Annotated in this window: 52 protein-coding genes (2 of these 52 cut by a window edge); 25 read left to right on the top strand and 27 right to left on the bottom strand. The window is 65.5% G+C overall.

Going from position 1 to position 56978, the window contains the following annotated elements; genetic code table 11:
- Positions 1 to 2327 carry the 5' portion of an ATP-binding protein gene (locus BRAGE_RS0146815; protein WP_027562584.1) on the bottom strand. Its footprint begins 1144 nt before the window's first position, so 2327 of the gene's 3471 nt are visible here — the first part of the coding sequence; the start codon lies at positions 2325 to 2327; the stop codon falls past the left edge of the window.
- Between the two features lie 136 nt (positions 2328 to 2463).
- Between BRAGE_RS0146815 and BRAGE_RS0146810 the strand changes: the two genes are divergently transcribed.
- The 4 genes from BRAGE_RS0146810 (at position 2464) to BRAGE_RS0146795 (ending at position 11161) form a co-directional block, all read left to right on the top strand.
- Positions 2464 to 8907, top strand: coding sequence for a non-ribosomal peptide synthetase (locus BRAGE_RS0146810; protein ID WP_027562583.1), 6444 nt, complete (start codon positions 2464 to 2466; stop codon positions 8905 to 8907).
- Between the two features lie 142 nt (positions 8908 to 9049).
- Positions 9050 to 9220, top strand: coding sequence for a hypothetical protein (locus tag BRAGE_RS56360; RefSeq protein WP_167336559.1), 171 nt, complete (start codon positions 9050 to 9052; stop codon positions 9218 to 9220).
- 232 nt (positions 9221 to 9452) lie between these two features.
- Positions 9453 to 10184 carry a 4'-phosphopantetheinyl transferase family protein gene (locus BRAGE_RS0146800; RefSeq protein WP_027562582.1) on the top strand — a complete coding sequence of 244 codons (732 nt, stop codon included), beginning with the start codon at positions 9453 to 9455 and terminating at the stop codon, positions 10182 to 10184.
- Positions 10181 to 11161, top strand: a complete 981-nt coding sequence (locus BRAGE_RS0146795) for an LLM class flavin-dependent oxidoreductase (protein WP_027562581.1) — start codon at positions 10181 to 10183, stop codon at positions 11159 to 11161. Before BRAGE_RS0146800 ends, BRAGE_RS0146795 begins: the two co-directional genes overlap by 4 nt.
- Before the next feature lie 188 nt (positions 11162 to 11349).
- On the opposite strand, the gene BRAGE_RS0146790 is transcribed toward BRAGE_RS0146795, so the two are convergent.
- From BRAGE_RS0146790 to BRAGE_RS0146780, 3 genes are all read right to left on the bottom strand, one after another.
- Entirely contained in the window at positions 11350 to 12375 is a 1026-nt protein-coding gene (locus tag BRAGE_RS0146790) for a histone deacetylase family protein (protein WP_027562580.1), read from the bottom strand.
- A 191-nt stretch (positions 12376 to 12566) separates the two neighbouring features.
- On the bottom strand, positions 12567 to 13508 hold the full coding sequence (locus BRAGE_RS0146785; RefSeq protein ID WP_027562579.1) for an SMP-30/gluconolactonase/LRE family protein: 942 nt from the start codon (positions 13506 to 13508) through the stop codon (positions 12567 to 12569).
- On the bottom strand, positions 13465 to 15534 hold the full coding sequence (locus BRAGE_RS0146780; protein WP_027562578.1) for a PQQ-dependent sugar dehydrogenase: 2070 nt from the start codon (positions 15532 to 15534) through the stop codon (positions 13465 to 13467). The genes BRAGE_RS0146785 and BRAGE_RS0146780 overlap by 44 nt, the downstream gene beginning before the upstream one ends.
- A gap of 207 nt (positions 15535 to 15741) precedes the next feature.
- Here BRAGE_RS0146780 and BRAGE_RS0146775 point away from each other — a divergent pair, with 207 nt between their 5' ends.
- Both BRAGE_RS0146775 and BRAGE_RS56355 read left to right on the top strand, forming a co-directional pair.
- Positions 15742 to 15975, top strand: a complete 234-nt coding sequence (locus BRAGE_RS0146775; protein ID WP_027562577.1) for a DUF6894 family protein — start codon at positions 15742 to 15744, stop codon at positions 15973 to 15975.
- 9 nt (positions 15976 to 15984) lie between these two features.
- Positions 15985 to 16155 carry a hypothetical protein gene (locus BRAGE_RS56355; protein ID WP_167336558.1) on the top strand — a complete coding sequence of 57 codons (171 nt, stop codon included), beginning with the start codon at positions 15985 to 15987 and terminating at the stop codon, positions 16153 to 16155.
- Between the two features lie 176 nt (positions 16156 to 16331).
- On the opposite strand, the gene BRAGE_RS0146765 is transcribed toward BRAGE_RS56355, so the two are convergent.
- Positions 16332 to 17105, bottom strand: a complete 774-nt coding sequence (locus BRAGE_RS0146765) for an enoyl-CoA hydratase-related protein (RefSeq protein ID WP_027562576.1) — start codon at positions 17103 to 17105, stop codon at positions 16332 to 16334.
- 116 nt (positions 17106 to 17221) lie between these two features.
- Here BRAGE_RS0146765 and BRAGE_RS0146760 point away from each other — a divergent pair, with 116 nt between their 5' ends.
- Positions 17222 to 18811, top strand: coding sequence for a gamma-glutamyltransferase family protein (locus tag BRAGE_RS0146760; RefSeq protein ID WP_027562575.1), 1590 nt, complete (start codon positions 17222 to 17224; stop codon positions 18809 to 18811).
- Between the two features lie 380 nt (positions 18812 to 19191).
- Here the strand turns inward: BRAGE_RS0146760 and BRAGE_RS0146745 are convergent, their stop codons facing one another.
- From BRAGE_RS0146745 to BRAGE_RS0146730, 4 genes are read right to left on the bottom strand one after another with little or no spacing between them, the layout of a single operon-like run.
- A complete protein-coding gene (locus BRAGE_RS0146745; protein WP_027562573.1) occupies positions 19192 to 20478 on the bottom strand; it encodes an NAD(P)/FAD-dependent oxidoreductase in 1287 nt (428 codons plus the stop codon).
- Between the two features lie 10 nt (positions 20479 to 20488).
- Positions 20489 to 21220, bottom strand: a complete 732-nt coding sequence (locus BRAGE_RS0146740) for an amino acid ABC transporter ATP-binding protein (RefSeq protein WP_027562572.1) — start codon at positions 21218 to 21220, stop codon at positions 20489 to 20491.
- Entirely contained in the window at positions 21217 to 21870 is a 654-nt protein-coding gene (locus BRAGE_RS0146735) for an amino acid ABC transporter permease (protein WP_027562571.1), read from the bottom strand. Before BRAGE_RS0146735 ends, BRAGE_RS0146740 begins: the two co-directional genes overlap by 4 nt.
- Positions 21871 to 21904: 34 nt before the next feature.
- Entirely contained in the window at positions 21905 to 22663 is a 759-nt protein-coding gene (locus BRAGE_RS0146730) for an ABC transporter substrate-binding protein (RefSeq protein WP_027562570.1), read from the bottom strand.
- 179 nt (positions 22664 to 22842) lie between these two features.
- On the opposite strand from BRAGE_RS0146730, the gene BRAGE_RS0146725 reads away from it, so the two are divergent.
- Positions 22843 to 23487 carry a helix-turn-helix domain-containing protein gene (locus BRAGE_RS0146725; protein ID WP_035730782.1) on the top strand — a complete coding sequence of 215 codons (645 nt, stop codon included), beginning with the start codon at positions 22843 to 22845 and terminating at the stop codon, positions 23485 to 23487.
- A gap of 165 nt (positions 23488 to 23652) precedes the next feature.
- On the opposite strand, the gene BRAGE_RS0146720 is transcribed toward BRAGE_RS0146725, so the two are convergent.
- Complete coding sequence (locus BRAGE_RS0146720; protein WP_027562568.1) at positions 23653 to 24918, bottom strand: D-amino acid dehydrogenase; 1266 nt, start codon at positions 24916 to 24918, stop codon at positions 23653 to 23655.
- Between the two features lie 70 nt (positions 24919 to 24988).
- Positions 24989 to 26317: an aspartate aminotransferase family protein gene (locus BRAGE_RS0146715; RefSeq protein WP_035732150.1), complete on the bottom strand. Its 1329-nt coding sequence runs from the start codon at positions 26315 to 26317 to the stop codon at positions 24989 to 24991.
- 147 nt (positions 26318 to 26464) lie between these two features.
- On the opposite strand from BRAGE_RS0146715, the gene BRAGE_RS0146710 reads away from it, so the two are divergent.
- Both BRAGE_RS0146710 and BRAGE_RS56350 read left to right on the top strand, forming a co-directional pair.
- Complete coding sequence (locus BRAGE_RS0146710) at positions 26465 to 27013, top strand: cupin domain-containing protein (RefSeq protein WP_027562566.1); 549 nt, start codon at positions 26465 to 26467, stop codon at positions 27011 to 27013.
- A gap of 145 nt (positions 27014 to 27158) precedes the next feature.
- The gene (locus BRAGE_RS56350; RefSeq protein WP_167336557.1) at positions 27159 to 27311 is read left to right on the top strand and encodes a hypothetical protein; all 153 of its coding nucleotides are present in this window, start codon (positions 27159 to 27161) and stop codon (positions 27309 to 27311) included.
- A gap of 42 nt (positions 27312 to 27353) precedes the next feature.
- On the opposite strand, the gene BRAGE_RS0146700 is transcribed toward BRAGE_RS56350, so the two are convergent.
- From BRAGE_RS0146700 to BRAGE_RS0146690, 3 genes are read right to left on the bottom strand one after another with little or no spacing between them, the layout of a single operon-like run.
- Positions 27354 to 29615 (bottom strand): xanthine dehydrogenase family protein molybdopterin-binding subunit, encoded by a 2262-nt coding sequence (locus tag BRAGE_RS0146700; RefSeq protein ID WP_027562565.1) that lies wholly within the window; start codon positions 29613 to 29615, stop codon positions 27354 to 27356.
- Positions 29608 to 30663, bottom strand: coding sequence for an FAD binding domain-containing protein (locus BRAGE_RS0146695; protein WP_027562564.1), 1056 nt, complete (start codon positions 30661 to 30663; stop codon positions 29608 to 29610). Before BRAGE_RS0146695 ends, BRAGE_RS0146700 begins: the two co-directional genes overlap by 8 nt.
- Entirely contained in the window at positions 30660 to 31157 is a 498-nt protein-coding gene (locus tag BRAGE_RS0146690) for a (2Fe-2S)-binding protein (protein WP_027562563.1), read from the bottom strand. Before BRAGE_RS0146690 ends, BRAGE_RS0146695 begins: the two co-directional genes overlap by 4 nt.
- Positions 31158 to 31396: 239 nt before the next feature.
- Between BRAGE_RS0146690 and BRAGE_RS0146685 the strand changes: the two genes are divergently transcribed.
- Both BRAGE_RS0146685 and BRAGE_RS0146680 read left to right on the top strand, forming a co-directional pair.
- Positions 31397 to 32035 (top strand): TetR/AcrR family transcriptional regulator, encoded by a 639-nt coding sequence (locus tag BRAGE_RS0146685; RefSeq protein ID WP_027562562.1) that lies wholly within the window; start codon positions 31397 to 31399, stop codon positions 32033 to 32035.
- A gap of 66 nt (positions 32036 to 32101) precedes the next feature.
- Positions 32102 to 32512, top strand: coding sequence for a DUF4864 domain-containing protein (locus BRAGE_RS0146680; RefSeq protein WP_027562561.1), 411 nt, complete (start codon positions 32102 to 32104; stop codon positions 32510 to 32512).
- Here BRAGE_RS0146680 and BRAGE_RS0146675 read toward each other — a convergent pair.
- Positions 32509 to 33774 carry an MFS transporter gene (locus BRAGE_RS0146675; RefSeq protein ID WP_027562560.1) on the bottom strand — a complete coding sequence of 422 codons (1266 nt, stop codon included), beginning with the start codon at positions 33772 to 33774 and terminating at the stop codon, positions 32509 to 32511. The genes BRAGE_RS0146680 and BRAGE_RS0146675 overlap by 4 nt on opposite strands.
- Before the next feature lie 75 nt (positions 33775 to 33849).
- Here BRAGE_RS0146675 and BRAGE_RS0146670 point away from each other — a divergent pair, with 75 nt between their 5' ends.
- From BRAGE_RS0146670 to BRAGE_RS0146635, 8 genes are all read left to right on the top strand, one after another.
- On the top strand, positions 33850 to 34368 hold the full coding sequence (locus BRAGE_RS0146670) for a hypothetical protein (RefSeq protein WP_231164126.1): 519 nt from the start codon (positions 33850 to 33852) through the stop codon (positions 34366 to 34368).
- Between the two features lie 77 nt (positions 34369 to 34445).
- Positions 34446 to 34730: a hypothetical protein gene (locus tag BRAGE_RS0146665; protein ID WP_027562558.1), complete on the top strand. Its 285-nt coding sequence runs from the start codon at positions 34446 to 34448 to the stop codon at positions 34728 to 34730.
- A 9-nt stretch (positions 34731 to 34739) separates the two neighbouring features.
- Entirely contained in the window at positions 34740 to 36164 is a 1425-nt protein-coding gene (locus tag BRAGE_RS0146660) for a TolC family protein (RefSeq protein ID WP_027562557.1), read from the top strand.
- Between the two features lie 13 nt (positions 36165 to 36177).
- Entirely contained in the window at positions 36178 to 37509 is a 1332-nt protein-coding gene (locus BRAGE_RS0146655; protein WP_027562556.1) for a copper oxidase, read from the top strand.
- Positions 37510 to 37541: 32 nt separating this feature from the next.
- Positions 37542 to 37994 carry a cupredoxin domain-containing protein gene (locus tag BRAGE_RS0146650; RefSeq protein ID WP_027562555.1) on the top strand — a complete coding sequence of 151 codons (453 nt, stop codon included), beginning with the start codon at positions 37542 to 37544 and terminating at the stop codon, positions 37992 to 37994.
- A gap of 17 nt (positions 37995 to 38011) precedes the next feature.
- The gene (locus BRAGE_RS0146645) at positions 38012 to 38326 is read left to right on the top strand and encodes a copper-binding protein (protein WP_027562554.1); all 315 of its coding nucleotides are present in this window, start codon (positions 38012 to 38014) and stop codon (positions 38324 to 38326) included.
- Between the two features lie 348 nt (positions 38327 to 38674).
- Entirely contained in the window at positions 38675 to 40816 is a 2142-nt protein-coding gene (gene flhA, locus BRAGE_RS0146640; protein WP_027562553.1) for a flagellar biosynthesis protein FlhA, read from the top strand.
- A gap of 294 nt (positions 40817 to 41110) precedes the next feature.
- Positions 41111 to 41311: a hypothetical protein gene (locus tag BRAGE_RS0146635; protein WP_027562552.1), complete on the top strand. Its 201-nt coding sequence runs from the start codon at positions 41111 to 41113 to the stop codon at positions 41309 to 41311.
- A gap of 334 nt (positions 41312 to 41645) precedes the next feature.
- Here BRAGE_RS0146635 and BRAGE_RS0146630 read toward each other — a convergent pair whose 3' ends face one another.
- The 6 genes from BRAGE_RS0146630 to fliI all read right to left on the bottom strand — a co-directional run bounded on the left by BRAGE_RS0146630 (position 41646) and on the right by fliI (position 47792).
- Positions 41646 to 42863 carry an NAD(P)/FAD-dependent oxidoreductase gene (locus tag BRAGE_RS0146630; RefSeq protein ID WP_027562551.1) on the bottom strand — a complete coding sequence of 406 codons (1218 nt, stop codon included), beginning with the start codon at positions 42861 to 42863 and terminating at the stop codon, positions 41646 to 41648.
- Positions 42864 to 42980: 117 nt separating this feature from the next.
- The gene (locus BRAGE_RS0146625; protein ID WP_027562550.1) at positions 42981 to 43940 is read right to left on the bottom strand and encodes a helix-turn-helix transcriptional regulator; all 960 of its coding nucleotides are present in this window, start codon (positions 43938 to 43940) and stop codon (positions 42981 to 42983) included.
- A gap of 166 nt (positions 43941 to 44106) precedes the next feature.
- On the bottom strand, positions 44107 to 45159 hold the full coding sequence (locus BRAGE_RS0146620; RefSeq protein WP_027562549.1) for an anti-sigma factor: 1053 nt from the start codon (positions 45157 to 45159) through the stop codon (positions 44107 to 44109).
- 37 nt (positions 45160 to 45196) lie between these two features.
- Positions 45197 to 45742, bottom strand: coding sequence for a sigma-70 family RNA polymerase sigma factor (locus BRAGE_RS0146615; protein ID WP_027562548.1), 546 nt, complete (start codon positions 45740 to 45742; stop codon positions 45197 to 45199).
- A 183-nt stretch (positions 45743 to 45925) separates the two neighbouring features.
- Positions 45926 to 46345 (bottom strand): flagellar export protein FliJ, encoded by a 420-nt coding sequence (fliJ, locus tag BRAGE_RS0146610; RefSeq protein WP_011084990.1) that lies wholly within the window; start codon positions 46343 to 46345, stop codon positions 45926 to 45928.
- A 121-nt stretch (positions 46346 to 46466) separates the two neighbouring features.
- Positions 46467 to 47792: a flagellar protein export ATPase FliI gene (fliI, locus tag BRAGE_RS0146605; protein ID WP_027562547.1), complete on the bottom strand. Its 1326-nt coding sequence runs from the start codon at positions 47790 to 47792 to the stop codon at positions 46467 to 46469.
- Between the two features lie 400 nt (positions 47793 to 48192).
- On the opposite strand from fliI, the gene ctrA reads away from it, so the two are divergent.
- The 5 genes from ctrA (at position 48193) to BRAGE_RS0146580 (ending at position 51341) form a co-directional block, all read left to right on the top strand.
- Positions 48193 to 48894, top strand: coding sequence for a response regulator transcription factor CtrA (gene ctrA / locus BRAGE_RS0146600; RefSeq protein ID WP_016848562.1), 702 nt, complete (start codon positions 48193 to 48195; stop codon positions 48892 to 48894).
- 171 nt (positions 48895 to 49065) lie between these two features.
- Positions 49066 to 49470 (top strand): DUF350 domain-containing protein, encoded by a 405-nt coding sequence (locus BRAGE_RS0146595; RefSeq protein WP_027562546.1) that lies wholly within the window; start codon positions 49066 to 49068, stop codon positions 49468 to 49470.
- Position 49471: 1 nt separating this feature from the next.
- Positions 49472 to 49864, top strand: coding sequence for a hypothetical protein (locus BRAGE_RS0146590; RefSeq protein ID WP_027562545.1), 393 nt, complete (start codon positions 49472 to 49474; stop codon positions 49862 to 49864).
- A gap of 64 nt (positions 49865 to 49928) precedes the next feature.
- Positions 49929 to 50177 carry a hypothetical protein gene (locus BRAGE_RS0146585; RefSeq protein ID WP_027562544.1) on the top strand — a complete coding sequence of 83 codons (249 nt, stop codon included), beginning with the start codon at positions 49929 to 49931 and terminating at the stop codon, positions 50175 to 50177.
- A gap of 3 nt (positions 50178 to 50180) precedes the next feature.
- Complete coding sequence (locus BRAGE_RS0146580; RefSeq protein WP_027562543.1) at positions 50181 to 51341, top strand: glutathionylspermidine synthase family protein; 1161 nt, start codon at positions 50181 to 50183, stop codon at positions 51339 to 51341.
- Positions 51342 to 51397: 56 nt separating this feature from the next.
- On the opposite strand, the gene BRAGE_RS0146575 is transcribed toward BRAGE_RS0146580, so the two are convergent.
- From BRAGE_RS0146575 to BRAGE_RS0146550, 6 genes are all read right to left on the bottom strand, one after another.
- Positions 51398 to 51868 carry a hypothetical protein gene (locus BRAGE_RS0146575; RefSeq protein WP_027562542.1) on the bottom strand — a complete coding sequence of 157 codons (471 nt, stop codon included), beginning with the start codon at positions 51866 to 51868 and terminating at the stop codon, positions 51398 to 51400.
- 264 nt (positions 51869 to 52132) lie between these two features.
- Complete coding sequence (locus tag BRAGE_RS0146570; protein ID WP_027562541.1) at positions 52133 to 53005, bottom strand: CheR family methyltransferase; 873 nt, start codon at positions 53003 to 53005, stop codon at positions 52133 to 52135.
- Entirely contained in the window at positions 53002 to 54201 is a 1200-nt protein-coding gene (locus BRAGE_RS0146565) for a protein-glutamate methylesterase/protein-glutamine glutaminase (protein WP_027562540.1), read from the bottom strand. Before BRAGE_RS0146565 ends, BRAGE_RS0146570 begins: the two co-directional genes overlap by 4 nt.
- Positions 54202 to 54276: 75 nt before the next feature.
- Positions 54277 to 54642, bottom strand: coding sequence for a response regulator (locus BRAGE_RS0146560; protein WP_007600538.1), 366 nt, complete (start codon positions 54640 to 54642; stop codon positions 54277 to 54279).
- 75 nt (positions 54643 to 54717) lie between these two features.
- Positions 54718 to 55188: a chemotaxis protein CheW gene (locus tag BRAGE_RS0146555; RefSeq protein WP_028146531.1), complete on the bottom strand. Its 471-nt coding sequence runs from the start codon at positions 55186 to 55188 to the stop codon at positions 54718 to 54720.
- Positions 55189 to 55209: 21 nt separating this feature from the next.
- Positions 55210 to 56978, bottom strand: partial view of a hybrid sensor histidine kinase/response regulator gene (locus tag BRAGE_RS0146550; protein WP_028146530.1) — the 3' portion only. Its footprint extends 1063 nt past the window's final position; only the last 1769 of its 2832 coding nucleotides appear in the window; its start codon lies off the right edge, out of view; its stop codon occupies positions 55210 to 55212.

Genomic DNA, 56978 nt, shown 5'->3' with positions numbered 1-56978 from the left:
TAGTTCTCCTCGACCTCCTGCACCGCATAGCCCTTGGCCGCGATCAGCGCGTTGCCGAGCGCGATGCGCAGCTCGAGCTCCATCTCGTCGGCGCCCTGCATGCGCGCATTGGCCTGCACGACGCTGAGGCCGCGCCGGAGATGGCCGATTGCCTCCAGATTGGCGCCGCTCTTGGCCGCCTGCTTGCCGGCCTTGAGCCAGAAGCTGGCGGCGCCCTCGCTCTGGCCCGATTCGGTCAGGTGGTGGGCGAGCAGCTCCGGCTCGCGCTCGGTCTTCTCCGGATACATTTCGCCCAGCACCTGGGCGATGCGGGAATGCAGCTTGCGCCGCTCGCTGTGCAGGAGGCTCGCATGCGCGGCGTTCTGGATCATCACGTGCTTGAAGGAATAGAGCGCATCGGGCGGATGGCCGCGGCGCATGATCAGTCCCGCTTCTTCCAGATGATTGAGCGCGGCCTCGATCTGCTCGGCCGGCGTGTTGGCGACCGCGTGCAGCGTCTCGTAGGAGAACTCGCGGCCGATGGTGGCGCCGATCTGCGCGATCCGCTTGAACGGCCCCATCCGGTCCAGCCGCGCCATCAGCGAGTCGGTCAGCGTTGCCGGGATCGCGAGCTGCCGCCACGGGCCCGACAGCACGTAGCGCCCATGCCGTTCGGTCAACAGGTTGGATTCGAGAACGGTCTTGGTCAGCTCCTCCAGGAACAGCGGTACGCCGTCGGTCTTGACGATGATCTCCTCGACCACCTCCTTGGGAAGCTCCCTGCCGGCGACGCGCTCGACCAGCGTCGTGCGGAGCTGGCGGCTCAGGCGATTCAGCACCAAGGTGGTGATATGCGAATGCGCGTTCCAGCTCGGCTGGAATTCGGAGCGCGCGGTGATGATGACCAGGACCGGCCGGTTCTGCACCCGATCGACCAGAAGGTCGATCACCTCGCGCGAGGTCGGATCGATCCAGTGCAGATCCTCGAACGCGATCACCAGCGGCATCTCGCGCGCAAGGCCAAGGAAGTGATTGACCAGTGCCGCGACCGTCGCGTCCTTCTGCTGCTGCGGCGACAGCTCGAGCGGGGGATAGCGATCGCCGGTCGGAATCGACAGCAGCGCGGCGAATAGCGGCGTGACCTGCTCGATGTCGCCATGTGCGGCGGCGATCGCGGTCTCCAGATTCGCCAGCGACAGCGCGGAAGCATCCTCGCGGTCGAGGCCAAGCGAGAATTTGAGCTGCTCGGCAAACGGATAGAATGCGGTGGAGGTGTAATAGGGCGAGCACTGGAACGAGACCTGGCCATGGCGGTCGCCCGAGATCCGTTCGAAGATCTCCTGGATGATGCGCGACTTGCCGATGCCGGGCTCGCCGAACTTGACCACGACCTGGCCGTCGCCGTCCTTGGCCTGCTGCCAGCGGCCCATCAACAGCGCGATCTCCTCCTCGCGGTTGACGAGCGGCGTCAGCCGGCCGCCCATGGCGGCGGCAAAGCGGGTCTCCACCCGCGTGGCGCGCACCACGTGCCAGGCCTGCGCCTTCTCCGAGATGCCCTTCAGGACATGGACGCCGAGATTGCGGTAGTCGAATTTCCCCTTCAGCAGCGAATGGGTCGAGGAGGAGATCACGACGCCATTGGGCGGCGCCAGGGCTTGCAGGCGCGCGGCGAGATTGACGGTCTCCCCGACCGCGGAGTCGCGCTCCTCGGTGCCCTGTCCGACGAGGTCGCCGACCACGACGAGCCCGGTCGCGATGCCGATGCGGACGGCGGGCGAGTGGGTGAGCGCCCCGCGCGGCTCGATCGCGCGCGCGGTCGAGAGCACGCGCACGATCTCGAGCCCGGCACGCACCGCGCGCTCGGCGTCGTCCTCATGCGCGGTCGGATAACCGAAATAGACCAGAATGCCGTCGCCGACGAAGCGTGCGGCGAAACCTTCGTAATGCTTCACCACGCGGACGCAGGTTTCGCGAAAACTCGCGATCATGTCGCGCACGTCTTCCGGATCGAACTGCACCGAGAGCGAAGTTGAATCTACCATGTCGCAGAACATGGTGGTGAGCTGGCGCCGCTCGGCGCCGACTTCCGTCCGTGCTTGCGGGCGCGCCGCTGGCGCCGGCGTCTCCGCGGTTTCCGCCTTGAACAGCGCGGCCATCGCCCGCTGGAGCCGCTTGCGATCGCCGAGCGGCAATCCGAGTCCGACCAGATCCGATTCGGTCAGATCCGGCATGACATCGAGATCGAGGCGGTGCTGCGCGAAGAGATCGCTGTAATGGCCGAGGCCAATGGCCTCGAGCCAGCGCTTCAGCCCGCCTTCCGCCCCGATGTCCGGCTCGTTCTCCAGCATGGTGATTTCTGCCCGACCCTCACTCCGTCGAAGGGCTTTGGGTCCCTCAACCACAGATTTTGGGGCCCGAACTTCACCTCAGACTGGACGCGTTCCCTAAGTCTTGGGAAGAATAGCCCAATCAGATCAAAAGGGAATGGCGTTGTCCGACATTGCATCCGGAGCGGGAGAGGGATCGGACGGCGAAAGTGCCGAAACCGGAACCTTTGCCCATATCGGCGGTCTTCTGGAGCATTATGCGCGGAAGACGCCATCAACACCGGCCCTCCTCGCCCCTGACCGGCCGGCCCTCACCTATGGCGGACTGGACGAGCTGATCCGGCATCTGATCCGTAACCTGCGCGGGTCTGGCATCGGCCCTGCCGACCGCATCGCCGTTGCATTGCCGCGCGGTGCCGACAGCGCGCTGGCGCTGATCGCGGTCGCATCAAGCTGCACCTGCGTTCCCGTCAATCCCGATCTGACCGCGGACGAGCTGCAGCGCTATTTCAGCGAACTGGAGCTGACCGCGCTCGTCACCCGGGCCGACATGAACTCACCGAGTCGTGACGTCGCCAGGGCGCTCGATATCGCGGTGATCGATTTCGTGCCGGGACCGAAAGACAATCTCGGCGGCTGCGCATTCATCGGCCCGACGATCGGTCCGGCCAGCAGCAGCGGCGCGTCGCGCGGCGACGACGATGCGTTCATTCTGCTCACGTCGGGCACGGCGGCGCGGCCTAAAATGGTGCCGCTGACACAGCGCAATGTGTGCCTCTCCGCGCGCAATGCCGGCCGCGTGCTGTCGCTCGCGCCGAACGACCGCCTGCTCAACGTTCTGCCTCTGTTTCACGCCCATGGCCTGATCTCCGGCCTGCTGACGGCGCTGGCCGCAGGCTCCAGCGTGATCTGCACCGAAGGTTTCGATGCCGCGTCCTTCTTCGGCTGGATGCGGGAGCTGCAACCGACCTGGTACACGGCGGTGCCGACCATCCATCGCGCGCTGCTGACGGCGGCGGAAGCCGACCCGGACCGCGCCCGCTCGTCGTCGCTGCGCGTGATCCGTTCGGCCTCCGCCTCGCTCGCGCCCGCGATCCTGAACGGATTGGAAGCGACGTTCGGCGTTCCCGTGCTCGAGACCTACGGCATGACCGAAGCGGCCTCGCAGATCGCGGCCAATCCGTTCGAGCTGCGCAAGGTCGGATCTGTGGGGCGCGCCGCAGGCCCCGAGATCGCGATCATGGACGAGACCGGCCGGCTGCTTGCGAGTGGCGAGCGCGGCGAGATCATGCTGCGCGGCCCCAACATGAGCCGTGGCTATTACAATGACGAGGCGGCGACGCGGGCCGCGTACCGCGACGGCTGGTTCAGGACCGGCGATCTCGGCTATCTCGATGCCGACGGCTACCTCTTCATCGTCGGGCGCATCAAGGACGTCATCAACCGCGGCGGCCAGAAGATCTCGCCGCTCGAAGTGGAAGAGATCCTCTTGAGCCATCCCGCGGTGTTGGAGGCCGGCGTGTTCGCCGTCCCGCACCCAAAGCTCGGCGAGAACGTCGCCGCCGTCGTGGTGCTGCGGCCGAATTCCGAGGCGACCTCGGACCAGCTGCGCCAGTTCGCGCGCAAGCGTCTCGCCGCCTACAAGGTGCCGAGCCTGATCCGCAGCGTGGCGGCGCTGCCGAAAGGCGCCAGCGGCAAGGTCAAGCGCAATGCGCTAGCCGAGCTGATCGCGACGGCAAAGGACGCCGACGAGGAGCAACTGCCGCGGAACATGCTGGAGACCCAGCTCGCGGAGATCTGGGCCGGCCTGCTGGAGCTGTCGCAAGTCGGTATCGATCAGGACGTCTTCGCGCTCGGCGCGGATTCGCTTGCGGTGACGCAGATGCGCTCGCGCCTGCGGGAGCGCTTCAATGTCGACTTCTCGTTCGAGGACATCTTCGATTGCGCCACGGTCACTGCGCTTGCGGCGCGGATCGAGACCGCCGCAAGCCGTCGTGAAGCGGCACTCCCGGCCTGGCGCCAGGCCAGAGAAACCGACGCGCCGCTGTCGTTCCAGCAGCAACGGATGTACGTGCTCTCGCGGCTCGATCCGACGCACTACAACTATAATGTCGTCGAAGTCGCGCTGCTGAAGGGGCAGGTCGACGTCGCCTCGCTGTCTGCGGGGCTCACCGCGATCTGCGCGCGCCACGAGGCGCTACGCTCAGTTTTCGTCGAGCAACAGGGCGAGCCGGCACAGCGGGTACTGCGATCGCCCCCTCGATTCGATCGGGTCAAGCTCAAGCCTTGCCCTGTCGGCAAGCGGGCCGAGGTCATCAGGCGCGAGGCGCTCAAGCTCGCGCAATATCCGTTCGATCTGTCGCGCGAGCCGCCGCTGAAGGTCACGCTGCTGTCGTTCGGCGCATCCAGCCACGTGCTGGTGGTCAATGTGCATCATCTCGTCACCGACGGCTGGTCGCAGCGGCTGTTCTGGGAGGAGCTTGCCGCCCATTACAGTGCCGCGCGCAAGAAGAGCGTAGCGGCGCTTCCCTCGCCCACCTTCCAGTATCGCGACTTCGCGCTGTGGCAGCAGAGCTGGGCGCAGACGCCGGCGGCACAACAGCAACTCGACTACTGGAAAAACCAGCTCGACGGCGTCACCACGATGCCACTACGGACCGACCGGCCGAGGCCGGAGATCTGGAGCGGTCACGGCGCCCGTCATTATTTCGAGTTCTCCACGCCGCTGTCGGGCGATATCCGCGCGCTGAGCCAGGACCAGGGCGTCACGCCGTTCATGACGCTGCTCGCGGCGTTCCAGTGCCTATTGTTCCGCCACACCGGGCATGAGGACGTCGCGACCGGATCGCTGATCGCCAACCGCAACCAGATCGAGAGCGAGCGCCTGATCGGGCTGTTCGCCAACACGCTGATCCTTCGCAACGATTTCGGCGGCGATCCGAGCTTTGGCGAAGTGCTGCGGCGGGTGCGGCAGGTCACGCTCGATGCCTACCGCAACCAGGATCTTCCGATCGAGGAGGTGCTGCGCGCCTTGCAGGTGGCGCGAAGGACGGATGGCAATCCGCTGTTCCGGATCATGTTCATCCTCCAGAATGCCTCGATCGAGGCGGCGCGCTTCCCCGGCCTGTCGACGCGGCGGATCGAGATCGATCCAAAGGTCGCGCGCTTCGACATCACGCTCGAGCTGGTCGAGGCCGACGGCCTCTTCACCGGCTTCTTCGAATACGCGACCGATCTGTTCGACGCGGCGACGATCGAAGGTATGGCTGCGCAATTCAAGACCCTGCTCAAGGCCGCGATCGCCAATCCGGAGCAGCACATCTCGCGCCTGCCGCTGCTGGCTGAGGCCGAACGCCGGCAGTTGCTGGCGCAAGGCCGCGGAGCCCGCGTCATTTTTGGCAAGCGCGGCAAACTCAGCGAACGCTTCGACGCCCTGGCGAGGAAGACACCGAACGCGATCGCCGTGTCCGATGGTCGAACGTCCCTGACCTATCGCGAGCTGGCGCGCCGCAGCGAGGCGGTGGCGGGCTGGCTGGCGCGCGAAGGCATCGGTGCCGAGAGCGTGGTTGCCCTGCTTGCAGAGCGCGGGCCCGACTTGCTGGCCGCGATGATGGGTGCGCAACGCGCCGGCGCGGCGTTCCTGAATCTCGATCCCGAGCAGCCGCCGGCGCGGCTCGCGACCATTTTGGGATCAAGCTGCGCCCGGATGCTGCTGGCCGGTCGCGCGCAATCGCCGATGGTCGAGGCGCTGCTCGAACCGCTGGTCGCGCGCATCCATGTGGCCGAGCTCGAAGACGCGATCGCGCCAGGCGCGACCAAGCCGGCCCGTGCCGCGCGGCGCGACGCCGCAAGCCTTGCCTATCTCGTCTACACCTCCGGCTCCTCCGGCGCGCCGAAGGGCGTCATGATCGAGCAGCGCGGACTGTCGAACCATCTGGCCTCGCTCATCGCCGAGCTCCGCCTTTCGGCCAGGGACGTGATCGCCCAGACCGCACCGCAGAGTTTTGTCATCTCGGTCTGGCAGTTCCTCGCCGGCCCCATGGTCGGCGCGCGCGTCCATGTCTGTGCCAATGCGGTCGTGCAGGACCCGATCCGACTCGCGCAGGAGATCACGCGCGAGGGCATCACGGTGCTGGAGATCGTGCCGTCACTGCTGCGCGTGATCCTCGATCGCATGGACGAGGCGCAGATCCGGCGCGCCTTCGCAAAACTGCGGCTACTGATCTCGACCGGCGAGCCGCTGCCGGTCGATCTCTGCCGCGCCTGGTTCGACCGCTGCCCGAAAGTGCCGCTGGTCAACGCCTATGGCGCGTCGGAATGCTCCGACGACGTCTCCCTGCATCGCCTGACCAAGGCGCCGCCGACCGCGACGAGCAACGTCGCGGTCGGCGCGCCGCTGCCGAACACGCAGCTTTACGTGCTCGACGCAAATCTCGAGCCGCAGCCGGTCGGCGTCGTCGGCGAGCTCTGCATCGGCGGCGCCGGCGTCGGCCGCTTCTATGTCAACGATCCCGCACAGAGCCGGCAGCGTTTCCTGCCCGATCCGTTTGCGCGCCAGGCCGGCAGCCGTCTCTACCGGACCGGCGACCTCGCCCGCCGCCGCAGTGACGGCACGATCGAGTGCCTCGGCCGCGCCGACCAACAGGTCAAGGTCCGCGGCTACCGTATCGAGCTCAAGGAGATCGAGGCCGCGCTGGCCGAGCATCCGGCATTGCGCGCCGGCATCGTCGAGCCGCGCCGCGAGGCGAGCGGCGATGTCAGGCTGATCGCCCATATTGTCGCAAAACCGGGCAGCCGGAGCAGCGCCAGCGAGCTGCGCGAGTTCCTGAAGAGCCGGCTACCGGTCCACGCCATTCCGTCGGCGTTCCTGTTCCTGGAGCAGGTGCCGCTCAATGCGCACGGCAAAATCGACCGGTCTGCGCTGCTGGCACCCGCCCAGGTGGACGCGTCCGGACCGGATGCGGCCGTGCCGGCGCGGCGCTTCACCGAAAAGGTGCTGTCGGACATCTGGACCGATTTGCTGAAAGTCGAGAGCATCGGTGTCACCGACAATTTCTTCGACCTCGGCGGCCATTCGCTGCTGGCGGGCCAGGCGATGGCGCGAGTCGCCCGTGCGCTCGGGGTGTCGCTGCCGATCAAGACCATCTTCGAGGCACCGACGATCGAAGAACTCGCCCGGTGGGTCGACGAGGCCGTGGCTGCAAAGCCGCGCAAGCCTGCTGCAACGGCGCCGCTCCTGACCGAGCGCGGACCTCCGACACTCTCGGTCGCGCAGGACCAGATGCTGCGGATCGAGCAGAACCTGCCGGGACTCCCACTGTTCAACCTGCCCTTTGCCTTCCATCTCCAGGGCCCGCTCGATCCGGCCGCCCTGGCGCAGGCGATCGATGATGTCGCGGCCCGGCACGAATCGCTGCGGACCACGTTCGGCTGGAACGGCGAGGAGCCGACCAGCCGCATCATTCCGCCCGGCAAGCTCCGCCACTTGGTGACCGTCGAGACGATCGGCGACGGTCATCCCCACAACAACAAGCGCCGCAAGGCGCTGGAGCTCAGGAAGATCGACCTCCTGATCGAACAGGAGACGTACACCCCGATCGACACCACACAGGCGCCGCTGCTGCGAGCCCGGTTGTTGCGGCTCCACGCGAACGATCACGTGCTGCTGCTGACGTTGCATCACGCCATCGTCGACGGCTGGTCGATCGGCGTGCTGTTCGAGGAATTGTCGAGCCGTTATGCGGCGCTGGCCGGATATCCGTCGGTGCCGCTGCCGAAATCGCCACCGGCTTTCGCGGATGTCGCACGCTGGCAGCGCTGGTGGTGCGGCACCGACGCCGCCCGCCGCCAGGCCGCCGACTGGACCGAGAATCTGCGCGGCGCGGTCGCTCTGTTCGACGGCGAATCAAGCCCGGGCCCATCCACCGGCCATCATCCGATCAATCTCGAGCCCGACCTGATCGCACGGCTCACAGCCTTTGCCGGCCAGCACAATGGCACCTTGTTCATGTGCCTCCTCACCGGCCTGAAGGCCCTGCTGCTGGCGCGAACCGGCCATAGCGACATCGCGGTCGCCACCGCCATGGCCAACCGTGCCCAGCCGGACACCGACCGAATCGTCGGCCCGTTCGAGAATACGGTGATCGTCCGCACGAAAATCACGCCGGAGCTGTCGTTCGTGGAAGCCCTGGCCCGGGTGCGCCAGAGCGTGCTCGATGCGCATGCGCGGCAGGAGCTGCCGTTCAACCTCGTGGCCGACCATCTGGAGCAGGAGGGGATCGATACCGCCGCCCTGCTCCAGGTTTATTTCACACTGCAAAATCCGCTGCGCCAGCCGCTCGACCTGCCCGATCTCATCACCGCCTCGATCGGCAACATCGCGCGCGAAGGCCAGCCGGTGCTGCCGATCGACCAGACTTGGCTGTCGCTGATGCTCAAGGAGCGCCCAACCGGAATCACGGGGTCATGCAATTACAAAAGCGAATTGCTCGACGGCGGTATGGTCGGCGAATGGATGGAGGATCTCGTCGCGCTGCTGGTGGCCGCTAGCGCCCAACCCAACGCACCGCTCGGCCGATTGCTCGCGCGCCGGGCGGCATGACCAGCTATACAGCACGGACGAATACGGGTTCACTCGCCAAAGCTGTGAATGGGCAAGTTGCATCTTGATTATTTGACGCCACCGCGCAAGATTATTCCCGCGTTTTGATTTGGACGATCATTTTCAACCGGGGGAGTGTGTTATGGGTTTCATCAAATTTGCCAAGGGTACCTCGTTGAGCGACAAGGACCGAAAGGCCCTGCAAAAGCTGCTGAGCAACGAGAAGAAGAAGCTCCAGGCCGCGCTGAAGGACGTCGACGCCAGCCTTTCGGTGCTGGGCGGCGCGAAGAAGGCCAAGAAGAAGAAGAAGTAAGGATCCTCGGCCGGGAGGCCGCACGAATCTTCAGGCTTCATTTACGGAAATCGGCCGCTCGCGCGTCGAGTTGGGGTCTCGCACAAGCTTGCGCCTGTAAACCGGCCTGCAAATCGACAAGAATTTGCCCGGGTGGACCGTTACAAGCGGTCCGCTCAGTTGATTCTTGCTCAGTTGTTTCTTCCGTCGGGACCGGCAATCCAGCCTCCGCCCGATGCCAAAGGCCCAATTGATGGCAGACGACAAAATTGAACTGTTTGTCGGATTGATCGAGACCATTGACGCGCCGGGCGCCGCCGATGCGTGCCGTCGCCTACTCTCGGTCGACGAACGGGTCCGCGCCGACCGCTTCGTGTTCGAGCGGCACCGGCGGCAATATATTTTCGCGCACGCGATGCTGCGCCTGGCGCTGTCCCAGGTCGCGCCAAACGTCGCGCCCTCCGACTGGTCGTTTGGTGCCGGGCGATACGGACGGCCGTATGTCGCAGCGCCGAAGACCTCGACCGCACTGCATTTCAGCCTGTCACATGCCGACGGCTGCGTCGCCTGCGTCGTGTCCCGGCATGAGGCCGTCGGTGTCGACGTCGAAACCGTATCGCGGCGGGTTGCGCCACTGTCGACCGCGCTTCGCTTCTTCGCGCCGGAAGAGGTCGAAACCTTGCGCGGGCTGCCGGAACCTGCGGCGATCGAGCGCTTCTTCGATTACTGGACGCTCAAGGAGGCCTATCTCAAGGCCAGGGGGTTTGGCCTCAATCTGCCGCTCGACGCCTTTGCAATGCAGGTTTCGCGCGAGGCGATCGAGATCAGCTTCAAGCCCGATATTGCCGATGATCCCCAGGGCTGGCGCTTTTCGCTGTGCTCGCCCTCCCCCTCGCATCGCCTTGCGATCGCCGACGGCTCCCGTGCGGACGGCGGCCTTCCCATCAGCCGCAACGCCTGGCCGTTCCAGGAAGCGGCGGAATGACGCTACCGCGGCTGCGCGTCTTTCCGGCGATCTCGCGCAACCGCGACCCTAAAAAATATGTCGGCGAGCTGATGGGCGTGGCGCAGTTCGCCGACCGCAACGGCTTCGAAGGCATTCTGCTGTTCGAAGGCAACGACGTGTTCGTCGAGCCCTGGGCGATGGCCCAGCACATCATGGCGGAAACAGCGCGGTCTTCGCCACTGATCGCGGTCAACCCGGTCTACATGCACCCGTTCACGGCGGCGAAGTTCGTCTCCTCCTTCGCGCAGCTCTACGGCCGCAAGGTCTATCTCAACATGATCACGGGGACCGCAGTCAGCGACTTGCAGGGGCTGGGCGACGAGCAGTCGCATGGCGATCGCTATATCAGGCTCGGCGAGTTCGTCGCGCTGATGCGCCAGCTGCTCTCGAGCCCGCGCCCGGTGACTATCGAGGGCCGGTTCTACCGCGCCAGCAATTTGCAACTGCGTCCGCGCCTGCCGGCGGAGCTGATGCCGGAATTTTTGATCGCAGGCCAGTCCGAGGCGGCGCAGCGCGTGGCAAGGGAGACAGGCTGCATCAAGATGCAGATGCTGCCGCCCGATCTCGATCACGGTCTCGATGCGCCGGGCATGAACTTTGGGATTTTCGCCCGCGAGAGCCGCGACGAGGCGCGGCGGGGGGCGAAGGCGCGCTTTCGCGATAATGTCGATGATCGCAAGCTGCTGGCGCTCACGGTCGAGAACAGCGACTCCGTGTGGAAGCGGCGGCTGTATGAAGGACAAAGCGGCGAGCTTCAGGACAATGGCTATTGGCTGTTGCCGTTCCTGACCTTCCAGGCCGACTGCCCCTATCTTGTCGGCAGCTACGCGGAGATCGGCGCGAAGCTGAAAGCGTTCGCCGCGAAGGGCCTGACCACGATCATGCTCGACATGGTCGCGGATGAGAGCGAGATGCAGCACGTCTGCAAGGCGCTCGCGGCGAGCGGGATGTTTTAGAAGTTGCCTTTTCTCCCTCTCCCCGTTCTTACGGGGCCGCGACGAGCTTCGCTCGCGCTGAGAGGGTTGGGATGAGGGTCCTCTCTCCGCGCACGAGATATTCGTGAGACCTGTACCCCCTCACCCGGAATTTGCTTGCGCAAATTCCGACCTCTCCCCGCAAGCGGGAAGAGGTTAAAAAAACCATCTCACCTTGCCTCTTCAAACCCCGCCAGCACCGAGGTCAGGTTCGCGCCCAGAATATCGGAGAGATAGCCGCCTTCCTGCACGAACACGGTGGGCAGGCCGAGCTTGGCGATGGCCTGGCCGATGCGCCGGAAGCCGGGCGTGGTGACGGCGAGGCCGCGCAGCGGATCGTGCTCGGAGGCATCGAGGCCGAGCGCGATGACGAGGGCGCCGGGCGCAAAGGACTCGATCGCCTTGCGCGCAACGTCCATCGCCTGGATGTAGTCGTCATCGCCGGTGCCGATGGCGAGGGGAATGTTCAGATTGGTGCCGAGGCCCGGGCCCTCGCCGCGCTCATGGGCATAGCCCCACACGAAGGGATAGTACGCAACGGGATCGGCGTGGATCGAGATCGTGTAGACGTCCGGCCGTGCGTAAAAAATGCCTTGCGTGCCGTTGCCATGATGGACGTCGACGTCGAGGATCACGACGCGCTCGTGCTTGAGCCGCAGATGTGCGGCTGCGATCGCGCTGTTGTTGAGGAAGCAGAAGCCGCCGGCCATGTCGCGATAGGCGTGATGGCCGGGCGGACGGCAGAGCGCATAGGTCGCATCCTCGCCGTCCATCACCATCTGCGCCGCGGTGACAGCAACGTCGGTCGCAGCGCAGGCCGCGGCCCAGGTGCCGGGACCGATCGGCGCCGCGGTGTCGGCGGTGTGCCAGCCGAGCTTGCCGACGATATGGGTCGGATAGGTCGCGGCATGGCGCACGGGATGGATGTTGCCGATCATCTCCGGACCGGAATCGCCGAGCGCGGTCCAGGCGTCCCAGGCTTCGCTGAGGAATGTCAGGTATTCCGGGCTGTGGATGCGTGCACGCGGCCCCTGCCCGAATCCCTTGGGTTCGACCAGTTGATGCTTGCCGTCCTTCAGTCCCTTGAGCAGGCGGTCGGCGCGCTCGGGTTGCTCGGTGGTGCGCTTGACGACGCCGCGAACCAGGAAGAATTGCGGATCGTGGCTACGATGCAGTTCGGTATGGACGGCTTTCACTCAAACACTCCGTGGCGTGCGCTCTTGGAATAGTGCCACAGCTGTCTTGATCGCTGCGGCGGCCGGATGCAAGCAAGAAGAATGCCGCCCTTGCCGCGCCGCTCTGCGCCGGAAGCAGAGCGCCCGTGAGATGCGCTTTTATTTGAGCATGATCTTTTCGGAAGACCGCTGCACGCTTGTCCGGATCATGCTCAGCAGCGCCCGCGCTGGAGGCAGTGCTCGCGACCCTGCTGGTCGGTGCGGAAGGCCTCGATGAAGCCGCCCTGGCGCTGGGTGACGAAGACGGTCTTGCCGTCGCTGCCGCCGAAGGCGAGGTTGGTCGGCTCCTTGGCCCTCAGCGCGATCTCGCGCTCGACCGCGCCATTGGGCTTCATCACCGCGATGGTGCCCTTGAGGATGCGCGCGACGAAAAGGCGGCCGGCGACATCCGTGCGCAGCCCGTCGACGGTGTCAGGCTGGAATGCCTTGACCATCTTCGCACCGGTGAGCTCGTTGCCGTTGATCGCATAGGACCAGATCTGGCCGCTGCTGGATTCCCCGACATAGAGCGTCTTGCCGTCGGGGCTGAGGTCGATGCCGTTGGTGGTGCCCATGGCACGCGGTGCCGACATCACCTGCCCCTGCACCGAGCCATCGGCGGCCTTGGCGATGCGCCAGATGTGGCCCTCCCTGCCCTTCCAGTTCGGATCGCTCGCATAGATCGAGCCATCGCGCGCGACCGTGATGTCGTTGGGCTGGTTCATCTCGTCGGAGTGAAACCAGACGGCGGGCTCGCTCGCGCCCTTCGGGATCACGAAGATGTTGTGCTTCTTGTAGTCGGCGATGAACATGGTGCCGCTGCGATCGAAGCGGATGGCGTTGCCGACGCTGCCCTCGGGCAGCGCCGTGAACAGTACCGACGCCGCGCCACCTGCCGGCAGCCTGCCGATGGTGCCGGGCTTGCCGAGATTGACCACGAAGAGATTGCCATCGAGATCGGCGGCGGGCCCTTCAATGCCGAAAGTGTATTCACCTGAAGGCGTCACCTGCACGCTTTCGAACAGTTTTGTCTCCGCTTGCGCGGACGCCGTCGCGATGACGAGGACAATGCTACTGCACAGGCACCAGAAATTCCTGCCGGATGTAATAGCCATCGTCGTCGCTGCACTCGCCATTCAGATAGGGATCGGCCGGCCGGAAGAACCGGCTGAAGCCGGATTTGTCTACAGCGCTCCTTTGTGTCACGACGACGACCTTGCCGGCCGGTATTTCGCCGCATTCCTTGTTGGTTTTGCCAAAGAACTTGCGTTGCGGCGGACCGGCCTTGATCCGCATGCGCGTGCCCGGAACCATTTTCGCAACCAGCAAATCCGCGGTATCGAGCAGGCGCGTGTAGCCGGGCTCGGTCTTCGGCAGGCTCTCGCCGCCGGGCGGCATCAGCTTCTCAGCGCCGATACCGCGCAGGCGCGTGCGCAGCCGGCCGGACTCGGGGTCGCCGGGATAGATCCAGCCGTCCTGCGACAGCATGAAGCGCAGCACCGTCCCGTCCTTCTCCGAGTCCGACTGTCCCGCCTTCAGGCCGAAATCGGAGTGGCAGCCGACGCAGTGTTTTTCGACGAGGCCCTTGCGAAGCGTGGTGAGACGGATGCTGTTCTGCGCGTCTCTGGCAACGAACGCTGCGAGCTGGTCGATCATCGCCTGGCTGCGCGTGTCGCAGGGGAGCGGCTGAGGCGCTTCACCCGCGGCACGATCGATGCGGATCACGGTCTGGTTCTTGTCCTCGACCAGCCAGATCGCACCGTCTTCGGCGACCGTCATGCCGACCGGCGCGCCTTGCGGCCGCGCGCCGTTGACGCGGTGCCAGCCGGCGATCAGCTCCTCGAACGGCGCGGCGGCGACCTCGCCGGCCTCGGTCTGGAAGCTGTGGGTCGGATCGGCGGCGCAGCTGACATGGTAGCGCACCGGTGGCGGGCTCGGCTGGGGAAAGCCGTGGTCGTCGACGTCGTAGACGATGACGCGGCTGCCGGTCGGGCGATAGCCGTGCAGGCCGACCAGCAGCTTGCCCTCGAGCTCCGGAAATTTTGCGCCGTGATAATAGAGCATCGCGAGCGGCGCGCCGTGCGGCGGCAGCAGCGAGAATGGCGGCTTGTAGAGCGCATTGGCGGTGCAGAGCGATTTGTAGACACCCGACTGCAGCACGAATTTGAATTCGGGGCTTGGCGTCGAGAGGTCGTAGCAATAGGGCCAGCCATAATGCCTGCCCTGCTCGATCGCGTTGATCTCCTCGTTCGGCTTGAAGATGTCGGGCAGGTCGCGGCCGTTCTCGCCTTGCAGGAAGGCGTAGCCGGCGTCGGGAAAGTTTGGATGCAGAGCCAGCGCCATCGAGTTGCGCAGGCCGCGCGCGTAGACGATGTGCGGCGGGTCGGGATCCTTCGGTGTCAACGCCGGAAAGACCCCATTCGCGGGCGGCGTGAACAGCCAGATCGACGCCATCGCGGAGGCGCCCTCGGCCGCCGCGCAGGGCTTTGTGATCGGCGCCGGCGTGATGCAATCGTCGCTGTGCGAGCCGACATTGACGAACAGCCGACCATTTTTATCAAAAGCGAATTGCTTGAGCGGATGCGCGCTCTCGTCGAGACTGGTGCCGTCGGGCAGCTTGATCCGCCGGCCGGGCATGTGCCGGATGATAGTCTCGACCGTGCTGCGCGGATTCTCCGCCAGCGGATCGAACCGGAAGATCGCCTCCGCGGACGAGGCATAGAGTTTCTTGTCGGGGCCGATCACGAGGCCGAATGGATATTCGATCCCGGTCAGCAGCTCCTTGAAACGCTGGCCCTGCGGCGCGCGCGGATCGAGCAGCAGCAGCCGGCCATCGGTGTGGCCCCAGCCGCCCATGTCGGCGACCACGAACAGGTCGCGTCCCGGCACCTGGACGATCGAGCGCGGAAATTTGAGATGGTCCTCCTCGCTGGCGACGAGGCCGGCGCAGAATCCCGCCTTCATGTCGATCTGGATCCTGGGAAAGGCGAGGTCCCCGCTGCCGCAGAGGTCCGTGCCGATCGCATAGCCGCTTTTCCTCACCGGCTCGGAGGAGGCGGCGGGCGCGACGCCAAGCAGCACGCCGGCGAGGACCGCCGCCAACCAGCGCCGGCATTTGCGCGACAATGTGAGCTGATTCACGGCGGCCCCCCGGACTTTCCCGTAAAGCTTGTTCCATGCCGCCCATACGCCGTCCAGTCGATCATCACCCGCCTGTGATTAAACCCGTAACGACCTTGGAGCCGACCAATCTCCGTAAATTCCCTTACCGGGCTCGCCCCGAATGTTTCGCGAAGGCCTCGGGTGGTATCGGTTTGCCGTCCCAATCGCTCCCAATAGGAGACGCATATGGTCCAGGTCTATTTTCACTGCTCCAACACCGAGGGCACGCTGATCGATCGCAGCGGCGCTGCCGTGGCCAACCTGACCGAAGCGCGCGACCGCGCCGCCCAGATCATGAGCTCGATGATCCTGACGCCTGGTGCCGAAGACTGGCGCGACTGGGTGATCCATGTCAGCGGTTCCGACGGCGAGGATCTGTTCGATCTCCCCTTCACCGCCATGCTCGGCAAGCCGCATTGAGGTGATGCCGTGCTGTCACTGAGCCTCATTCGCCAGCCGCTGAGCTTCGTCGCCGCCAAATGGCAGAAGCTGGTGCGGATCGCCGGCAACCCCTATCGCCCCGAGCTTCACTACATGCGCGGGCCGGGCCCGAAATGGCACGCCAAGTACCAGGCCAGCCGGCTGAACCGCGGGCTCTGAGGGCTGCGGCTTTCCTCCAGCATCTCGATCCTTCTCCGTCATGGCCGGGCTTGTCCCGGCCATCCACGTTCTTGAGGCGCAAAGACGTGGATGCCCGGGTCATAGGCGAGCGTAAGCGACGCCGTCCTTCGGACGGCTATGCCCGGGCATGACGTGGGGAAGAAGCGTGCCCTGCCTCACTTCCCCGTAAACTTCGCCTTGCGCTTCTCGACGAAGGCGGTGCGGCCTTCGATCGCATCGGCGCTCTTGCGGATGATGCCCTGAAGCTCGATCTCGCGGCGGAACTGGGCCTCGTAGGTCGCATGCTCGCTCTCCTCGACCAGCGCGCGGGTTGCGACCAAAGCGCGCGTCGGGCCGTCGGCAAGACGGCGCGCCAGCGCGAGCGCCTCGTCCATTAGCCTCTCATCGTCGACAACCTGCCGCACCAGGCCGATCTCCCGAGCGCGCTCGGCCGTCAGCGGCTCGTTCAACAGCATCAGCTCGAGCGCGCGCTGGCGGCCGATCAGGCGCGGCAGCAGCCAGGTCGAGCCGAGATCGGGCACCAGCGCGATGCGGCTGAACACCTGGATGAAGCTCGCCGACCGCGCCGCAACAATGATGTCGCCGGCCATCGCGAGGCTGAAGCCGCCGCCGGCCGCGACACCGTTGACGGCAACGACGACAGGCACGCGGCATTCGCGCAATGCCTTGAAGGCCGGCCAGTAGAAACGCATCACGCCGGCCGCGATGTCCTCGCCGAGCGCTTCCGACGCCTTCAAATTCTGTCCTGAGCAGAATCCACGCCCGGCGCCAGTGAGGACCAGCGCGCGGACCTCCTCATCCCCAGTCATCTCGGCGACAGCGGCGGCGAGCGCGCCAAGCAGGTCCGGCGTCATCGCGTTCAGGCTTGCGGGCTCATCGAGCGTCAGGATCCCGACCGCGCCATCCCGCGCCTGTTTCACACCTGCCATGTCGCTCCTCCGTTTGTTCTCGTTGACGGCAATGTGCCATCCTCCGCGCGCCCCGCCAATGCTGAGCTTCCGCGCCAGCGCCACAAACCAAAAACAACAGAGATGAAGACGACATCATGCCTCATCAGTTCAGCCTGAACCAAACCGTCCGCAAGCCCGCCGTCACATCCAAGGGCGGCATCGTCGCCTCGCAATCGCGGCGGGCGGCCGAAGTCGGGGCGCAGGTGCTGGCGGCGGGCGGCGACTGCGTGGACGCTATCGTCGCGACCACCTTTGCGCTGAACGTGCTGGAGCCCTGGAACAGCGGCATCGGCGGCGGCGGCGCGATGGTGCTCTACCGCGCCAGGGAAAATCGCTATGAGGTGATCGACTACGGAATGAGCGCGCCGCAGAGCCTGCGCACCGCCGACTATCCGCTCAGCGGCGAAGGCGCCGCGTCGGACCTTTTCCCCTGGCCGCGGGTAAAGGACGATCGCAACATCCACGGCCCCGGTTCGATCGCCGTGCCCGGCGTCGTCGCCGGCATGGAGGAGGCGCATCGCCGCTACGCCAAGATGCCGTGGAAGGATCTGGTCGCGCCGGCAGCCAGGCTCGCCGGCGAAGGCCTGCTTGCCGATTGGTGGACGACGCTGACGATCGCGGGCTCGGCGGCCGATCTCAGGCGCTATCCTGCGAGTGCGGCGGCATATCTGAAGGATGGCCTGCCGCCGAGCGCGCCATGGGGCATCAAGTCCGAGACGCGGCTGCCGCAGGATTCGCTCAAGGCGACGCTATCGCATCTCGCCGACGCAGGGTCGCGCGATTTCTATCAGGGCGATCTCGCCCGGAGCATCGCATCCGACATCAAGGCCGACGGCGGCTCGCTGTCGGTCGAGGACCTCGCCGCGTTCCGCGCGCATCCGCGCGAGCCGCTGGCGATCCCCTATCGCGACGGCAAGGTTTACGCGACGCCGGAGCTGACGGCCGGCCCGACCATGGCACATGCGCTGCGCCTGTTGCAGCAGAGCCTGAAGCCGGCGGACGCGCCGGATGCTGCCGCCTATGTCGAATATGCGCTCGCGCTGCAGGGGGCCTTCCGCGAGCGGCTCAAGGACATGGGCGATGCGGACGGCAAGCGCTCGCTCGGCGCCGAATATCTGGCGCCCGCCTGCACCACCCATTTCTCCGTGGTCGACCGGCACGGCAACATCGCGGCGGTGACGCAGACCCTGCTCTCGTCCTTCGGCTCGAAATACGTGACGCCGCATAGCGGCATCACCATGAACAACGGCATCATGTGGTTCGATCCGACGCCGGGCACCACAAACTCGCTCGCACCCGGCAAGCGCTGCCTGTGCAACTACACGCCGGTTATCGCCGAGACGAAGAACGGCAAGCGTCTCGCCGTCGGCGCCTCCGGCGGCCGCCGCATCCTGCCCTCGGTGATGCAGCTCGTCTCCTTCGCGATGGATTTTGGCATGGACCTGGACACTGCCATCCACCAGCCGCGTATCGACGCGAGCGAAGGCGCGATCGTGATTGGCGATGCCAGATTGCCGGCGGACGTGCGCAAGACCCTGGCCGCGCGCTTCGACTATGAGGAAAGCCGGGTGCAGGCCGTGCCGCAAAAATTCGCCTGCCCAAGCGTGGTGATGCGCGAGGGCGGTACCAATTCGGGCGCGGTCGAGATCTTCCAGCCTTGGGCTGATGCTGTGGCCGAATCCTGAGCGTCACGACTCCTCCGCATTTGCGCGCGACATCGCGATCGATGTCGGTTCGTCGAACGGACAGATGCGTGCCTAACAAGAGAGGATTTCGGATGAAGAAGCTCGCGCTCGCCGCAACAGTGATCATCACTGCCGGCTTGACCATGCCCAGCGTGGCATTGGCCAAAGGCGGTCATGGTCATAGTCACGGCCATGGCCACGGCCATCATGGCGGATACCATGCGCATCGCCATGGAACTCCGCCCGTATGGCATCATGGACGCAAGGTCGGCTGGCGCGGTCACGGGTGCCCGCCCGGGCTGTGGAAACAGGGCCGCTGCTGACGAGCCTAACTGCAAGTCTTGCAAGGCGTCGCTCCTGACCGGGCGGCGCCTTCTTCTTTAAATCCCCAGCCGGTCGCGCACGCGGCCTGCGATCACGGCGGTCGTCACGCCGACCGGCCAGAACGCATGCATCGGGATCGGCTTGATGCCTGATATCGGCATGTCGATCTCAGCCTTGGCGCCGCCGATCAGGCGACGCGCGAGCTGCGCGCCCATCGCAGTCGAGAGCGCGACGCCGCGGCCGTTGCAGCCGAGCGAGACCAGGATGTTCTCTGCGGGCTCGTGCACATGCGGATAATGATCCCCGGTGATGGCGAGGCGGCTGTTCCAGCCATGGGTCCAAGTGACGCCCTTGAGCTGCGGCCACAGCCGCTCCGCATAACGCATGAGATAGGCGACGTCGTGCGGCGAGTTGATCCAGCGCATCGGGCCGCGGCCGCCCATCAGGAGGCGGTTCTGCTGGTCGATGCGGTAATAGACGGTGATATGGCCGCTCTCATAGAGCACCGGGCGCGTCGGCATGATCGAGCGCGCGACCTCGTCGGAGAGCGGCGCGGTGGCGGCGATCGACGAAAACACCGGCACGATGGTGCGGCGGAGCGCGGGCCAGAGATCGTCGGTGAAGCCGTTGGTGGCAAGCAGCACTTTCTCCGCATGCACGACCGCGCGCGGCGTCTCGATGCGCCAGCGGCTGCCGTCGCGGCGCAGCGACAGCGCAGGCGTCTCACCATGGACCTTCGCGCCCGCCGAGATCGCGGCGCGCGCGAGGCCGCGGGCATAGCTGAGCGGATGCAGATCGCCGCCGCGCGTGTCGAGCATCGCGCCGATGTAGCGATCGGTGCCGGTCATCTCGCGCAACTGTTCGCGATTGAGGTACGTTACCGGCATGCCGCGACGGATACATTGCTGCGCCGTGCTCTCGATCGCGGCGGCGCTGGCCTCGTTATAGGCTGCGCGTAGCGTGCCGTTCTGCCGCGCCTCGCACGGGATCTGGTAGCGGCGGATCAGATCATGCGTGAAGTTCGTGGTGCCGTAGGAGAAATCGATCATGCGGCGGCTGAGCTCCGCGCCGAAGTCCGCCTCGATCTGATCGGGGTCGTGCTTCAGGCCGGGATTGGTGTGGCCGCCATTGTTGCCGGACGCGCCCCATCCCGGCTCCTGCGCCTCCAGCACCAGCGCCTCGACGCCCTGCTCCGCCAGATGCAGCGCGGTGGAAAGGCCGGCGTAGCCGCCACCGATGATCGCAACGGAAACGCTCTTGTCCGTATCGAGCGGCGGCGTCGCGACCGGCGCGACGGCGGTGTCGGCGTAAAGCGAGGGCGGCAGAGGCAGGCGCGTCATCATGAGAGTCCGGTCAGAGCGGATGCAGCACGCGGCGCAAGAAGTCCTGCGTGCGCGGATGCTGGGGTTGGTTGAGCAGCGCCTTGGCCGGCCCCTGCTCGACGATGACGCCGCCGTCGATGAATAGCACGCGATCGGCAACGTCGCGGGCAAAGCCCATCTCATGGGTGACGACGACCATGGTCATGCCCTCGTCGGCGAGCTTGCGCATCACGCCAAGAACGTCGCCGACGAGCTCGGGATCGAGCGCCGAGGTCGGCTCGTCGAACAGGATCGCCTTGGGCTGCATCGCCAGCGCCCGCGCGATCGCGACGCGCTGCTGCTGGCCGCCGGAGAGTTGCGGCGGATGCACGTCGGCCTTCTCCGCAAGCCCGACCCGGGCGAGCAACGCGCGGCCGTGCTCGTACGCCTGCGCGCGCGGCTCCTTCTTCACGAACAGCGGGCCTTCGACCACGTTCTCCAGCGCGGTGCGGTGCGGAAACAGGTTGAAGCGCTGGAACACCATTGAGACCTGGGTACGGATGTTCACGATCGACGGCGCGTCGCGGTCGACCTTGAGGCCCTCGACGCTGATCTCGCCACGATCGTAGCTTTCGAGGCCGTTGATACAGCGCAGGATGGTGGACTTGCCGGAGCCCGAGGGGCCGATGATGCAGACCACCTCGCCCTTCTCGACGTTCGCTGTGATGCCCTTGAGGACCTCGACCTTGCCAAAGCTCTTGTGGACGTCGTTCAGCTCGATCATTTCTTGCCGGCCCGCTTCTCGAAGTGACGGACCAGCAGGATTAGCGGAATGCTCATGGTGAGATACATCAGGGCCACCAGCGTGAACACGCTGGTGTTCTTGAAGGTGGATGACGCGATCAGCTTGCCCTGCAGCGCAAGCTCGGCGACCGTGATGGTCGAGGCTTGCGAAGAATCCTTCAGCATCATGATCATGACGTTGCCATAGGGCGGCAACACGATGCGCACCGCCTGCGGCAGCACCACGCGGCGCATGGTCAGCCACCAGCCCATGCCGATCGACTGCGCCGCCTCGATCTGGCCCTTGTCGATGGCCTCGATGCCGGCGCGGAAGTTTTCCGCCTGATAGGCCGAATAGGCGATGCCGAGGCCGAGGATCGCGGCCTGCAACGCGCTGAGCCTGACGCCGAGATCGGGCATGACGAAGTAGAGGTAGAACAGCAGCACAATGATCGGGATGCCGCGGATCACGTTGATCAGGCTGGCGCTGAGCATCGACAGCGCCTTGATCCCGGAGACTCGCATCATCGCCCAGATCAGGCCGAGCACCGTCGAGAGCAGCAGCGAGCCGATGGTGACAATGATCGTCAACGCGACGCCATTCATCAGGATCGGAAAGAACTCGACGGTGTCGTGCCAGAAGCCTTTCATCGGGTAGCCTTCAATGACGCGCTATCAGCCTCTATCAACCCTGGGCCTTCAGGCCCCATTTATCGAGGATCTTGTCGATGGTGCCGTTGGCCTTCAGCTTCGCCAGTGACGCGTTGATCTTGCCGAGCAGCGCGGTCTCGCCCTTGCGGACGCCGATGCCGACCGAGCCGACGGTGACCGGCTTGTAGCCGTCGACGAGGCGCACATCGGGGAAGCCGCCCTGCTTCAGATTGTAGGCGAGGATCGGATAGTCGGCATAGCCGGCCTTGAGACGGCCGGTGTTCACGTCGCGCAGGATGTCGGGGATGGTGTCGTAGGCCTTCACCTCGGCGAACAGGCCGGTCTTCTTCAGCGCGTCGACGAAGGCGGTGCCGACCTGGGCGCCGACGGTCTCGCCCTTCAGATCATCCTGCGTGACATAGGCCTTGGTGTCGCTCTTCGGCACCACAAGACCTTCGCCATAGGTGTAGATCGGATCGGAGAAGTCGACGACTTCCTTGCGCGGCGCCGTGATGAACATCGCTGCGGCGATGATGTCGATCTTGCTCGAGGTCAGCGACGGGATCAGCGCCGAGAACTGCATCGGCTCGATCTGCACGTTGAAGCCGGCATCCTTGCCCACTTCGGTGACGAGATCGACCATGATGCCCTGGATAGTGTTGGTCTTGGTATCGAGGAAGGTGAAGGGAATGCCGGTCGGCGTCGAACCGACCTTGAGCACCTGCTGCGCCGAAGCCGGCGTTATCGCTGCAATTGCGAGCACCGCGATCGCGGCCAGACCAAAACGCTTCATCGCATCCCCCTTTGGGCTTGGCCGATGACGGCGCTCGCGCAGGTCGTGATCAGACGTTGCGGGCCAAGCCGTTTCGGCCTATTTTCACCAATATGAAAATTTGGTCACACTTTCGCGGACGATGCAAGCGGTTTTCATGCACATGAAGGAAGCGGTTTGACGTGAGCGGTGGCAAAAGAATGCGCAAACCGGCCGCCGCAAAGCCGGCCAGGAAGGTGAAGGGCAAGACGACCGCCAAGCCGGCCGAGCCGGCGATGGACGTCGCAGTCGGCCGCCGCATCAGGGATCTCAGGCGTGTCAGGCAATTCTCGCTGGAGACGGTCGCGGCGCGCACGGACCTCTCGATCGGCTTCCTCAGCCAGATCGAGCGTGGCCTCTCCTCGCCGTCGCTGCGCGTGCTGGCGACGCTCGCCGATGTGCTCGGCGTCGGCATCGCCGCGCTGTTCGGCGCGAGCCCAAGCGCCGACGGCGCATCGGATCAGGTGGTGACGCGCGGATTGCAGCGACCCGAATTGAAGCTGTGGCGCACCGGCGTGTCGAAGCAATTGCTCAGCCCGGCCGGTGCCGACAACCGGCTCAACCTGTTCCTGGTGCATCTGGAGCCCGGCGGCTCCACCGGAGACGAACTCTACACCCATGACGGTGAGGAAGCCGGCCTCGTGCTCGAAGGCGAGATGATGCTGACGGTAGATAGCGAGACGTGGTCGCTGAAGACGGGCGACAGTTTTAGATTTGCCAGCCGCAGGCCGCACCGGTTTTCGAATCCAGCGAATGATGCGAAGGCCGTGGTGCTGTGGGTGAATTGCGTGACGGGGGCGGGGTAGCATCCTTTCGCGCGGCGAGCACAATTCTAATCCCGTCATCCTGAGGTGCTCGCGCAGCGAGCCTCGAAGGATGGACGGCCCAGATGCAGCCGGGCCGTCGCCCTTCGAGGGCCGCTTCGCGGCCACCTCAGGGTGACGGTGATGGTTCGATGACGAGAAGAGCGCCTAGCCAAACCGATGCATATACCGCTCCACCGTCAGCGCGCTGACATCGACATCCGGCTTCTTGCCCGACAGCATGTCCGCGAGCACCCGCCCAGAGCCGCAGGACATGGTCCAGCCGAGCGTGCCGTGGCCGGTGTTGAGGTGGAGGTTGGCGTATTGCGTCGGGCCGATCACGGGCGGGCCATCCGGCGTCATCGGGCGCAGCCCGCTCCAGAACGTCGCCTTGGAGAGATCGCCGCCGCGCGGGAACAGGTCGGTCAGGGAATGATCGAGCGTGGCGCGGCGCGCGTCGTACAGCTTGCTCGAATAGCCCGAAATCTCCGCGGTGCCGCCGACGCGGATGCGATTGCCGAGGCGGGTGATCGCGACTTTGTAGCTCTCGTCCATCACGGTGGATTCCGGCGCGCCGGAGGCGTCCTTGATCGGCACCGTGATCGAATAGCCCTTCACCGGATAGACCGGCAGCGAGATGCCGAGTGGCGCAACGAGCCGCGACGACCAGCTGCCGAGCGCGAGCACATAAGCGTCGGCCTGCAGCATCCCCGCGCTGGTCGCAACACCGCTGACGCGCGCACCATCCGTAACGATGCGGTCGATGCCGGTGTTGAACATGAAGCGAACGCCGAGCGCCTGGGCATGCTTGGCCAGCGCCTGCGTGAACATGTGGCAGTCGCCGGTCTCGTCCTGCGGCAGGCGAAGCCCGCCGGCGAACTTCTCCTTCACGCCTGATAGCGCCGGCTCGACCGCGATGCAGCCCTCGCGGCTCAGCACCTCGAAAGGCACGCCGTACTGCTTGAGCACGGCGATGTCTTCGCCGGTGCCGTCGAGCTGGGCCTGGTAGCGGAACAGCTGGAGCGTGCCCTGCGCGCGCTCGTCATATTGGATGCCGATGTCGCGGCGCAGGTCGCGCAGGCAGTCGCGGCTGTATTCCGCGATCGGGATCATCCGGCTCTTGTTGACCGCATAGCGCGCGCTGGTGCAGTTGCGCAGCATCTTGAGCAGCCAGACCCACATCACGGGATCGAGCTTCGGCCGGATCACCAGCGGGCCGTGCTTCATCAACAGCCACTTGACCGCCTTCACCGGCACGCCGGGGCCGGCCCATGGCGAGGAATAGCCGGGCGACACCTCGCCGGCATTGGCAAACGAGGTCTCCAGCGCCGGCTCCGGTTGACGGTCGACGACCGTCACTTCGTGGCCGGCACGTGCGAGGTAGTAGGCGGAGGTGACACCGATGACACCGCTGCCGAGGATCAGAACTTTCACGCTTGGTCAAACTCCCGCGGCATCACACGCGCCGCTGCAAGATAAAACCCTGCAGCGGCGAGAGCAATTATCAGGCCACCTTCTTGATGGCGTCGCCGAGGATCGAGACGATCTGGTCGATATGGCTCTTCTCGACGATGAGCGGAGGCGACATCGCGAAGCTGTCGCCGCTCATGCGCAGGTAAAGGCCGGTGTTGAAGCAGTCGACCATCACGTCGTAGCCGCGCGCACCGACGACACCGTCACGCGGGGCGAGCTCGACCGCGCCCATCAGACCGCAATTGCGGATGTCGACGACGTTCGGCAGGCCCTTCAGCGAATGCAGCGCATCGCGCCAGTATTCGGCCATCGTCGCACCGCGCGTCAGCAGGCCCTCGTCCTTGTAGATGTCGAGCGTGGCGATACCCGCGGCGCAGGCGGTCGGATGCGCCGAATAGGTGTAGCCGTGGAACAGCTCCATCTGGTTCTCCGGGCCGACCATCATGCCGTCATGCACCTTGCGGCTCGCGAACACCGCGCCGCAGGGGATGGTGCCATTGGTGATGCCCTTGGCGGTCGTCATCAGGTCAGGCGTGACGCCGAAGAAGTTGGCGGCGAACGGCGTGCCGAGGCGGCCGAAGCCGGTGATGACTTCGTCGAAGATCAGGAGGATGCCGTGCTTGTCGCAGATCTCGCGCAGGCGCTGCAGATAGCCCTTCGGCGGCGGCAGCACCGCGGTCGAACCCGGCACCGGCTCGACGATGACGGCGGCGATGGTCTCGGCGCCGTGCAGGCCGACCAGACGCTCGAGATCGTCGGCGAGCTCGGCGCCATGCTCGGGCTGATCCTTGGCGAAGGCGTTGCGGGAGAGATCATGGGTGTGGCGGATGTGGTCGACGCCCGGTAGCAGCGTCGCGAAGGCACGGCGGTTGGCGACCATGCCGCCGACCGAGGTGCCGCCGAAACCGACGCCGTGATAGCCGCGCTCGCGGCCGATCAGGCGGGTGCGGCTCGACTGACCGTTGGCGCGGTGATAGGCGAGCGCGATCTTCAGCGCGGTGTCGACCGACTCGGAGCCCGAATTGGTGAAGAAGACGCGGTCGAGGCCCTTCGGCGCGATCTCGGCGAGGCGCTCGGCGAAGTCGAACGCGAGCGGATGGCCCATCTGGAACGTCGGCGCGAAGTCCAGCGTCATCAGCTGCCGCTCGACCGCAGCCGCAATCTGCTTGCGGCCGTGGCCGGCATTGACGCACCACAGGCCGGCGGAGCCGTCGATCACCTTGCGGCCGTCGACGGTGGTGTAGTGCATGCCCTCGGCCGAGGAGAACAGGCGCGGCGCCTTCTTGAACTGCCGGTTGGCCGTGAACGGCATCCAGAACGAGTCGGTCTTGATAGTGTTCGGAATCTGATGAAGGGTCACGGCCGCGCTCCTTTGCTGACCCGCTAGCAGAGCCACGGCTTCCATAGCGCAACAAGTCCTTTTCTGGTGACCTGCAAACCATTGATTTCACTGGGGCAGTCGGTCCATATTTGCGCGATCCGCAACACTTGCAACACGGGACTAGGCATGAGCGTCGACATCGGTGGACGGCTGCGATTCATCCGGGCGCGCCACAAGCTGTCGCAGCGCGAGCTGGCAAAGCGCGCCGGCGTCACCAATTCGACCATCTCGCTGATCGAATCCAACCAGATGAACCCGTCGGTCGGCGCGCTCAAGCGCATCCTCGACGGCATTCCGATGGGGCTCGCCGAGTTTTTCGCACTGGAGCCGGAGTCCAGGCGCAAGATCTTCTATCGCGCCGAGGAGCTGACCGAGGTCGGCAAGAAGCCGATCTCGTATCGGCAGATCGGCGACAATCTGTTCGGCCGCAGCCTGCAGATTCTGAAAGAACGCTACGAGCCCGGCAGCGACACCGGCCGCGTGCACCTCGTCCACGACGGTGAGGAAGGCGGCATCGTGATCTCAGGCAAGCTCGAGGTCACCGTCGAGGACGAGCGACGCATCCTCAATCCAGGCGATGCTTACTACTTCGAGAGCCGCCGGCCGCATCGCTTCCGCTGCGTTGGCGGCAAGGCTTGCGAAGTGATCTCGGCCTGCACGCCGCCGACGTTCTGACGCGCGATCAACGTTATCCGGGATCCTACGGGAGTGCCCCGGTGTCTTACGGAGCTTGATGCATCTCAATTTCCAAGCGCCGATCCTCTATATGATGCGAGCCGCAGCCGAGAGACATTCCGGCGCCGCTTCATAAGGCTCGCAGATGAAGATCACGCTCGCCAATGCAGAGGCTGCGCTCGACGAAGTGCAGCGTGATGCCGACAAGCTCCATTCGCAGGAGCTGCGCAAGGCGATTGCCGAATACATCGAGACGCAGCGAGCGGCGCTCAAAGCGGTCCGCAAGAAGCTGCATTAAAGGTGCGCGGCGGAGCGAGACGATCTCGCCCCGCCTTTTGCCTCAACGCTGCGTCAGCAATTCCTCGATCCTGATCGGGAAGCGACGCACGCGCACGCCCGTCGCATGCCAGACCGCATTGGCAACCGCGCCGGCGCTGCCGGTAATGCCGATCTCGCCGACACCCTTGATGCCGAGCGCATTGACGTGCGGATCGTGTTCCTCGACCGTGATCACGTCGAGCGGCGGCACGTCGGCATTCACGGGGATGTGGTACTCGCCGAGATTAGCGTTCATGATCCGCCCGCTGCGGCGATCGGTGATGGCCTCCTCGTGCAGCGCGAAGGACATGCCCCAGATCATGCCGCCGAACAGCTGGCTCTTCACCAGATGCGGATTGACGATGCGCCCCGCCGCGAAGGCGCCGACCATGCGGGTGACGCGGACCTGGCCGAGCTCGGGATCGACCTTCACCTCCGCGAACACCGCGCCGTGGGCATGCATCGCATATTCCTGCATCGCCGCAGGGTTCGGCGCGCCCGTGCCGCGGGCCTCGACCTCGGCGACGCCGGCACGCGCCAGGATCTCGGCATAGCTCTCGCTGCGGCTCTCGTCGTCGCGACGGACCAGTCTGCCATCGCGCGCGATCACGCCGGCATTGCCAGCGCCGAACAGCGGCGAGCGCTCGTCGCCGGTCGCGAGATCAGCGAGCTTTGCGATCACGGCTGCGCCGGCGCTGTGGATCGCAGCACCTGCGGTCGCCGTGTGCGCCGAGCCGCCGGCGATACCGGCATCGGGCAGATCGGATGTACCGGCCTTGAAGTCGACACGGTCGATGTCGAGGCCGACCGCATCAGCCGCGATCTGGGCAAGCGCCGTCCAGGCGCCCTGCCCCATGTCATGCGCGCCGATCTCCATGGCACCTGAGCCGTCGCGGCGGATCACCGCGCGCGCCTCGGCCTGGAACATCAGCGCCGGAAAGGTCGCGGTGCCCATGCCCCAGCCGACCAGCAGGCCGGCATCGTCGCGCATCTGCCGCGGCTGAAGCGAGCGCTTCGACCAGCCGAAGCGCGCCGCGCCCTGCTCGTAGCAGGCCCGCAGCGCCTTCGAGGAGAAGGGTCGTCCCGTCATCGGCTCGACCTCGGCATAGTTTTTCAGGCGGAAGGCGAGCGGATCCATGCCGCAGGCCCAAGCCATCTCGTCGATCGCGCTTTCGAGCGCGATCGAGCCGGTCGCCTCCCCTGGCGCGCGCATGAACAGCGGCGTGCCGGTGTTGACGCGCACGGCGTCATGCGAAGTGCGGATCGCCGGCGCCGCGTAGAGCGTGTGCGAGGCATCAGCCGCGGGCTCGTAGAAATCGTCGAACGTGCTCGACACGGTCCGCGCATGATGATCGAGTGCGGTCAGGAGCCCCTCGCCGTCGGTGCCGATGCGCAGGCGCTGGCGCGTCGGCGCGCGATGGCCGACCGGGCCGTACATCTGCTCACGGCGCAGCACCAGCTTGACCGGCTTGCCGACGAGCTTGGCCGCCATGATGCCGAGGACCGGGGGACCGGCCATCAGCCCCTTGGAGCCGAAGCCGCCGCCAAGGAACGGGCTGCGGATGTGGATCTTGTCATGCGCAATGCCGAACAGCTCGGCAACGCGCGCCAGCGACAGCATCAGGCCCTGCGTCGGCATGTCGATCCGGAGATTGTCGCCGTCCCAGTGCGCGACGATCGCGTGCGGCTCCATCGCGTTGTGATATTGCGGCGGCGTCTCGTAGATCGCGTCGATCTGCTTCTCCGCCGCGGCAAGCCCCGCCTCGACATCGCCGCGGTGGCTTTCCGTGGGATTGCCGACGCCGACGACCGGCGGGACGTAACTTTCGCCGGCATCGAGGCCGACCAGCGCGGGCAGCGTCTCGTAACGCGGCGCCAGCAATGCGGCGCCTTCGGTGGCAGCTTCCAGCGTTTCCGCGATCACGACGGCGATCGGCTGGTTGGCGTAGCGGACCTCATTGCTCTGCAACACCTCCATCCGGAACACGAATGGATTGGTCTTGATCTCCGGATCGATTGCGAGCTCAGGCTTGTGGTCTGGCGTCATGACATCGACCACGCCGGGATGGCGCTTTGCGGCAGCGACATCGAGCGAGGTGACCCGGCCATGCGCGATGCTGGCGACCGCCATCACCGCGAACAGCATCCCCGGCGGGTGGTTGTCGGCGGCATAAGTGGCACGGCCCGTGACCTTGAGCATGCCGTCGCGGCGGGTCAGCGGCTGGCCGATGTTCGAGCCGTGGCGGAGATGAGCGGGCGCGCTGGTGAGATTGAGCTCAGGCATGGACGGCTCCGGACATGGAGGCAAAGGGAGAGGCCGGCAGTGCGGGAATACGCGCGGGCGTACCGGCAGCGGCGAGGGTCAGCGCGCGCACGACGATGCGGCGCGCAAGCTCGATCTTGAAGGCGTTGTCGCCAGACGGCTTTGCGTCGGTGAGCGCGCGCCAAGCGGCTTCCTGGAAAGCGTCGGCCGTGGGTGCGACGCCCTTGAGCACATCCTCCGCCGCGCGGGCGCGCCAGGGCTTTGCGGCGACACCGCCGAGCGCTAGCCGCGCTTCGGCGATCTTGCCGTTCTCGATCCGCAACGCAGAAGCGGCCGAGACCACGGCAAAGGCGTAAGACGTACGCTCGCGGACCTTGAGGTAGCGCGCATGGGCGGCAAAGCCGCGCGCCGCAGGCGGCAAACGAACGGCGACGATGAGATCGCCGGGTTCGAGAGCGGATTCACGCTCGGGCGTGTTGCCGGGCAGGCGATGCAACTCGTCGAGCGCGATCTCGCGACGACCGTTCCTACCCTCGATCTCGACGACGGCGTCAAGCGCGACCAGCGGCACGCAGAAATCGGACGGGTGCGTAGCGATGCAGCTCTCGCTCCAGCCGAGCACGGCGTGGCCGCGGTTCTCGCCATCGCGGGCATCGCAGCCGGACCCGGCCTCGCGCTTGTTGCAGCGGCTAGCGGTGTCGTAGAAATACGCACAGCGCGTCCGTTGCAGCAGATTGCCGCCGACGGTCGCGGCATTCCGCAATTGAGCCGATGCGCCGGAGAGCAGCGCTTCCGCCACTGCGGGATACGACCGCGCGAATTCCGCGTCGTGCGCGAGATCGGCGTTACTCGCGAGCGCGCCGATGCGCAACGATCCGTCGGAAAGACGCTCGATCTGATCGAGCCCGTCGAGATGCGTGACGTCGACCAGGCGATCCGGCCGGCTGACGCCGCCCTTCATCAGATCGAGCAGATTGGTGCCGGCGGCGAGATAAACAGCGCCCGGCTGGGCGGCCGCAGCGACGGCTTCGGTGACCGTGGCCGGCCTGATATAATCGAACTGTTTCATGCGGAGCGCCTCTGGTTGGTTTCATCCATGCCGGCCTGCGCCTCCAGCACGGCATCGACGATGCCGGCATAGGCACCGCAGCGGCACAGATTGCCGCTCATGCATTCGCGGATGCGCTCGGGATCGTTGCCGGCCTGCGCCTCCTGCATCATGCCGATTGCGCTCATGATCTGGCCAGGCGTGCAGAAGCCGCACTGGAATCCGTCATGGGCGATGAAGGCGGCTTGCACCGGATGAAGCTGGTCGCCACGCGCGACACCTTCGATGGTGAGGATGTCGGCGCCGTCATGGCTGATGGCGAGCGCGAGGCAGGAATTGATGCGCTTGCCGTCGACGAGAATGGTGCAGGCGCCGCACTGGCCGCGGTCGCATCCCTTCTTGGTGCCGGTGAGATGGAGGCGCTCACGCAGGAGATCGAGCAGCGTGACGCGCGGATCGTCGAGGACGAAGTCGCGCCGCGCACCGTTCACGGTGAGGCTGATGGAGTGGTTCATACAAGGCTCCGATCAGATATGGACATGAGTCATCGGCCAGCGCGCCACCGCCGTGGCCGCCGTCGATATCGCGTGGGCCGGGCGGAACCCGGCCAACATCAGCGAAGATACGGAGGCACCCTCCGCTTAACAAGGGCTGCGCAAAAATATTTGGAAATCGTCAAAAGCCCATGCGCATACAACGCGATGCGGCCAGCTAAGGGTTCAATCTAACCAATTCGTGATCTACATTGCCTGATATGGACGACCATACCGACCACACCCGCAAGCCCCGCGCCGATGCCGTGCGCAATCGCGAGCGCGTGCTCGAGGCTGCAAAGGTCGTCTTCAATGCAGGCGGTCCTGAGGCGAGCCTGGAGGCCGTGGCCAAGCGCGCCGGCGTCGGGATCGGCACGCTCTACCGGCATTTCCCGACGCGCGAGGATTTGTTCGAGGCGGTGTACCGGCGCGAGGTCGAGCAGCTCAGCGAGCTTGCCGAGCAGTTGAAGAATGCCAAGGATCCGGTCGATGCGCTCAGGCGCTGGCTGCGCTCAGGTGTCGAATTCGTCGCCACCAAGAAGGGCATGGTGGCAGCCTTGGCGCTTGCGGTCCAAAGCGGTTCCGAGCTGCACGCCTTCTCGTTCGATCGGCTGACGAAGGCCATCGGCTCGCTGCTCGACCGCGCAGTCGCTGCCGGCGAGATGCGCGCTGATATCAGTCCCGAGGATTTGCTGCGCGCGTTCTTCGGCATGTGCTACATGCACGACCAGCCGGGCTGGCAATCGTCGGTACTGCGGATGCTCGACGTGTTCGTCGACGGGCTGCGGGTGCAGACGGCCGCCAAGGCCAGGGCGCGCACGGCCAAGCCCGCGAAGCCCGCAGTGAAACGGAAGCGATAGCACGCCCGTATTTCCTGGAGGTCGTGCTAGGATCGGCACCGCCGGGATTTCAACGCGGAGCCTGTCATGCGCATCGCCGCCTTGCTGGTCGCTCTCACTTTTGCTCTTCACGCCGTCCCAGCGCTGGCCGGCGATGTCGTCTCGACGGCGCAGGGCGTCATCCGCGCCCAGGAGCAGGCCTTTGCGCGCGACGATGCGGCCGCGGCCTATTCCCACGCCGCGCCGGCGATCAAGGAGATTTTTCCGGCACCCGACATCTTCATGTCGATGGTGCAGAACGGCTACGCACCGGTCTACCGGCACAAGAGCTTTGAGTTCGGCGAGAGCAAGAGCGAGGGCAACTGGATCGCCCAGCACGTCCATATCGTCGATGCCAATGGCGAGGCCTGGGAGGCGCTCTACACGCTCGAGCAGCAGGCCGACGGCAGCTACAAGATCACAGGCTGTTCGCTGCTGAAGGTTGGACAGGAAGCTTAGGTCGCGAAGCCCGGATCGGCCTTCGTCGCGCTCATCCGCGAGCGGATCAGCAGCAGCACGACGATGCCGATATTGAGCGCGTTCCAGGCGACGCCGTTGGCGAAGGCCGCGCCGTAGGATCCGGTGGCATCGAAGATGACGCCCGACACCCAGCCGCCAAAGGACATGCCGAACACCGAGGCGAAGATCACGATGCCGACACGGGTTGCGGCTTCGCTCGCCGGCATCGCCTCGCGCACGATGATGGCGTAGCTCGGCACGATGCCGCCCTGGAACAGGCCGAACATCGCCGAGATGATGTAGAGGGAGGCGAGGCTGTCGAAGAACAGGTAGAACACCAGCGCAAAGCCTTGCGCCAGCGACCCCACCAGCAGCGTGCGGATGCCGCCGATCTTGTCGGCGAGATAGCCGGATCCGATGCGGCTGACGATGCCGCAGGCCATCATCAGCGACAGCATCTCGGCACCACGCGCCACGCCATAGCCGAGGTCGCCGCAATAGGCGACGATATGGACCTGCGGCATCGCCATGGCGACGCAGCAGGAGATGCTGGCAATCGAGAGCAGCACGGTCAGCGTGTTGGTCGAGAGCTTGAGGTCGACCCGCGGCGGAGGTGCCTTGGCGTGGTCATGGACCGTGTCATTGCCCATCTGCGCGCGCAGGACCAGAACCAGGATGGTCATCAGGCCCACGCAGACGAGCCCGATGCCGATATGGGTGGTGCGCCAGCCGATCGTCTGCATGCCCCAGTTCACGAGCGGCGGCCACATCGTGCCGGCGACATAATTGCCGCTGGCGACGATGGTCACGGCCAGGCCGCGATAGCGCTCGAACCAGTGCGAGGCCTCCGCCATCAGCGGTGCGAAGGTCGCGGACGTGCCGAGCCCGATCAGGAAATAGGCCGCGACGAACTGCCAGAGCTGGGTCGAGAGCCCCGCGAGCGTGTTGGCGACGCCGAGGAAGGCGATGCTGATCGCCATCGCCGGGACGATACCGAACCTGTCGGTGATCTTGCCCGCGATCACGCCGCCGAGCCCGAAACCGAACATCATCACGGTAAAGGCCAGCGACACCGCGCCGCGCGTGGCGGCGAACTCGGCCTGCACTGCGGGAATCATCACCACGATCGCCCACATGCCGACGCCCCCGATCGAGCCGATCACGAGCGCGAGCAGCAGTCGTACCCAGGCCTGACGGGAATCGGGAGTGAAAGAAGGCGGTCTTTGTTCTGGATGATTTGGCGCGTGCACGGCGCGGACCATGTTCGCTGAACGCCTCGCGGTCAAGCATCGTGCCGCGATAATGGGCATGCGCGGTGCACTGCGGTAAGAAGGAGCTTGGCGAAATCGCGCTTTGCCATTAGTTTGCAACATGCGTGTGCAACATTGCCGCGCGAAGAGCATGTCGGCGGAATGTTGTTGCAATTGACACGATCGATGCGGATCAGGGTGGGGCGCCTCATTGCCCTCGCCTATCTGTTCTGCGTGCTCGCGCCGGCAGCCGCCCTTGCCTGGGGCAGTGGTCCAGCGCCATGCCTCGACGACGCGCGTCTTGCCGACCTCGTTCCGGCACATCACCAGATGGCCGCGAATCATGCGCACGGCGACGTGTCGCATGATCACGCAGGACCGCACGCGCATCACCAGACCGCCGCACAGGACGCACCCGCGTCGCATCATCATGACGGCAAGGGCAAGGCTGGCCCGTGCTGCGCGATGATGTGCGTGAGCGCGCTGCCGGCCGATCTGCCCGACGTCGCAAAGCCGCTTCAGCCCGTCTCCGCCTGCGCGCCCGAGATCGTGGCCAGCCTGCACAGCGCAGCGCCGCCCCGGCACTACCGCCCTCCCATCGCCTGATCTGACACGCGACGACGTCAGGCCGCGCGCATCCGCGCGCGCGGACCTGTGGTCTCCAGACAGATCAGGAATAATTCATGCTTACGCTTTCCGGGGCGAGATCCGCCGCCGCATCCGCGGCGCGTGGAGGACACTTTCTATTCAATTGGCCATTGCTGGCCTTGGCTGCATTGACGCTGTCCGGCTGCGTACCGGCAACGACGCAAATTGCGAGCGCGGATCCCGCCGATCCCGCGGCAAAGGTCGCGCGCGCCGGCTATCGGTCGACGATCGCGCCCTACACCAGCCTGCGGCCGGCGGCGCCGGCCCCATGGCGCGAGCACAACGACCGCGCCGCGCCACAGCCGAAGCAAGACCGGTAGGAGCGCGCCATGGCACACCATTTTGCGCGAAGCCTGCTCGCTGTTGCCGCCTTCGGTCTCTCCGGCTGCGCCGCGTTCTCGCCCGACAGCGGCATGAGCACGGTCTCGGAGCTGACGAGCCAGACCATCAACAAGGACGTCGCCTTCGTGCGCACGGCGGAGGGAGCCGGTGCGGTCGACGCGCGCGTTCGCCAGCTGCTGTCGCGGACGCTCAGCGCAGACGCGGCCGTTCAGATCGCGCTGCTCAACAACAAGGGGCTGCAAGCCGCCTATAACGAGCTGGCGCTGGCCGAGACCGACCTAGTCGAGCAGAGTTTGCCGCCCAATCCCGTGTTCTCGGTCTCGCGCATCTCGGGCAATGGCGCCAGCGAGATCGAGCGCCAGGTGGTCGGCGACATCCTCGCGCTCGCCACCCTGCCGTTCCGCTCCGACATCGCCCGCGAACGTTTTCGTCAGGCGCAACTGCGCGCGGCGCTGGCGACGCTGCGGCTCGCCGCTGACGTGCGCCGCGCTTACATCGGCGCAGTCGCCGGCAACGAGATGGTGGTGCTGCTCACCGACGCGAAGGCGACGGCGGAATCGACCGCGCAGCTTGCCGTGAAACTCGGCGAGACCGGCTCGCTCAACAAGCTCGACCAGGCCCGCGAGCAGGTGTTTTACGCCGAGACGACGGCCGACCTCGCCACCGCGCGGCAGGCAGCGACGAGCGCACGCGAAAGGCTGGCGCGGCTGATGGGGCTGTGGGACGGCGGCCTCGATTTCCGCCTGCCCAATCAGTTGCCGCCGCTGCCGCGCCGGCCACAAGCGCTGCCCTCGATCGAAGCCGATGCGGTGTCCCATCGCATCGACTTGCAGATCGCGCGGCTGGAGCTGGCGGCGCTGGCGAAATCGCTGAACCTCACTGAGGCAACCCGCTTCGTCACGCTGCTCGATCTCGCCGGCATCTCCCGCCGCACCCAGGATCCGGAAGGGCCGCCGTTCCGCGAGCGCGGCTTCGATGTGCAGTTCCAGATCCCGATCTTCGACGGCGGCGAGGTGCGCGTGCGGCAGGCGGCAGAGACCTACAATTTCGCCTTCAACCGCCTGACCGAGCGCGCCGTGAACGTCCGCTCGGAAGCGCGCGACGCTTATCGCGTCTATCGCTCCAGCTACGACATCGCCAGCCACTACCAGCGCGAGATCCTCCCGTTGCGAAAGATCATCACCGAGGAGATGCAGCTGCGCTTCTCCAGCATGCAGGTCGACATCTTCGCGCTGCTGACCGAGGCGCGGCAGCGCCTGGCCTCGCTGCGCGGCGCGATCGACGCCAGGCAGAGATTCTTCCTCGCCCAGTCCGAGCTGCAGACCGCCGTCAATGGCGGCGGCGTGCCCGCATCCGGCGGCGAGACTTCAACCACCTTCGCCGCGGCAGCGCCTGCCGATGGCGGCCACTGAGATGGAGACCAGCATGTTTTCCCGCCGAGGATTTTTGGGCACGGCCGCGCTCGCCAGCGCATCCGTCGTCAGCGGCCGCGTGCAGGCGGCCTCGATTCCGGAAGCCCCGCACATGGACAAGGTGGTGATGCAGCCGCCGCTGCACCCCATCAGCGGGCCAGATTATCGCCCCGTGGTCACGCTGAACGGTTGGTCGCTGCCGTTCCGCATGAACGGCGACTGGAAGGAATTCCATCTCGTCGCCGAGCCCGTGGTGCGCGAATTCGCCGAAGGCATGAAGGTGAATCTGTGGGGCTATAACGGCCAGTCGCCGGGCCCGACCATCGAGGCGGTCGAAGGCGACAAGGTCCGCATCTTCGTCACCAACCGCCTGCCCGAATACACCAGTGTGCACTGGCACGGCATGATCATCCCGAGCGGCATGGACGGTGTCGGCGGCCTGACCCAGCCGCACATCCAGCCGGGGAAGACCTTCGTCTACGAGTTCGAGATGAAGAAGAGCGGCACCTTCATGTACCACCCGCATTCCGACGAGATGGTGCAGATGGCGATGGGCATGATGGGCATGGTCGTGGTGCACCCGCGCGACCAACGCTTCCGGCCCGTCGACCGCGACTTCGTGTTCGTGATGAGCACCTATCGCGTCGATCCCGGCACCTACCTGCCGCAGGTCAACGAGATGACCGATTTCAACATGTGGACCTGGAATGCGCGGGTGTTTCCCGGCATCGATCCCTTGCCGGTACGGCTCGGCGACAAGGTGCGCGTGCGCATCGGCAATCTCAGCATGACCAACCATCCGATCCATCTGCACGGCCACAGCTTTGCGGTGACCTGCACCGACGGCGGCTGGATTCCCGAGAGCGCGCAATATCCGGAGACGACCACCGACGTCCCGGTCGGTGCGATCAGAGTGTTCGACGTGCTCGCCGACAATCCCGGCGACTGGGCATTTCATTGCCACAAGTCGCATCACACCATGAATGCGATGGGCCACGACATGCGCAACCTGATCGGCGTGTCGCGCAAGGACCTTGCGAAGGCCGTCGGCAAGCTCGCGCCGGATGCGATGGTGATGGGCCAATCCGGCATGGCGATGGGCAACATGGAGATGCCGGCGCCCGACAACACGCTGCCGATGATGTCAGGCACCGGCCAGTTCGGCCCGATCGAGATGGGCGGCATGTTCACGGTGATGAAGATCCGCGAGGACCTTGCGCGTGACGATTATCGCGATCCCGGCCCCTATCAATTCCCCAAAGGCACCGTCGCCTACGAGGTCGCAGCACCAGCCACGGAGCCGGCGAGGCAACCCGGCGCGCCCGCGCACAAGATGAAGATGTGAAGATTTCGATGAACCATCAACTGGAGAACAAGATGAAGACGATCAAACTCGCTCTCGCGCTGGCTGCGCTGTCGATCGCGCCGGCCTTTGCCCATGAGCAGCACGGGCACGAGTCCTTTTCGGCCGGGGAGCCCGGCAATCCCAAAAAGCCCGCGCGCACCATCGAGATCCTGATGAACGAGATGGACTACACGCCCGCCAAGATCGAGGTCAAACGCGGCGAGCAGATCCGCTTCGTGCTGCGCAATGTCGGCAAGGAGGACCATGAATTCCTGCTCGCCACTACCAAGGAAAATCTCGCGCATGCCGAGGTGATGAAGAAGCATCCGCACATGGAGCACGACGATCCCAACGGCGTGCGCCTCGCACCGAGCAAGACCGCCGAGATCCTCTGGAAATTCAGCAAGGCCGGCACGTTCGAATTTTCCTGCCTCATTCCCGACCACCGCAACTACGGCATGGTCGGCCACGTCACCGTGAAGTAACGCGAAGGAAGACTCCCATGAACCGCATCATCCGCATCGCCGCAGCGCTGGCGCTGACCGTCGGTCTTGCCACTGAAGTCTTTTCTTCTGGAGCCCTGGCGGCCGGCGCCGCCATCAGCGGCGAGGTCAAGAAGATCGACGAGGGCGCCGGCAAGATCACGCTCAAGCACGGCCCCGCCAGGAGCCTCGGCATGGAGGAGCCCATGACCATGGTCTACCGCGTCAAGGACGCCACGATGCTCAAGCAGGTGAAGGTCGGCGACAAGGTGACCTTCGAGGCCGAGGAAGCGGCGGCCGGGTACACCGTGACGAAGATGGAGAAGGCGAAGTAGGGGCACTTTGGTCATTCCGGGGCGCGCGCAGCGCGAGCCCGGAATCCATTTATCCACTGGCTCCGCTGCACAATGGATTCCGGGCTCGCCCTTCGGGCGCCCTGGAATGACACCCCCCGGCCCCCGAATCCCCCCTGCCCAGACCTCCTGCCGCACCCTCCGTTAACCCTTTGCTAACCATACACCGGGCAAAAATTGCCGGGTGAAGTCGAGTGTCGTCGGCCGCGTTAGAACGGGGGATCCCCTGTGGACGCCAGTGCGGTGCCTCACTTTCGGAACGGCGGCCCCTCGGCCGCCGCGCAGACGTTTGGGGCGCGCGGCCGGCAGTCGCGCGGGGAGGCAGCTACCATGGTCGACGTCACCGCGGGTCAAGGCGTAGGCGCAGCCAAGCCCGGCATCCCCTCCCTCAACGAGATCGTCAGCATCCTCAAGCGCGGCGACATCGCGCTCGCGCTCGGCATCCTCACCATCCTGGTGGTGCTGATCCTCCCCCTGCCCGCGATCGTGCTGGACCTGTTCCTGGCGATCTCGATCACGCTCTCGATCCTGATCCTGATGACCTCGCTGTTCATCCAGGCGCCTCTCGAATTCTCGGCCTTCCCGACCATCCTCCTGATCTCGACCATGCTGCGCCTCTCGCTCAACATGGCCTCGACCCGCCTGATCCTGTCGCATGGGCACGAGGGCACGGATGCCGCCGGTCACGTCATCGAAGCCTTCGGCAGCTTCGTGATGGGCGGCAATTTCGTCATCGGCATCATCGTCTTCGCCATCCTGATCATCGTCAATTTCGTCGTCATCACCAAGGGTTCGGGCCGTATCGCCGAAGTCGCCGCCCGCTTCCACCTCGACGCCATGCCCGGCAAGCAGATGGCGATCGACGCCGACCTCTCCGCCGGCCTGATCGACGAGAAGGTCGCCAAGCAGCGCCGCAAGGAGCTGGAGGACGAGAGCGGATTCTTCGGCGCCATGGACGGTGCCTCCAAATTCGTCCGCGGCGATGCCATCGCCGGCCTCCTGATCGTCTTCATCAACGTCGTCGGCGGCATGATCATCGGCGTCGCGCAGCAGGGCCTCTCCTTCGCCGACGCCGGGCGCAGCTACACGCTGCTGACCGTCGGCGACGGCCTCGTCACCCAGGTGCCGGCGCTGATCGTCTCGACCGCGGCGGGCCTGCTCGTGTCCAAGGCCGGCGTCTCCGGCGCCGCCGACAAGGCGCTGATGAAGCAGTTCTCCGGTTATCCGCAGGCGCTGGCGATGTCCTCGGCAGTCATGCTGGTGCTGGCGGCCCTGCCGGGCATCCCGACCATCCCCTTCCTCGCGCTCGGCGCCGGCGCCGGCGCGCTGGCCTGGCACGCCCGCAACCACAAGCGCACCACCGTCAAGGCCGAGGAAGCTGCCAAGGCCGCTCCTGCGGCAGGTCAGCCTGGCGCGCCGGGAACCGCTGCGGCCGAGGAGCCGATCTCCGCTGCGCTGAAGATCGACGACCTCAAGATCGAGCTCGGCTACGCCCTCTTGCCGCTCGTCAACGGGCCTGACGGCACCGACCGCCTCACCGAGCAGATCAAGGCGCTGCGCCGCTCGCTGGCGATCGAGATGGGCTTCGTGATGCCGGCGGTGCGCATCCTCGACAACGTCCAGCTCGAAGCCAACACCTACATCATCAAGATCAAAGAGGTCGACGCCGGCAGCGGCAAGATCTGGCCGAACCAGTTCATGGTCATGGACCCCGGCGGCAGCCAGGTTCAGGTGCCCGGCATCCACACCACCGAGCCGACCTTCGGCCTGCCCGCGACCTGGGTCGACGCCAGCCTCAAGGAAGAAGCCTCGCTCAAGGGCTACACCGTCGTCGACGCCGCGACCGTGCTCTCGACCCATCTCACCGAGCTGCTCAAGGCCAACATGTCGGACCTGCTCTCCTATGGCGAGGTGCAGAAGCTGCTCAAGGAGCTGCCGAAGGAGCAGAGCGAGCTGGTCAAGGACATCGTGCCGGGACAGGTCACCGTGTCCGGCATCCAGCGCGTGCTGCAGCTGCTGCTGGCCGAGCGCATCTCCATCCGCGACCTCTCGACCATCCTCGAAGGCATCGCCGACTCGCTCGCCTTCTCGCGCAATCCCGCGACCATGGTCGAGCACGTCCGCGCCCGCCTGGCGCGCCAGATCTGCGCGCAAAACACCTCCTACAACGGTTATCTGCCGCTGATCGCGCTGTCGGCGAAGTGGGAGCAGGCGTTCGCCGAATCCATCATCGGCCAGGGCGAGGAGCGCAGCCTCGCGATGCAGCCCTCGAAACTGTCGGAGTTCATGACGGCCGTGCGCGAGGCGTTCGAGCGCGCCGCCCGCGAAGGCGAGGCTCCGGTGCTGGTCACCTCTGCGGCAATTCGTCCGTTCGTACGTTCCCTGGTCGAGCGGTTCCGGGCCCAGACGACCGTGCTGTCGCAGGCTGAAATCCACCCCAGGGCGAGGTTGAAAACGGTCGGAAGCATCTGATTTGCCTTAAGAAGCCGTGTGTTTTTCGGCCACAGGCAAATGGTTTTTGAGTTCCTGGCGCCTTGTCGACCAACGGCCGGAAAGGCGTCAGGCGAGCACATTACATCTTTGAAATAATTATATAATCGAACGATCCTGCGTCGTTTTTGATCGCGATCTTTCACGTCCTTTCACGCTCTTGTGATGGCCTCTTGGGAACGAATCCCACCAATACTACGTTGTTGGGCACCGGAAGCATGAACCTGCCTTAAACGGCCGGCGACTACTTCGGGTAGATGGCGGCAGGAGGCTTCCATGAACCACTCGATCTACAGCGCCGATCGCTCGACCCACTTGAAGATTGTGGTCATGGCCCTCGTCGCAGGGATCGCGGTGGCAGGCCTCGGCATCACGGCACGCTCGGGTTCTGATGAAGGTCTGACCCAGACGGCCCGCGTCATCAAGGCCGGCAAGCCGGTCGTTATCACCAGCTCGAACGCATCCCTCGTTCGATAAGGAGATCTGACGAGTTTTTTGAATTCACGCGGCTCTTTACCAGCCCCCCAAAGTCACCGCGTGGATATGTAGACGACCCCAACCCCAAGTCGACTACAGAAAGCGCCCGCCCCCCACGGGCGCTTTCTCATGTCTGGGTCCTGTTTACGTTGCGAATGAAGCGCGGATGCTCCTCCACAAACTCGGCTGTCATTCCCCGCGAAAGCGGGGAATCCAGTACGCCGTGGCTTCTCGGCTCAAGCAAAGTCTCTGGAATACTGGATCGCCCGCCCCAGTGCGCAATTGCGCACAAGGCGGGCGATGACGGTGAGTTGAGGCTTGGGCGTAGCCCCAACTACCGCGCCCCGTAGGTCGGCGGCGGCGCCTGCACCGTCGGCGCAGCGGCTGCGAACAGCTCGTCCTTGCTGCCCGAGAGCGGCGGATAGATCCGCTTGCAGTTGATGGTCTTCTTGGTCGCCTTCGCTGCTGCACCTGTCGTCTGCACCTCCCGGTCCCAGCCCTCGGTGTAGAGCGCGCCCCAGCCGCCGAGATCGAGCACGGTCACGTACCAGTCGATCCGCAGCGGCAGCATCGGCCGGCCCGCAAGATCGGCCACGATATTGTGGCCGGCGAAACGGCCCATCGGCCGTGCGAACTGGCAGGACATCACGGTCGGATGCAAGCCATCGACGACGCTGGAGGCGACATCGCCGGCCGCGAACACGCCGCCGACATCCGCAACCCGCATGAAGGGATCGACCAGGAGGCGCCCGAGGCGGTCGCGCGCGTCCGGAAAGCTCGCCGCGAGACGGCTTGCACGCATCCCGGCGCACCAGATCACCGTCTGCGTCGGGATGAACTCGCCCGAGCTCAGGTGCATGCCGGCGGCCTCGACCGATGCGACACGCACGCCGAGCCGCGTCTCGACCTCGAGCGAGGCCAGCGCGGTCTCAATGACGGGACGCGCATGCGCTCCGATGGTGGCGCCGACAGTCGGATTGGAATCGACCAGGATGATACGGCGACTGCCGGTGATACCCGCTCGCGCCAGCCGGTCCGGCATCTCGGCCGCGACCTCGATGCCGGTGAAGCCGGCGCCGACCACCACGACCGTCGAGCGACCCGGCGACGGCGCGCTGTGTCCGAGCGAGGCGAGATGCTCCTCGAGATTGAGCGCCGCAGCATAGGTATCGACGTCGAACGCATGCTCGGCGAGGCCCGGAATGTCGGGCCGCATCACCTCGCTGCCGAGCGCCAGCACCAGGCGGTCGTATCTCAGCGTCTCATCGCCGCGGTCGGTGACCAGCGAAATCTCACGCCGTGCCGGATCGATGGTCTCGACCTCACCGATGCCGTGACTGACGCCGATCGGATCGAGCAGTTGCGGCAGCGGGATGGCGACCTCGGAAAGATCGGCCTCGTAATTGCGCACGCGGATGTTGTGATAGGGATTGCGGTCAATGAGGCGGATCTCGATGTCGCTGACAGCATCGATCTCCTCGCGCATGCGCGCAGCACCGATGGCCGCCCACAGGCCTGCAAACCCGGCGCCGAGCACGACGATACGCGCCATCTCCGCCTACTACGCTTTCCCAAGGATTCCTACGGTCTGCCCGCACAGGCAGATATAGCGCATTCGCCCCGGCCGACCAACTGCGGCAGCACCGCGCCCGCTGCACAAAAACGTGGCTCAGGCCTCGCGCAATTCCGACGGCGTCGCGCCAAAGCGCTTGCGGAAGGCGCGGTTGAAATAGGACAGATCGGAGAAGCCCGAGGAGTGCGCGATGTCGCTGATCTTGCGCGCCCTGGCGCGAGGATCGCCGAGCAGCTTGCGCGCCTGCAACAGGCGCTGCTCCAGCACGAACTCGGTGAAGGTGGTGCCGGCCTGCTCGAACAGGCGTTGCGCCTGGCGCGGGCTAAGCCCCGAGCGCGTTGCGATCTCGGACAGGCAGAGATCGTTGCGGCCGAGCGCGGCCATCACGTCGGCGCGCATGAGATCGAGACGCGCCGCGGCATGTCCGCGCCCGCGGGCAAGGCTTGCATGCTCGGCATCGGTGCCGAGCAAGAGGCCAACGAGATCGACCATGTGCTGCGCGGTCAGGCGCTGGCCGACGGCGTCGAGATGCGGCGCGTGATGGGCGGCAAGCGCGTGATAGCGGAAGATGGTCTCGGCCACCGCACCATCGGAGAGCACTTGCGACAGCTTCTCCTCCGCGCGCGGATTGATGTCGAGCAGCGCGCGGCGCGGCATGCGGATGGTGGTGAAGCGGTCCTCGTCGGTGTGGCCGACGGTGCCGGTGACGCTCATGTCGACCAGCACCATCTGCGCCGGCGCAAGCTCGACGGTATGGCCGTTCTGCCCAACCCGGACGAGGCCCGCATGGGCCGATATCAGCACGAGGTCGTTGCTGCCGTCGGCAAGATGGCTCTGCGAGCGCGTGTATTGCGCGGAGGCACCTTCGGGAATGGCGAGCGCGATATTGTCGACCACGCTGATCTGGAGCCGGCAATCGATGCTGTCGCCGTGGCTCGGCCCGATATCGAGGCCGCAGGGACCGAAGGCCCGCTCGCGCCAATGCTCGAAGGCCGGACCGTGCGGCAGTCCTGAATATTGGTGGACGAAGATGCCCGGCGTCCTTGCTGCATCCATCTGATTTCCTGCCCCTCTCCGGCATCATGATCGGCGACGCCGACTGCAAATTCCGGGCATTTGACGCCCAGAATTGCGGGGAGGTTCAAATCGGGGCCGGATTTGGCGAGATTTGTCGGAATGCGACGGCGGGATGGACCGTGGCGACAGGAACCAGCTCAGTCGCTTACTTCTTCGCGGGGGCCTGCGGCTGGGACGGCGGCACGGTCTCGATCAGCTTGCCGGAAAACACCGGCGCGGAGGTCGGCTGTCCCGTCGGCGAGCCGCCGGCCTGCTCGACGGTGACGGCGTAGGTGGCGCCGCTGACGACGTCGGCATCATAGGAGCCGAGCACCGGACGCGCCGTGAAATCGCCAGAGCTGATCACGCCGAGCGAGCGCGGGCGCGGCAGCTTGTCGGAGATCAGCCAGAGCTCGAAACTCTTCCCGGGCTCCGGCGTCGCGCCGACCTTGCGCACCGTGAAATTCCGCGTCGCGCCGTCGATGGTGAGAATGAAGGCCGGGCCGCCGCCCTGGCCCTGCAACAGCGCCACATATTGCGCAGAGGCGGCGAGCGGCGCTGCCGGCGTCTTCACCTCCACGGTCTGGATGCGCGGTGCGGGACGCAACGCACCCGGCAGCGCGTCGGGCCGGAAGATCTGGAGTGACAGCGTCACCAGCAGCGCGGCCGCAAGCGCACCGACGGCGGACGCGATGCCGCGCCAGCGCTTCACGCGACCCTCGAGATAAATCACGTTCGTGTCGTCGACGATCGGCACCTGCTGCACGCGCACGACGTCGGGATCGGGCGCGTGGACCTGCGGCATGAAGACCGGCGCGATGTCGCCAATCGCATCAGGTGAAGTCCGCATCGTCTCGGGCTGCTCTGCCTCGGCAGGCTGCGGCTCTGGCTCCGGCGTCTGCTCCGACGGCAAGTCCGGCGGCGCGGTTTCGACCGGCGGAGGTGGCGGCGGCGGCACGACTGCGGACGGGGCCGGCGGCTCCTGCGCAAGCGCCGTGCGCGCGATCTCGGACCTGATGTTCTCCCACACGATCGGACGCGGCTCGATATTGCCGACCATCTGGTTGAGCACGCCGAGCCGGTAAGACCAGGCCTGCACGATGTCGGCGAACGCCCTGTCCACCGCCATCATGGTCTCGACCTGCGCGCGCTCCTCGGCATCGAGCGTACCGAGCGCATATTCCGCAGCGAGCGCGATATGGTCCTCAGTGTAGGCCATCAATTGCAGTCCAGACCCAACCTCAGAGTGCAAGATCTCATAATCCGAGGCACTCCCGGATATCCAACATGCTGCGCCGCAGCCACGTCTTCACCGTGTTGACGGGCGCGGCGAACTTCTCCGCCAGCTGCTCGCGGCTCCAGCCGTTGTAATAGGCGAGAAGGACGAGCCTCTGACGATCCGGCTCGAGCCGGCCGACGCATTCCAAAAGCCGCTTCAACTCCTCGGTCATCTCCCGCCGCGCCAGCGGATCGGGACTGTCGGCCGCAACCTCCATCGCCTGAGGCTCTTCCTCGATGGAGACTTCGGACTTCTTGCGGACGATGTCGATGGCGCGGTTGCGCGCGATCGACGCCATCCACGTGATCGGCGACGACAAGGCCGGATTGAACTGGGCGGCACCGTTCCAGATCTTGACGTAGGTCTCCTGAATGACCTCCTCTGCGAGATCCTGTCGGCGCAAGATACGGAGCACGACGCCATAAAGTTTCGCCCGCGTGGCGGCGTAGAGACGCTCGAACGCGGCCTGGTCGCCCTTTGCCACCGCCTCGATCAGCCCGACCAGCTCTGCTGGCGTCAGCATTCAGTCCCCCAAACGCGCACGGCTCCGCCACTTTTCGCGCAGGCCCTGGCACTCCGCTACCATAGCGCGCGGCAAAGCCGACCACCAAGGGGGCGCGGCGCCACACTGTGGACAGCAAACGCAAAAACCCGGACCTTGCGGTCCGGGTTTCGCGAATTTCTCGGCAGGTTTGCGCTGGCGCCTTTAGGCGACGGCCCCGATTCGGGCGCGCATCAGGCCGATGCTGTCGAGGTCGGCCTGCTCGCGGGCGTTCTCCTCGGCGCGTTCGCGGGCCTGGTCGCGCTCGTCGAGCAGCTCGACCTTCTTCAGCTCCTCGAAGGCTTCGGCCAGCGCGGCCTTGGCTTCGTCGAGCTGGCCCTTGAGCTCGTCGGCCGAGCGGGTCAGGTTCTCGCGGCGCTGGATCGCGGCCTTGGCATAGGTCGGGTAGGCGAAATGCGAGGGATCGTTGATCCCGGCGCGCTCCTGCTCGGTCTGGATCTCGCGTTCGAGATCGACCGACATCCGCTGGAAGTCGGCGATCATGGTCTCGATCTGGGTGACCCGGCGGCGCTTCTCGTCGACCTGAAACTTCTTCAGGCGGATGAGGGTATCTCGTGACTTCATCGACTCGTACTCCCCAGAAGTCCCCTAGCTGCGCGTGGGACAACACCGGTCTCCCCACAGGCCCAATTTGGGCCAAGACCGGCTCTACTACTCTGTGGGGTCGGATGATGACGCGACAAAGTTAGCGTTCCGTTTCCAAATTCCCGAGGATCTGTGCCAACTGGCGATAGCCGTCGGCCAGTGATGCATTTTCGTCCTTGCGCTGGCGCAGGAAGGCCTCCAGCGGCTCGTGCAGGCGGATCGCCTCGTCGACCTCGGGGCTGGAGCCGGCGCGGTAGGCGCCGAGCCGGATCAACTCCTCCATGTCGGCATAGGTCGCCATCACCTGCCGCGCCCGCTGGATGGTCGGCCAGAACTGCGGGTCGGCCGATTTCGGCATGGTGCGGGAGACGGATTTGAGGATGTTGATCGCGGGGTAGCGGCCGCGCTCGGCGATCGAGCGCTGCATCACGATATGGCCGTCGAGGATGCCGCGCACCGCGTCCGCAATCGGCTCGTTATGGTCGTCGCCGTCGACCAGCACCGTGAAGATCGCGGTGATGGCACCCTCGCCGAGGCCCGGTCCGGCCCGTTCCAGCAGCTTCGGCAGCTCGGTGAAGACGGTCGGCGTGTAGCCCTTGGCGGTCGGCGGCTCGCCGGCGGAGAGGCCGATCTCGCGCTGCGCCATGGCAAAGCGCGTCACCGAGTCCATCAGGCAGAGGACATCCTTGTCCTCATCGCGGAAATATTCGGCGACCGCGAGGGTCAGATACGCCGCCTGTCGCCGCATCAGCGCCGGCTCGTCGGAGGTCGCGACCACGACGACGGAGCGCGCGAGGCCCTCCTCGCCGAGATCGTCCTGCAAGAACTCCTGCACCTCGCGGCCTCGCTCGCCGATCAGCCCGATGACGCTGACCGCGGCATCGACGTTGCGTGCGAGCATCGAGAGCAGCACCGATTTGCCGACGCCGGAGCCGGCGAAGATGCCCATGCGCTGGCCGCGGCAGCAGGTAAGGAAGGTGTTCATCGCGCGCACGCCGAGATCGAGCGGGCTGCCGACGCGTTTGCGCGAATGCGCCGGCGGCGGCGAATTGCGGTACGGCATCGGCGAGGAACCTTGCGGCAGCGGCCCCTTGCCGTCGATCGGCTCGCCCAGCGCATTGACGACGCGGCCGAGCCAGGCCGACGACGGCCGCACTTGATTTGCGGCATTGGCGATCACCGCCTTGCAGCCGCGGCGCACGCCATCGAGTCCCGCGAACGGCATCACGACAGCGTTGTTGCCGGAGAAGCCGATCACCTCGCAGGGAATGGAGCGATTGGCGCCGGTCTCGATCACGAGCCGCGCGCCGACCGACATCGCATGAATGGGTCCGGCGACCTCGACCATCAGGCCGCGCACGCCGACGACGCGGCCATAAATGTTGACGCCGTCGATGTCACCGATCTGTTCGGCAAGAGCCTTCATCAGGTGTGCGCCTTCATGATTTGGCCCTCACCGTGGAAACCTTAAGTTTCGCCATATTTCTGAACGGCGCTTAACTTCGTGTTTACCCGCATCATTAATCATTGCGTCACTGTCTTTGTGACTGAGCGTGACTCCCCTTCAGAAGAAGGCTGAGTCGCGGGAGTCGGTTAGCGCCGTCTCTTAAAGTGGAGCTTGAACGGGATCGGGTGACGAAAGCTGCTTCTCGCGCAACACCTTAGGGCGATTCGAGAAAAATTGCACCGGGGGGACTTGCGTTCCAGAATCAGGATTTGTTAACCATCTGTTGTCAGGATCCGAATCAGTTGTTCAAAGGCGTTTTGTTGAGTGCCGCGAATGCGGCCGACCTGACGCCCAGGAGCGGCGACTATGGGGAACTGGCATGCGCGTTTTGCTGATTGAAGATGACAGCGCCGTCGCGCAGTCGATCGAGCTGATGCTGAAGTCTGAGAGCTTCAACGTCTACACGACCGATTTGGGGGAAGAAGGCGTCGATCTCGGTAAGTTATACGATTACGACATTATTCTCCTCGACCTCAACCTGCCCGACATGTCCGGTTACGACGTGCTCAAGCAGCTGCGGGTCTCCAAGATCAAGACACCGATTCTGATCCTCTCCGGCCTCGCCGGCATCGAGGACAAGGTCAAGGGTCTCGGCGTCGGCGCCGACGACTACATGACCAAGCCCTTCCACAAGGACGAGCTGGTGGCCCGCATCCACGCGATCGTGCGCCGCTCCAAGGGTCACGCCCAGTCGGTCATCCAGACCGGCGACCTCGTCGTCAACCTCGACACCAAGACGGTGGAAGTCGGCGGCCAGCGCGTGCATCTGACCGGCAAGGAATATCAGATGCTGGAGCTGCTCTCGCTCCGCAAGGGCACGACCCTCACCAAGGAAATGTTCCTCAACCATCTCTATGGCGGCATGGACGAGCCCGAGCTGAAGATCATCGACGTCTTCATCTGCAAGCTCCGCAAGAAGCTCGCCAACGCCTCCGAAGGCCGCAACTTCATCGAGACCGTGTGGGGCCGCGGCTACGTGCTGCGCGAGCCGCACGAGGCCGACGAGCGCATCCCGGCCTGATCCCTAAGTTTACGTCGCGGGCCCATCGGGGCTCGCTCCTCCCAGCCTGGACCCCGCCGCAAATGGCGGGGTTTTGTTTTTTGGGGACAGGAGAGCCGCTTCGTCGCTCCCCCGGCATTGAACCGCTATCCTCCCGCCGCCGACGAATGGTCGCTGCATGATGGGGGAACGATGATCCTGCAATCACTCGCCGGCCTGCCCGCCTTCTTGGTCTATTTCTGCACCGGCCTGATCGCCATCGTGGCCTATCTGTTCGTCTACACCCGCATCACCCCGCACAATGAGTTCCAGCTGATCCGCGACAACGAGCCGGCCGCGGCGATCGCGCTCGGCCTCAGCCTGCTCGGCTTCGTCGCGCCGCTGATCAGCGCGATCGCGCATTCGGCCAATGTTCTGGACTGCATGGTCTGGGCGATCATCGCGCTGATCGTGCAGATCATCGTGCTGTTTCTCGTCAAGGTGCCGGTGCCGAACCTGTCGGCGCGGATCGCCGCCGGTGAGCTTGCGCCCGCGATCTGGCTCGGGCTGTCCTCGCTCGCCGCTGGCCTCCTGAACGCCGCCTGCATGATCTACTGAGATGGCGGACAAACCCACCAAAAAGGATTTCGGCAAGCGCCGGCCGCCCGCTGAGCCGCCGCCTCCGCAGCCGCCGGTGAAGCGCTCCGGCCATGTCGCGCTGCTGGTGATGGGCACGATCGCGGTCGGCACCACCGCCTACACGCTGATGCCGCACCAGACCTGCGAGCCCTCGCCCGGAGCCGTGCCGGGGCAGACGACCATGACGTGCAGCACCAGCAGCAGCAGTTCGTCAGGCGGCAGCGGCGGCTCGCGCTGGTCGTCGCGATCGAGCTTCTTCAGCAGCGACTCCTCGAGCCATTCCTCGTCGGGATCGTCGTCAGACTCTGGCTCCAGTAGCGTGAGCCGCGGCGGCTTCGGCTCGTTCGGCCATGGTTTTTCGGGCGGCGGCTGAAGCGCGAGGTTTTGAATTCAACGCCGCGCGCCGCTCTGCTTTAAGTCGCGCGGGAGGATGCAACATGAAGCGCTCGCGAAGGGTCATGCTGACGATGATGGGAAGTGCCGCAGTAGGTGCCGTCTCGATGGGATTTACCAAGCGCGAACAGCCATGTGGCCCCGGACTCGAAGCCGTTCCCGGCATCGACGGCAAGCCCTATTGCCGGCCGAGCTATGGCGGCTTCGGCAGCACGCTGCATCGCATGCACGGTGGGCATGGCGGGCACGGACATGGCCATGGCGGTCATGGCCATGGCGGCCACGGCGGTTGATCCATGCAACGCATCGTCTGTCCCGAGCGCGATGACTGGCAAGAGACCGCCGAGCAATGCGGCTTCGCCTTCCATACCATCGACGGCGAGCGCTATTGGGACGAGCGCGCCTATTACGGCTTCACGCTCGACGAGATCGAGCGCGGCATCGAGACGCCGACCGGCGAGATCGACGCGATGTGCCTCGAGCTTGCCGGCCGCGTGATCGGCGACGACCGTTACTTGCGGCGCCTGAAGATTCCGGAGGCGTTCTGGAATTTGATCGCCGAGAGCTGGGAGCGCGACGACCGCAGCCTCTATGGCCGGCTCGATCTGAAGTTCGACGGCGACGGCCCGCCGAAGCTGCTCGAATACAACGCGGATACCCCGACATCGATCTTCGAGGCCGCGGTGTTTCAATGGACCTGGCTCGAACAGGCCATCGAACGCCGCATCATTCCGGCGCGCGCCGATCAGTTCAACTCCATCCATGAGCGCCTGATCGAAGCGTGGAAGGCGATCGGCGACCGCCGGCATCTGCATCTCACCGGCACGACCGACAGCGAGGAAGACGCCGGCACGCTCGCTTATCTCGAAGACACCGCACGTCAGGCGGGCCTCTCGACCACGCTGCTCGACATCGAGGAGATCGGCTGGCGCGATGAAGCCGGCGGCTTCGTCGATCTCGACGATCGTGACATGGCGCTTGTCTTCAAGCTCTATCCCTGGGAGTGGATGTTCCAGGACGCCTTCGGCGCCAAACTCAAGGACGCGCCGACGCGCTGGATCGAGCCACCGTGGAAGGCCGTGCTCTCCAACAAGGGCATCTTGCCGCTGCTCTGGGAGATGTTTCCGAACCATCCCAATCTGCTGTCGGCCTTCTTCGAGGACGATCCGCGTGCCGCTGAGCTCGGAACATCCTATGTGCGCAAGCCGCTGCTGTCGCGCGAAGGCGCCAATGTCACGCTGGTCTCCGGCGGCGTATCGCTTGACGAGCAGGCCGGCCCCTACGGCGCAGAAGGTTTCGTGCGGCAGGCGCTATCGCCGCTGCCGAATTTCTCAGGCAACTATCCGGTGGTCGGAAGCTGGCTGGTGAACCACGAGCCGTGCGGCCTGTCGATCCGCGAGGACGAGAGCCCGATCACCGGCAACCGCTCGCGGTTTCTGCCGCATGCGATCTTGTGAAATGCGCTCGCGCGCCTCACCGGCAAAGGCGCGCGAGCGCTAAGGTTCGTGCCGGCTTAGGGGGTCTTGACGATAAATCTTCCGTCGTAGAGGCCGGCGCCCTTGAACCCACTTTGCACGCTCTCGAAGCCGCCCGTGCCCGTCGCATTTGCGTACGTGCCGGTGCCCGACAAAATCGTGTATTCGCCCTTTGCCTTTCCGTCCTTGACCGCGCCGGCGTAGCGCGCCGTGATCGAGGAGCCGTCGTCGAAGGTGTAGGTGCTGTAACCGAATATCGGTCCTGAGCCCTTGAGCAAGTCGGAGGAATTGACGAAGTCCTTCACGGCAATACGGCCGTCCTTGAAGAAGGCAACGCCGAACATCTTGCCGGACATGACTGTCTGACCTTCGACATTCGCGACTTCGGTGACCTTGACGTCCATCGGCTTGGTGACGAGCTTGAATTCGAGCACCTGCTCGCCAGCAAAAGCCGTCGCGGGCAACGAGAGCGCCGCCAACAGGAAATAAGAGGCACAAGACATTCGCATGGTATGTCCTCCTCAAAACAGGTCATGATCTTGAACGAATTCCCGCCTCGGTCGGGCGGGACGACCGGGACCATAGCACAACCGCCAGATGCTGATGAGGGCCGCGATCGCGTCGCATCACGGCGCGCGCTCTGCTGCGCGGTAGCCGAGTAATCTGCGCTGCTCAATTGCTGGTGAAGCGCCGCGCGCAATGGAGAGACCGGCAGGTGCTGCCGGTCATCCGCAACAACGTCGCTCACTCCGATCGCCGCGCCGTGCGGCAAATCACCTCGCCGCGGCAACCTTCAGCGGCTGCGGCATCAATCCGCCCATCGGACGGCCGGAGCGTGCGGGATTGAGCTGATAGAGACCGCGGCGCTCGGTGATGGGACGGAACGCATCGGTGATACCGACGACGGATTCGGCAGCGCCAAGCAGCAGCGTGCCGTCGGCTTCCAATCCCTTCGCCATCCGCTCGAAGATCACAGCCTTGGTATCCTGATCGAAATAGATCAGCACGTTGCGGCAGAAGATCACGTCGAACGTGCCGAGATGGGAGAAATCCTGCAACAGGTTGAGCTGGCGAAACTGCACCATGGCGCGGATATCGGCGTTGAGCTGCCAGAGCTCGCCGGTCTGCGTGAAGTACTTCATCAGGTGCTGGATCGGCAGGCCGCGTTGCACCTCGAACTGGCTGTAGACGCCGGCCTTGGATTTCTCCAGCACCTCCTGCGAGAGGTCAGTGGCGACGATCTCGATGCGCCAGCCGGCAAGAGCTGCGCCCATCTCCTTCACGCACATCGCGATCGAATAGGGCTCCTGCCCCGTCGAGGACGCCGCCGACCAGATGCGCAAAGACTTGCGCGCCGCGCGCGCCCGGATCAGGCCCGGCAGGATGGTTTCGCGCAGATGATCGAACGGGATCTTGTCGCGGTAGAAGAAGGTCTCGTTGGTGGTCATCGCTTCGACCACGTCGGTCGCAAGCCGGCCGTCGCCGTTCCGGATCTTAAGCACGAGATCGGGAATGCCAGGAAGACTTGCCTTGCGCGCGAGCGGCAGCAAGCGGCTCTCGACCAGATACTGCTTGTCGGCGGAGAGATCGAGACCGGAGCGCTCTTTCAGGAACTTGCGCAGATAATCGTAATCTGCGGGCGTCACGAGCGGTCTCCCGCGAACAGGCGATTGACCTTGGCGCCGATCTGGTTGAGCGGCAGGATCGCCGCGCAGATGCCGGCATTGGCCGCCGCGCCCGGCATGCCCCAGACCACGCTGGAGGCTTCGTCCTGAGCGATCACGCTGCCGCCGGCCGCGACGATGTCCTTGCCGCCGCGCATGCCGTCCGAGCCCATGCCCGTCAGGATCACGGAGAGAATGTTGCCGTGCCAGATGTCGATGGCGGAGGTGAACAGCGGATCGACCGCGGGCTTGCAGAAATTGACCGCGGGACCATCGTCGAGCGCGATCGCGACGTCCGCGCCGCTGCGGGCGACGCGCATGTGCTTGCCGCCGGGCGCAAGATAAATCCGTCCCGGCTTCACCGGCTCGCCATCGACCGCCTCGGCTGCCGGCCGGCGGCTCGAACGCGCCAGATGCTCGGCGAGAATGGTGGTGAAGGTCGGAGGCATGTGCTGGGTGATCAGCACGGGGAAGCGATCGATCACCGGGCCGAGCTCGGTGACGAGCGCCATCAGCGCCTGCGGACCGCCGGTCGAGGAGCCGATCAGCAGCACCTTCGGGACCTGGGTCGAGAACGGACGGGTCGACAACGCGGCTGACGACGGCGCATGCACGGCCGGCGCCGGTGCCGGCGCAGCAGGCCTCGCGACGGCCGGTCCGCGTGCGGCCGGAGCCGGGCTCGCGGGCGCCAGCGGCGGGCTCGCAACCGCGGGCTTGCGGCGCAGCCGCGCGCCGAGGTGACGGATCTTCTGGATCAGGTCGTGATGAAAGATGTCCGCGGCCTGCGCCTCGCGCGTCGATTCCGGCTTCGGAATGTAATCGGCCGCGCCGAGCGACAGCGCCTTGAAGCTGATCTCCGCATTACGGCGGGTCAGGGTCGAAGCCATGATGATGACGAGGTCGCGCTTCTTCGCCAGCAGCCGCGGCAGCGCCGACAGACCGTCGAGCTCGGGCATTTCGATGTCGAGCACGGCAACATCTGGGTTGATGCGTTCGAGCTGGTTGACCGCCTCGAGCCCGGTGCGCAACGAGGCTGCGACCTCCATGTCGTGCTCGGCACCGATCCAGCGCGAGATCAGACCGCGGATGACGACGGAGTCATCGACGACCATCACCCGCAGCGGCCCGGCTTCGCGCGAGGGACCCGTGGTCGAATTACCTGCGAACGCAACACTCATTACTCACCAACTCAGACTGAAACGGTTCAGTTGAAAACAATCGCCGAAGGATCCGTTCAGCCTCCGGGAGTTCGCTCAGATAAGTCCGACTTCCTGGAATTTCGCCGTCACGATGTCCTTGTCAAACGGCTTCATAATGTACTCGTTGGCACCGGCGTGCAGCGCACGCGCGATATGTGCGACGTCGTTCTCGGTGGTGCAAAACACCACCTTGGGCTGGTCGCCGCCCGGCATGCGCCTGAGATGGCCGAGGAATTCGTAGCCGTCCATCACGGGCATGTTCCAGTCGAGCAGCACCGCGTCGGGAAGTCCGCGCTTGCAGGCCTCCAGCGCCTTCTCACCGTCCTCGGCTTCGAGGATCTGGAAGTCGAGTCCCTCCAGGATCCGGCGCGCAACCTTGCGGATGACGCTGGAATCATCAACGACGAGACAAGTTCGCATGTGAACCTCTGCTTCCTCCCCCCTTCGCGGGGGGCACTTCCAATTGCAAGTCCGTCGGCGGCGCTTGCTGCCGTATCAGGCCGCCATCATCTCGGGCGCGAGCTCGAGCACGCGGTCGACGTCGAGGACGACCATGAGCTGGCCGTCGAGACGGTGGACGCCGCCGGCGAGCTTGGCCATGCGGGGGTCGAGGTTGACGGGGTTCTCTTCCATGCCGGCCTCGGGCAGGCGCAGCACCTCGCCGATCTGGTCGATCAGGAGGCCATAGGATTCACCGCGGAGGTCAACGCCGACCGCCATCGGCGCCTTGCCGTCCTCGGCCTTGCGCAGGCCGAGCCGGGCGCGCATGTCGATCACGGTGACGATGCGGCCGCGCAGGTTCAACACGCCGGCGATCTCGCGCGAGGCCAGGGGCACACGGGTGACGCGCTCGGGCATGAACACGTCCTGGACGCGGGAGATCGGCAGGCCGAACAGCTGGCCGCCGATCATCGCGGTGACGTATTCGACCATGGCGCCTTCGCCAACTTGCGTCTTCTTGCTCATATCGTCTCTCCTCGTCCCGTCTTAGGCCGCGGCCCGGCTCAGCTCGGAGGCGCCGGCCGCGCCCGCGGTCTGCTCCTTCAGCGCCGCGATCAGGCCGGGACGGTCGAACTTGGCGACATAGTCGTGGAAGCCGGCCTGACGGCCGCGCTCGATCGCCGCCGGCGACACCAACGCCGACAGGCCGATGATCGGCGTTGCCGCAAGGTTGTTGTCGGAGCGGATCACTTCCGCGAACTCGAACCCGTTCATGTCCGGCATCTCGATGTCGGTCAGGATCACGTCGAAGCTTTGCGCGCGCAGCGCGGCGAGGCCTTCCTGCGCGGTCGGCGCGGTGCGGACGCGGTAGCCCGCGGCTTTCAGGACGGGCGCCAGCATGTTGCGGAAGAAGGCGGAGTCGTCGACCAGCAGCACCGACTGCGAATGCATCGACGGCTTCATCTCCTTGCGGGTGAACCAGTCGGCGAACGCCATGGGGAGGAAATGGCCGACGTCGATCACTTCGGTGGCCTGGCCCTTGATCACGGCCGAGCCGAGAATGCCGGAGGAGGAGCCGCCGACCTCGATGTTGAGCCGTTCCTCGACGATGTCGATGATCTCGTCGACGACGAGGCCCATGGAGCGGCCGTCATCGGCGAACACCAGGATCGGCTGGGCGCCCTGGCTGGCGATGGTGACGCTCTCCATGGCCACCAGCGGCATCAGCTGCTCGCGGTACTGCACCATGTAGCGGCCGTTCGAGAACTCGATCTTGTCGGCGGGCAGCTCTTCGAGGCGCGTGACGAGCCCAAGCGGGACCGCCTTGGGCTGCGACGAGCCGGCGCGGAAGACGAGGAGCGAGGTGGTCTGCTCGCCACTTCCGATGTGATGCGCGCCGTTCTCGTCGGCCATGTCATGGGCCGAGGAGCCGGCGGCGCCGAGCGCTTTCGCAATGCCGTTGGGGTCGATGATCATGATCACGGCGCCATCGCCCAGGATGGTGTTGCCGGAGAACATGTCGATGTGACGCAGCTTGGTCGACATCGGCTTCACGACGATCTCTTCCGTGTGGAAGACGCCGTCGACGACGATGCCAAACGTCTGGCTGCCGACCTGGGTGACCACGATGAAGCCGTTCTCGGGATCGGAGGCCGCGCCGTCGTCGATCTTGAGCAGCTTCTTGAGGTGGATCAGCGGCAGCAGCTTGTTGCGCAACCTGAGGACCGCGGTGTCCTTGATGCGCTCGATGCGGTGCTCGGAGTTGGCGCGGGCGCGCACCAGCTCGACCACCGAGAGCTGCGGAATGGCAAAGCGGTCACCGGCGGCTTCNACGATCAGCGCNGAGACGATGGCGAGGGTCAGCGGGATCTTGATGGTGACGGAGGAGCCTTCACCGGCCACCGACTTGATGTCGATGGTGCCGCCGATCTGGTCGATATTGGTGCGNACCACGTCCATGCCGACGCCGCGGCCCGAGACCGAGGTGATGGCAGCCGCGGTCGAGAAGCCGGGCGCGAAGATGAACTTGTGGATCTGCGCTTCGCTCATCTTCTCGAGCTCGGCCTCGGTGACGAGACCGGAGGAGAGCGCCTTGGCCTTGATCTTCTCGGTGTTGAGACCGCGGCCGTTGTCGGCGATGCAGATGATGATGTGGCCGCCCTCGTGATAGGCGGAGAGGCGAATGGTGCCCTGCTCGCCCTTGCCGCTCGCCAAGCGCTCGGCGGGGGTCTCAAGACCGTGATCGGCGGAGTTGCGCACCATGTGGGTGAGCGGGTCCTTGATCAGGTCGAGCACCTGGCGGTCGAGCTCGGTGT

The sequence above is a fragment of the Bradyrhizobium genosp. SA-4 str. CB756 genome, from assembly GCF_000473125.1.
Lineage (GTDB): Bacteria > Pseudomonadota > Alphaproteobacteria > Rhizobiales > Xanthobacteraceae > Bradyrhizobium > Bradyrhizobium arachidis.
Note: the sequence above shows the minus strand (reverse complement) of the source record. Positions and strands in the feature narration are given on the sequence as shown.

Coding starts and splice junctions, on each gene's coding strand:
- BRAGE_RS0146810 (WP_027562583.1), top strand. CDS start 2,464: ATGGCGTTGTCCGACATTGCATCCGGAGCGGGAGAGGGATCGGACGGC.
- BRAGE_RS56360 (WP_167336559.1), top strand. CDS start 9,050: ATGGGTTTCATCAAATTTGCCAAGGGTACCTCGTTGAGCGACAAGGAC.
- BRAGE_RS0146800 (WP_027562582.1), top strand. CDS start 9,453: ATGGCAGACGACAAAATTGAACTGTTTGTCGGATTGATCGAGACCATT.
- BRAGE_RS0146795 (WP_027562581.1), top strand. CDS start 10,181: ATGACGCTACCGCGGCTGCGCGTCTTTCCGGCGATCTCGCGCAACCGC.
- BRAGE_RS0146785 (WP_027562579.1), bottom strand. CDS start 13,508: ATGGCTATTACATCCGGCAGGAATTTCTGGTGCCTGTGCAGTAGCATT.
- BRAGE_RS0146775 (WP_027562577.1), top strand. CDS start 15,742: ATGGTCCAGGTCTATTTTCACTGCTCCAACACCGAGGGCACGCTGATC.
- BRAGE_RS0146765 (WP_027562576.1), bottom strand. CDS start 17,105: ATGGCAGGTGTGAAACAGGCGCGGGATGGCGCGGTCGGGATCCTGACG.
- BRAGE_RS0146760 (WP_027562575.1), top strand. CDS start 17,222: ATGCCTCATCAGTTCAGCCTGAACCAAACCGTCCGCAAGCCCGCCGTC.
- BRAGE_RS0146745 (WP_027562573.1), bottom strand. CDS start 20,478: ATGATGACGCGCCTGCCTCTGCCGCCCTCGCTTTACGCCGACACCGCC.
- BRAGE_RS0146740 (WP_027562572.1), bottom strand. CDS start 21,220: ATGATCGAGCTGAACGACGTCCACAAGAGCTTTGGCAAGGTCGAGGTC.
- BRAGE_RS0146735 (WP_027562571.1), bottom strand. CDS start 21,870: ATGAAAGGCTTCTGGCACGACACCGTCGAGTTCTTTCCGATCCTGATG.
- BRAGE_RS0146730 (WP_027562570.1), bottom strand. CDS start 22,663: ATGAAGCGTTTTGGTCTGGCCGCGATCGCGGTGCTCGCAATTGCAGCG.
- BRAGE_RS0146725 (WP_035730782.1), top strand. CDS start 22,843: ATGCGCAAACCGGCCGCCGCAAAGCCGGCCAGGAAGGTGAAGGGCAAG.
- BRAGE_RS0146710 (WP_027562566.1), top strand. CDS start 26,465: ATGAGCGTCGACATCGGTGGACGGCTGCGATTCATCCGGGCGCGCCAC.
- BRAGE_RS56350 (WP_167336557.1), top strand. CDS start 27,159: ATGAAGATCACGCTCGCCAATGCAGAGGCTGCGCTCGACGAAGTGCAG.
- BRAGE_RS0146700 (WP_027562565.1), bottom strand. CDS start 29,615: ATGCCTGAGCTCAATCTCACCAGCGCGCCCGCTCATCTCCGCCACGGC.
- BRAGE_RS0146695 (WP_027562564.1), bottom strand. CDS start 30,663: ATGAAACAGTTCGATTATATCAGGCCGGCCACGGTCACCGAAGCCGTC.
- BRAGE_RS0146690 (WP_027562563.1), bottom strand. CDS start 31,157: ATGAACCACTCCATCAGCCTCACCGTGAACGGTGCGCGGCGCGACTTC.
- BRAGE_RS0146685 (WP_027562562.1), top strand. CDS start 31,397: ATGGACGACCATACCGACCACACCCGCAAGCCCCGCGCCGATGCCGTG.
- BRAGE_RS0146680 (WP_027562561.1), top strand. CDS start 32,102: ATGCGCATCGCCGCCTTGCTGGTCGCTCTCACTTTTGCTCTTCACGCC.
- BRAGE_RS0146675 (WP_027562560.1), bottom strand. CDS start 33,774: ATGGTCCGCGCCGTGCACGCGCCAAATCATCCAGAACAAAGACCGCCT.
- BRAGE_RS0146665 (WP_027562558.1), top strand. CDS start 34,446: ATGCTTACGCTTTCCGGGGCGAGATCCGCCGCCGCATCCGCGGCGCGT.
- BRAGE_RS0146660 (WP_027562557.1), top strand. CDS start 34,740: ATGGCACACCATTTTGCGCGAAGCCTGCTCGCTGTTGCCGCCTTCGGT.
- BRAGE_RS0146655 (WP_027562556.1), top strand. CDS start 36,178: ATGTTTTCCCGCCGAGGATTTTTGGGCACGGCCGCGCTCGCCAGCGCA.
- BRAGE_RS0146650 (WP_027562555.1), top strand. CDS start 37,542: ATGAAGACGATCAAACTCGCTCTCGCGCTGGCTGCGCTGTCGATCGCG.
- BRAGE_RS0146645 (WP_027562554.1), top strand. CDS start 38,012: ATGAACCGCATCATCCGCATCGCCGCAGCGCTGGCGCTGACCGTCGGT.
- flhA (WP_027562553.1), top strand. CDS start 38,675: ATGGTCGACGTCACCGCGGGTCAAGGCGTAGGCGCAGCCAAGCCCGGC.
- BRAGE_RS0146635 (WP_027562552.1), top strand. CDS start 41,111: ATGAACCACTCGATCTACAGCGCCGATCGCTCGACCCACTTGAAGATT.
- BRAGE_RS0146630 (WP_027562551.1), bottom strand. CDS start 42,863: ATGGCGCGTATCGTCGTGCTCGGCGCCGGGTTTGCAGGCCTGTGGGCG.
- BRAGE_RS0146625 (WP_027562550.1), bottom strand. CDS start 43,940: ATGGATGCAGCAAGGACGCCGGGCATCTTCGTCCACCAATATTCAGGA.
- BRAGE_RS0146620 (WP_027562549.1), bottom strand. CDS start 45,159: ATGGCCTACACTGAGGACCATATCGCGCTCGCTGCGGAATATGCGCTC.
- BRAGE_RS0146615 (WP_027562548.1), bottom strand. CDS start 45,742: ATGCTGACGCCAGCAGAGCTGGTCGGGCTGATCGAGGCGGTGGCAAAG.
- fliJ (WP_011084990.1), bottom strand. CDS start 46,345: ATGAAGTCACGAGATACCCTCATCCGCCTGAAGAAGTTTCAGGTCGAC.
- fliI (WP_027562547.1), bottom strand. CDS start 47,792: ATGAAGGCTCTTGCCGAACAGATCGGTGACATCGACGGCGTCAACATT.
- ctrA (WP_016848562.1), top strand. CDS start 48,193: ATGCGCGTTTTGCTGATTGAAGATGACAGCGCCGTCGCGCAGTCGATC.
- BRAGE_RS0146595 (WP_027562546.1), top strand. CDS start 49,066: ATGATCCTGCAATCACTCGCCGGCCTGCCCGCCTTCTTGGTCTATTTC.
- BRAGE_RS0146590 (WP_027562545.1), top strand. CDS start 49,472: ATGGCGGACAAACCCACCAAAAAGGATTTCGGCAAGCGCCGGCCGCCC.
- BRAGE_RS0146585 (WP_027562544.1), top strand. CDS start 49,929: ATGAAGCGCTCGCGAAGGGTCATGCTGACGATGATGGGAAGTGCCGCA.
- BRAGE_RS0146580 (WP_027562543.1), top strand. CDS start 50,181: ATGCAACGCATCGTCTGTCCCGAGCGCGATGACTGGCAAGAGACCGCC.
- BRAGE_RS0146575 (WP_027562542.1), bottom strand. CDS start 51,868: ATGCGAATGTCTTGTGCCTCTTATTTCCTGTTGGCGGCGCTCTCGTTG.
- BRAGE_RS0146565 (WP_027562540.1), bottom strand. CDS start 54,201: ATGAGTGTTGCGTTCGCAGGTAATTCGACCACGGGTCCCTCGCGCGAA.
- BRAGE_RS0146560 (WP_007600538.1), bottom strand. CDS start 54,642: ATGCGAACTTGTCTCGTCGTTGATGATTCCAGCGTCATCCGCAAGGTT.
- BRAGE_RS0146555 (WP_028146531.1), bottom strand. CDS start 55,188: ATGAGCAAGAAGACGCAAGTTGGCGAAGGCGCCATGGTCGAATACGTC.